This is a genomic window from Leisingera sp. McT4-56 (assembly GCF_020514995.1).
In the GTDB taxonomy this organism is placed as follows: Bacteria; Pseudomonadota; Alphaproteobacteria; order Rhodobacterales; family Rhodobacteraceae; genus Leisingera; species Leisingera aquaemixtae_A.
This window is the reverse complement of record NZ_JAJALF010000012.1, coordinates 56,695-113,194: the sequence shown is the minus strand read 5'-3', so window position 1 is coordinate 113,194 and position 56,500 is coordinate 56,695. Positions and strand designations below refer to the sequence as shown.

The window sequence follows — 56,500 nt, the reverse complement described above, 5'->3', positions numbered from 1 at the left end:
ATCCGGCTCATGATCTTGGCGCCGGGCCAGCTGGGCTCGCCCACCATCACTTTTTCCTGTGCGGTGGCTGCGGTGGCACCGAGGGCGGCAACGGCAGTGGCGAAGGCAAAATGTTTCATCGTTTTTCTCTCCTGTTGGTGTGTGGGTTCAAGCGCCTCAGGCGCGCGCCCGCTTGCGCTGCGGGTCTAGGAAGGGGATGCCGGTGACGGTGGCTCCGAGGCGCTTCATCCGCCCGTCGAGCTGGCCAACCTCCAGTCGGGTGCCGTTCTCCGCGTGTTCGACGCCGAGCCGGGCGATGGCGATGGCGTGCTCCAGCGAGGGCGAGCGGGCGGCGGAGGTGACGGTGCCGACCTGCCGTTCGCCGGCATAGACCGGGCTGCCGTGCAGCGGCACGTCGCTGCAGCCCAGGAGCAGGCCCTTGAGCACCCGGCGCGGGTCACGCGCGTTGCGCTCCAGCGCCGCCTTGCCGGTGAACGAAGGCTTTGCCAGGTCGACGGCAAAACCCAGGCCCGCCTCAAACGCATCCACGCCCGGTGCGAATTCGGCGTTGGCGGCGGCCAGCCCGGCCTCGATCCGGATGATCTCCAGCGCGGCGGAGCCCATCGGGGTGATCCCGAATTCCTCGCCTGCTTCCATCACCGCGTCCCAGATTTCCAGCGCGTGGGCCTGGGAGCAGAAAATCTCATAGCCCAGCTCGCCGGTGTAGCCGGAGCGGGACAGCATGAAGGGGGCGCCCTCGCGGTCGTTCAGCCGCGCCACGGTGACGCCGAACCATTTGAGCTGGTCCAGCTGCGGCACATGCGGCTGGGTGAAGGCGATCTTGCGCAGGAGGTCGCGTGACCTGGGGCCTTGGATGGCCAGATTGGGCATTGCGCCGCGCATGTCGTGGATGCGGACCTGCAGGTCCATGTCCTGCGCCAGCGTCTCCAGCACGCGGCCGCTTTCCTCCGAGCCGCAGCACCAGCGGAACAGGTCGGGGGCGAGCCGGAACAGGGTGCCGTCGTCGATCACCGTGCCACCCTCGTCGCACATCAGCGTGTAGGAGCCGCGCCAGACCGCCAGCTTGGCCACGTTGCGGGTGGTGGCCTGCTGCAGCAACGTCTCGGCGTCGGGGCCGGCAATGTCGTATTTGCGCAGCCCGCTCATGTCCTGCACCGTCACCGCGTTGCGGCAGGCCCAGTATTCGCCGGTGGTGCCATGCGACGGGAAGCTCACCGGCGCCCAGAGATCGCGCGCGGGGGCGAAATGCTGGGTCAGCGGCTCCAGCCGCGCGTGAAAGGCGGAGTTCTGGCTGATCGACATCGGGGCGTCTTCCTTTTCGCGGTAGGCAACAGCGCGGCGCAGGGGTGTTTCGGGGCGGTAGATGCGGACATGCACATCGGTCGGGTTCCAGCCGTTGATCGGGTCGATGTCGTCCGGGCAGGCGGTGGAGACGCAGACCAGATCCTCCAGCGCCCGCATTGCGACATAGTCGCCGGGGCGGGAGTGGGATTCCTCGGTCAGGATGTGGTGCGAATGCGGGTCGACCCAGGTGTTCCAGAAGAAATTGATCGCAGGCCAGGCCGCGCGCGGTGCCACGCCGTAGGGCGCCAGCGCGTGGGACATGTTGTCGGAGCAGTTCACATGGCCGGGGAAGCCGCGCTCCTCGTACCCGCGCGCGGTGCAGGCGAGGCCGAAAGTGTCATGGCGGCCGCAGGTGTCCTGGATCACGTTCAGCATCGGGTGCATGCCGGGGTCGAAGAACTTGTCCAGCAATCCCGGCCCCGGGTAGGCGCGGCGCACCATCGAGCGGGTGGCGGTGCTGTCGATCATCAGTTCCTCGCCGCGCTCCAGCCCGGCAGCGCGGAAGGCGGTGAAGTCGGAGCACTGCTGCCCCTCCACGTCGATGATCTGGATGATCTCGCCCTGCTTCACCTCATAGGCAAAGCCGGTGCCGCGGCTGACGGTAAACTCGTCGCGGGTGTCGCCCAGCAGCGGCGGCAGCAGCGGCGCGGTGCCCGGTCCGGGCTGCCAGGTGATCTCGATCCGGCCTGAAACGGTGCCGTGCACCAGGTCGTGCGGCAGTGCGGGGCGGAATATCCAGACCGTGGCCCGGGCGGCGGCTTTCAGGATCAGCGGCTCATCCGTGGCGGCAAGGGTGCAGGCGGGGATTTCGTCGGCGCTGCCGCCGCCGTGGGCGTTGATCCAGCCCAGAAGCGCGCCGGGATCGCATTCCGCCAGGTGCAGCGTGCCATCTGCGTTCAGCCCCAGCGCATCCAAAGCCGGGCGGCCTCCAGCGCCGAAGGCGGCGATCTGGCATCCCGACCCGGTCAGCGACAGCAGATCCCCGGGCCGCATCTCCTGCATCAGGCCTTCGCGCGGGGCGAGGCGGTGCGTCACGCCTTCACTTGGCTTGGGGAAGCCGGGGAAGGAGCGGGCGGGGGTTCTGAACCCCATGTTGTCGAAGTCGCGCAGGACTGCGTAGCGGGTCATTTTCTTGCCGAATCTGAGAATGTAACTGGTTACATGGTTGATGAAACCAGTTACATGTGTCAAGAATTTCATTAAAGACGAACCGGAACCGGCAAAGGAAGGCAGGCGGAATGCAGCGGAGCACCAACCGGAAACGCGCCAATCTGCGGGATGTTGCGGCGGCGGCGGGCGTCTCAGTCGCCACCGTTTCCCGCGTTATGAACGCACCGGAAACCGTGGCCGAGGCGACCCGGAAGCGGGTGGAAGAGGCGATGAACAGCCTGCACTGGGTGCCGAGCGCCGCTGCCCGCGCGATAAACACCGGGCGCACGCGGTTTGTCGGGGCGCTGGTGCCGACGCTGGACAATGCGATCTTTGCCCGGGTGCTGGCCAGCATGGAAAGCCGGCTGGCGGCGCACCGGCTGTCGCTGGTGGTAGCGACAACCGACAATGACCCGGATCAGGAAGCGGAGAAGGCCAAGGGGCTGGTCGATATCGGCGCCGAGGGGCTGATCGTCTCCGGCGTCACCCACGCGCCGGAGTTCTACAGCCTGATCGAGCGCTGCCAGCTGCCGGCGGTGTCGACGTCGTTTTATGACCCGCATTACCGGTTGCCCACCATCGGCTATGACAATGCCGCCGCGGCGCGCACCGCGCTGGCCCATCTGACGGATCTGGGCCACCGCCGGATCGCCGTCGTGCACGGGCCAAGCGCCAGCAACGACCGGACGCGGGCGCGGATCGCTGGGCTGGAGGGGCACAGCCCGAAACCCGGCCTGAGCTTTTATGAAGTTGAGCTGTCCATTGCCGGCGGCTGCGCGGCGGGCCGCGCGATCCTGCAGGCGGAGGAGCAGCCGAGCGCCGTTCTGTGCCTGTCGGATGTGCTGGCGTCGGGTGTGCTGTTCGAGCTGCAGCGCCAGGGGGTATCGGTGCCGCGGGAGAAATCGGTGATGGGCCTCGACGACCTGGCGGGCTCGGCGCATCTGTTTCCCGAGCTGACCACCGTTCACCTGCCGGTGTCGCGGATGGGTGCGGCGGCGGCGGATGCCATCGCGTCATGGGTCGAAACCCAGCAGGTGCCGGAGCCGAGCCTTTTGGCATCGGACCTGGTGGTCCGGGCCTCGACTGCCGGTCCGGCGGGGGCGGATCCGGAGGGGTAGGCCGCGGCCTGATCCTTGGCAGCGGCGCTGAAAGATGCCGCCACCGGCAGCGCCAGGCTGTTAACCGAAGGTCAGCTGGAAACAGGCGCCGCGGTCGGCGGTGGCGACGCTGAGGCTGCCGCCGATGGCTTCGGCGGTGGCCTTGACGATGTTGAGGCCCATGCCGGTGCCGCCGCTGTCCCGGCGGGTGGTGAAGAAGGGCTGCAGGATCTTGCCGGCGTTGCCCTCGCTGATGCCGGTGCCGTCGTCCTGCACCTGCAGGCTGACGGCATCGCCGTCCCGGCGGGCGGTCAGGAGAACCTCCTGCGCGCCGTGCTGCTGGGCGTTTTCCAGCAGGTGGGTCAGCAGGATGCCCAGGGTGCGCGCTGCCACCGGCAGCGGCAGGCTGCCGTTTTCCACCCGGAGCGCAAGCGCCGGAAAGGCGCGCGCCATTTGCGGCGCGATGCCGTCCAGGCAGCAGCTTCCTGCCATGGCGCTCTGATCGGCAAGGCTGAAGGCGCGCATGTTGGCCAGCAGGTCCTCCATCCGTTTGCCGCCCTTGTCCACCGTGTCCAGCAGCTGGTGCCGCTGCGCCGGGGGCAGATCATCGTCGCGCAGCAGCTCTGCTGCGCCTTTCAGGGCGGTGAGCGGCGATTTCAGCTCGTGCGTTACATGGGCGGTGTAGGTTTTCAGCGCGTCCTGCTTGCTTTGCAGGCGGCCGGTCAGCGACTGGAAGCTGCGGCTCAGCTCCTCGATCTCGCGGGTGCCGAGCTGGTCCGGCGGCTCCCAGGCCTGGCCGCCGTGGCCCGCCAGCTGGCTGCGCTGGATCAGCAGTTGGATCGGCCGGGTGATGAACCGCCAGAACACGTAGCCGATCAACGCGGTGGAGAGGGCGACAAAGGCTGCGGCCTTGGCCAGGTTGAAGCGCTCGCCATAGAGAAAGCGGAAGATGTGGTTCGGGGTGCGGCTGAGGTAGACCGCGCCGATCAGGGTCTGGTCGGCAAAGACCGGCATCGCCACAAAGACGCGCACGCGGGCGCCGCGGCTGAGGGTGTAGAGCGCGGGCGGCGCATCTTCGCGCACGCGGGTGCGGGCGACGGAGACGGTCTTGCCGGCCAGCGCGCCCTGGACCTCATCCACGTGGCCCAGAAACGTGCCGGTTTCGGCGGTGCCTGCAAACACGTTGCCGCGGGCGTCAAGGAAGCGGTAGCCCGCCAGCGTCTGCGCCTGCGCGGCATTGGCGATGCGGGTCAGCCGGGCCGCGATATTGCGGTAGGGGACGCCGGCAGGACCGGAGAGCGGCTTGGCGTCGGGACGCGGCGGCAGCACGGTTTCGCGGTTGACCGAAAGCGACGGAAACACCGCGTGCTCGCCGGTGACCGCGTGCCCGCGGGGCGGTTCGCTTCCGGCGGCGCCTGCGTAAAGTTCTGCGTAGGCTGCCGACATCACCGCGGCCTGGGTCAGCAGGCTTTCCTCGGTCTGCTGCACCAGCTGGCTGTCGTAGAAGCGGAACAGGATCAGCCCGGCAAACGGCAGGCACAGGACCAGCGCCAGCACCAGGAGCACCACCGCCCAGAGCCGGGGCCGCCATTTGCGGGTCAGCCTGGCGTGCATGCGCCCATCCTGAGGCCGACGCCGTGGACGGTCACGATCCCCTCGGCGCAGCCGACCTGGGCCAGCTTGGCGCGGATGTTGCGGATGTGGCTGTCGATGGTGCGGTCGGAGACATGGATGTTGTAGCCGTAAAGCGCATCCACCAGCTGCGCCCGCGACAACACGCGGTCGGGGCGGGCCATCAGGGTTGCCAGCAGCCGGAACTCCGACCCGGTCAGGGCCACCGGCGCGGCAGCGAAGCGGCACAGGTGGCGGTCCGCATCGAGCTGCAGGCTGCCCTGCGCCAGCACCGGATCGGGCTGCGCCGGGGCCGGGGCGCTGCGTTTCAGGATGGCCTTGATCCGGGCCACCAGCTCACGCGGGGAGAAGGGTTTGGTCAGGTAGTCGTCGGCGCCAAGCTCCAGCCCGACGATGCGGTCGATCTCGTCATCGCGGGCGGTGAGGAACAGGATCGGCACATCTGAGGATTTGCGGATCTCGCGGCAGACCTCCAGCCCGTCCATTTCCGGCAGGCCGATGTCCAGCACGATCAGGTCTGGGCGTTCCTCCCGGCTGGCGCTGAGGGCGGCGAGGCCGTCGCTGGCAAAGAGGGTCTCATAACCTGCCTTTTCCACCGCGAACCCGGTCACCTGAAGGATATCGGGATCATCATCGACAACAAGAATGCGTGCAGGCATCAAATGGGGTCCTTCAATTCTGCTGCTGATAATAGGCTTGGATCCGCCACCTCCGAAAGCCCCATTCGCGCCAGTTGGTGATGGTGTTCTTGTACAGGTCATAGTGCATCGCGCTGCCGCAGACCTGCTGGCCGGTTTCCGTTTCATAGGCGTGAATGGCGGGGTAGGCCCCGGCGCCGAGGCTGCAGATATAATAGGTGTCCGGTTCCGCCAGGGTGCTGGCGCGGGTCAGGTTGTAGCTGGCGATCAGGCCGGCGAAGTTCACGAAGCCGCAGGCGTAGAGGGTGGCCAGCAGCGCGGCGAAGCAGCGGCGCAGCAGCCAGGCGGTGCCGAGGCCGCGGTGGATCTGGACCAAGGTCAGCAGCAGCCCCGCCAGCACCAGCGCCATCCAGATGAAGGCGGCAACCCGCAGGTAGGTCAGCGCATAGGCACCGACGTAATGGTGCAGCCGGATCGCCGCGGTCAGCACCAGGAACATGTTCTGCGCCAGCCACAGGTAGACCAGGGCGCGCAAGGTCCGGTCGGCGCCGATCATGCTGCGGGCCGCCAGTGTGAACACGCCCGCCAGCAGCGCTGTCACCACCAGCGGATAGGCGCCGCGGTGGGCATAGGATGCATAGCTCATCCCCTTGGGCAAGGACACGCCGCCGGTCAGGATTCCGAGGTCCATGACAGTTTGCACAAGGAACAGCAGGTTGAACAGCAGCAGCGAGTTGCGCACCGACACCGGGTTGATCAGAAAGGCGGCCCGGCTGGGGCCTGCCTTCTGCAGCGCGGCGGGGTGCGCGGAGCTGCCCAGCCATGCTTGGCTGAGGTTGAGGCAGGGCCACAGCAGCGCCGCCATCACGGTCCAGAACAGGATCCGCAGCCAGAATTGCAGTTCGAACAGGCGGCCCGGGTCCAGTTCCGCCAGGAGCTCCTCCAGCAGCGGGTTGGCGGCGGCCAGCAGCATCAGGAAAACCGCGCCCATGAGCAGCGGCAGCGCCAGCGAGGCCGCCTGGCCGCGGAGACCGGACCCGAGGCCCGCGGCGGGCAGGGCGCGGACGGCATCGCGCAGCAGCAGCACGGCGCCGATGGTCGGCAGGCGCAGGGCGGTGCGCAGCGCAAGCCGTTCGCTGGCGGCAAGCCCGTAGACCGCCCAGGCCGCGAGGCAGGCCAGACCGCCGAGGCTGAAAAGGACCGACAGGAACTGCAGCTCGATGGCGGCGGGCAGGTTGCTGAGCACCGCAAAGCCGAGAGCCGCGGCCCATTCCCGGGCAGTTGGCCGCCGGGGTTTCATCGCCAGGATCGCGGCCGAGAGGACCAGAGCAAAGACGGCAAAGGATATGCCCGCGGGCTGGTCCCAGAACAGCCAGTCGGCCAGCGCAACCAAGGCCCCGAGAAGCGGGATCGCGTGGCGCATCCGCAGCGAGGCGAAGAGCGGGCCGCCTGCCGGGCGGCGGCCCTTTTGCGCCGGGGGCGGTGTTGCCGCCGTCTCCAGCCACCATGCGTCCAGCCGGATGCTGTCGGGAACCCCGTGAATCACCAGTTCCTGCCTCATGTCCTGTCTCCTGCTTGCAATTTTTCTTGCCTGCAGTGATGCGGGTTGCGCTTGCAACTTTGGCGGGCTGTCTGCGCAGGTTCCGGGGGGCTTTGGTGCAGAATTTGTGCAGAGACCTGACGCGGAATGCCTTGGCCCTGTGGGCGCAAGAGCGCCGACCGCCTGCACCGCATCTTTGGCTGATTTGGCGGTTTGCACAGGGCGCCTGGTTCAGTAGACAGATCTGAGGCCATACAGTTTTGGAAAATTGTATTGGCCAAAGATGCAGAACAGCGAGGCAGCACATGGCGAGCCCTTCCCGGCGCATGCAGGTCGTCAGCGACATCCAGAGGCGGATCACCTCGCGGGCTCTGGTGGCGGGGGACAAGCTGCCCTCGATCCGCGGCTGCGCCGCCCGGCTGGGGGTGTCGCCGTCGACGGTGGCCGAGGCCTATGACCAGCTGGCCGCCGAAGGAGTGATCTTTGCGCGGCGCGGGGCGGGCTTTTACGTCGCCGACAAGCCGCAGCCGTTTGCGGTGTCGGACACCGGGCCGCAGCTGGCGCGCGAGGTGGACCCGCTGTGGGTGACGCGCCAGTCGATCGATTCCCGCAAGGACGTGCCGATGCCCGGGTGCGGCTGGCTGCCGGATGACTGGATGCCGGTCTCTGCCTTGCGCCGGGCGATGCGGTCGCTGGCGGCGGCGCCGAGCGCGGTGCTCACCACCTATGGCAGCGCAAAAGGGGAGGCGGGGCTGCGGCGGCACATTGCCCGGCGGTTGTTCGACCAGGGGCTGGAGGCGGAGCCGGACCGCATCCTGCTGACCGGGTCAGGCTCGCAGGCGCTGGATCTCATCTGCCGGCTGCTGCTGCGGCCGGGCGATGCGGTGCTGGTGGACGATCCCTGCTATTTCAATTTCCAGGCGCTGCTGCGGGCGCACCAGATCCGCATCGTCAGCGTGCCCTATACGCCGTCGGGGCCGGAACTTGGGGCGTTCGAAGCGGCGCTGGCGGAGCACCGGCCGCGGCTGTACCTGACCAATTCGGCGCTGCACAATCCGACCGGGGCAACCATTTCCGCCGCGGTTGCGCACCGGGTGCTGGCGCTGGCTGCGGCGCATGATCTGACCATTGTCGAGGATGACATCTTCGCCGAGTTCGAGCCGGATGTTTCGCCGCGGCTGGCGGCGCTGGACGGGCTGGAGCGGGTGGTCCGGATTGGCAGTTTCTCCAAGACCTTGTCGGCGTCGCTGCGCTGCGGCTACATCGCCGCCCGCGGCGACTGGATCGAGGCGCTGACCGATCTGCAGGTGGCGGTGAATTTCAGCGGCCCGAGCCCGATGGTAGCGGAACTGCTGTGCACGGTGCTGAACGAGGGCGGCTACCGCAGGCATGTGGAGGCGCTGCGGGACCGGCTGGGCCGCTGCCGCGCAGATGCGGAAAGCCGCCTTCTGGATCTGGGGATCCGGCCCTGGGTTCGGCCGCGCGGCGGGTTTTACCTGTGGTGCGAGCTGCCGGGCGGGGCGGATGCCGCGGATATTGCCAGGTCCGCGCTGCAGGAGGGGCTGGTGCTGGCGCCGGGCAATGTGTTCAGCGTCACGCAGAGCAAGCCGTCCTTCATGCGGTTCAATGTGAGCCAAATGACGGATCCGTCCTGCTGCCGGATCCTTGGCCGCCTGCTGGGCGCGGCGGCGGGCTAGTTCAGCTGCCCGTTGCGGTGGGCAACCAGGCTGCGCAGCGCTGTCAGGAAGGTGTGCCGGTCGCGCGGGCCGATTTGCGAAAACAGGGAGACGGCTTCGCGTTGGTCCTGCTGCAGGCGGTCGCAGGTCGAGGAGAATTCCGTCGAAAGCAATTGGGCCCTCGACACCAGCAGGGCAAGCGAGGCTGCGTCGAGCCCCTTGGTCAGGTCCGTCCAGAAGCTGAGGCTTCTTCCCGAAATCTTGCAGGCTTTTTGCAGACGCTCCAGCTCGCCGCTGCGGGTGTCCTGATCCCTTCCTTGGGCCCCAGCGCGGGGCAGGTGTTCATCTGTCGGTTCCACTGGAAACTTGCCTTTTGCGGAGATGTTCGCGCGCATTGATTGATGGGCGCTTGATTGACAACTGTCAACTCTTGAGAGAAAAAGTCACATATGTGAACTTTTGGGGCGCAGATGATCGCTGACCGCATTGATGCCGCCTGCAGGATTGCAGGTGTGAAGCTGAAGAAAGCCTGCACGATTTCCGGTGTTAATTACGGCACGCTGAGGAGCCAGATGCGGAACAACCGCGAAATTCCCGCCTCCTCGGTGGCGCTTCTTTCGGCGGGTTTAGGCATTCCGATCCAGTTCTTTTTCGACCTGCCCGGCGAGGCCCAGGGCTCTGCCCTAAGGCTCAACCGGTGGCGGGCGGCGGAGCAAGCCAACGCGGAGCATGCCGCCTGCTGCAGGGCCGGTTTCAACGTGACAACCGACCACATTCTGGACTGGTACCACCAAGAGGGCGGCCGGCTGAATAACTGGGAATGGTTCGAGGACCAGGTCGATCTGTACAAGCCCATCGAGGCCACGGACCGGATCATGCATCCGCTTCAGATCGGCAAGCGCAGCCCGACCGCTGAGCGGCTGATGCTGGCCGGCAACCGCGACTTCTACCGCATCGTCGGATCCTTCGAAGAGAAGATCCTGCAGCGCGCGATGCATTCGCACAGGATGCTGGATGAGGTGCCCTACCTGGTGACCGACGAGGAGCTGGACGTGGTCATCAAGGGGCTGCGGGTGAAGGGCGGCTACCGCAAAGTGACAATGAGGGTGACCGGCCCCCAGGAGGAGCCGGTCACCGCGGTTTTCTCAAAGCTGACCTGGCTCGACACTGCTGACAATGTGCGAGAAGTGGACAGCGTTGAGGCCTAGGATCATCTGATCATTCGCCAGCCCCTCGGGCACCGGATCAGCCCAGCTGATGGCGTTGCGGTACTTGCCGTTAAAGCCGTAGTCGTCGGCAAGGCGGCGGTGCTTGTAGGCGATGATCGTGTACATCCAGTCGAACTCCCAGCGCAGGGCGGCCAGCAGTTTCACATACTGGGCGAAGTCGCCGAGCCGCCGGATGCCGCCCCGTTCGTCCGGAGCGACTTCGATGCCGCCGAAGTAGATGAGCCTGCCCCGCAGTTCATCGACCAGGGGCTGCGAAACGCTTGCCACGACCCCGTCGCGGCCGCCGTAACGGGAGGCCGCGAGGCTGCGGAAGTAGTTGCCGAAGTCCTGGCTGCCCAGGTCGATGTTCTTGGCGGAGATGCAGGTGATGCATTTGCCGTCCCGCTTGAGGAACAGCCAGAAGGCACGGCCCGAGCGCAGTTCCTCGTCGCTGACCTCGGACATGGGATGTACCCGCTTCTTGCCGATCTCCTCCAGCAGGGCCGGCAGCTCTGCCGGGCTGGAGCACACGTATAGCGACAAGCCCTCCGCACTGAAGCGGTCTGCAATGGCCTGCATGTGTGTCAGGATGTTGTTGTGTTCCATATCGTTTTTCCTTTGCTTGATGGAAAGGCGCACGCGCATCGCGGGCGCACAGCAAAGGTTTCCCCATTTTCGAACGCGGGATATGTTTTCCTGCCGGGCAGGGGGGCCGCAGGCGCTGGCTGCCGCCGGCCGATGGCTGCCGGATGGGAGTGGCTGGCTGGAGTGACGGGCCGGATTTTGCGCCTCAGGCAGCGGCCGGGAGGTGGTGCCGGCGAGGGCTCCGCCTGCAGCGCGATCAACCGGGCGGCGCGGTTCACTGGATTATTTCGCCAAAATTGACTATAGTGGATCGGCTTACCAACAGTCTTGCCGGCCGGGCATCCCCGATGTTCCGCAGCGCAGGGAAAGGGGGCGAGATGCTAATCGTGGTCGCACTCGTCTTGATCGTACTGGGGTCCATCGCATTCCATTTGCTAAGCCCATGGTGGTGGACACCGATCGCGTCGAACTGGGACTATATCGACAACACGCTGGTCATCACCTTCTGGATTACCGGGGCGGTGTTTGCTGCGGTTGTCCTGTTCACCGCCTACTGCGTGCTGAAATTCCGGCACCGGCCCGGGCACAGGGCGGTGTTCGACCCGGAAAACAAGCGCCTGGAGTGGTGGCTGACCGGGGTGACCGCTGCCGGGGTGGCGGCGATGCTGGTGCCGGGGCTTTTCGTGTGGAAGCAATTCGTCACGGTGCCCGATGACGCCGCCGAGGTTGAGGTGTTCGGCCAGCAGTGGAGCTGGTCCTACCGGCTGCCCGGCGCCGACGGGGTGCTGGGCACCGCGGATGCCGAATGGGTGAGCGGCGAAAACCCCCTGGGCATCAATCCGCATGACCGGTTCGGCAAGGACGACCTCATCATCGAGGGCGGCGAGGTCTATCTGCCGGTGGACCGGCCTGTCAAGCTGCTGCTGCGTTCGATCGACGTGTTGCACAATTTCTACGTGCCCGAGTTCCGCGCCAAGATGGACATGGTGCCGGGCATGGTCACCTACATCTGGTTCACCCCGACCCGCACCGGCGGCTTTGAGGTGCTTTGCGCCGAATACTGCGGCACCGCGCATGCCTTCATGCGCGGCTATGTGACCGTGGTGGAGGCCGAGGAATACCAGGAGTGGCTGCAGGAGCAGCTGACATTTGAAGAATACGCCAGCAATGCCGGCACCGCGCAGCCGGTGCGGCTAGCGGAGAACTGACCGGCGCATTGCCGGAAGCAATGCCTGACCGGGCCGCCCCCCTTCTGCGGCCCTGATGGTCCGGCGCGCTGAATGCCGTCGGGGATGGAGGAAGCATTCAAGGAGGAAGGCATGGTAGACCGCGGTTCTGACGATCGGATGCAATTGCCGCCGCGCGAAGTTGCAGATGTGATGCCGCCGCATGCGCACAGCTGGATCGGCAGATACGTCTTCTCGCAGGACGCCAAGTACATCGCGCTCCAGTATTCTGGCACCGCGGTGGCCATCGGACTGGTGGCGCTGGTGCTGTCCTGGCTGATGCGGTTGCAGCTGGGCTTTCCCGGCACCTTCGACTTCATCACCGCCGAAGCCTATTACCAGTTTGTCACCATGCACGGGATGATCATGGTGATCTACCTGCTGACCGCGATCTTCCTCGGCGGCTTCGGCAACTACCTGATCCCGCTGATGGTCGGCGCCCGGGACATGGTGTTCCCCTTCGTCAACATGCTGAGCTACTGGGTCTATCTGCTGGCGGTGCTGGTGCTGGTTGCCAGCTTCTTTGTCCCCGGCGGGCCGACCGGCGCGGGCTGGACGCTGTACCCGCCGCAGGCGGTGCTGTCGGGCACCCCGGGCGGCGCGCAAAGCGGCATCATCCTGATGCTGGTGTCGCTCATCCTGTTCATCATCGGCTTCACCATGGGCGGGCTGAACTATGCGGTGACCGTGCTGCAGGCCCGCACCCGCGGCATGACGATGATGCGGCTGCCGCTGACGGTCTGGGGCATCTTCACCGCCACGGTGATGGCGCTGCTGGCGTTCCCGGCGCTGTTTGTCGCCTGCGTGATGATGCTGTTCGACCGGCTGCTGGGCACCTCTTTCTTCATGCCGGCGCTGGTGGAGCTGGGCGAAAAGCTGAGCTACGGCGGCGGCAGCCCGATCGCCTTCCAGCATCTGTTCTGGTTCTTCGGCCACCCCGAGGTCTATATCGTGGCGCTGCCCGCCTTCGGCATCGTTTCCGACCTGATCGCGGTGCACGCGCGCAAGAACATCTTCGGCTACCGGATGATGGTCTGGGCCATCGTCATCATCGGCGCGCTGAGCTTCATCGTCTGGGCGCACCACATGTATGTTTCCGGCATGCACCCGTGGTTCGGCTTCTTCTTTGCCACCACCACCCTGATCATCGCCATCCCGACCGCGATCAAGGTCTACAACTGGGTGCTGACCCTGTGGCAGGGCGACATCCATCTAACCCTGCCGATGCTGTTTGCGCTGGGGTTCATCGTGACCTTCGTGAACGGCGGGCTTACGGGCCTGTTCCTCGGCAATGTGGTGGTCGATGTGCCGCTTTCCGACACCATGTTCGTGGTGGCGCATTTCCACATGGTGATGGGGGTGGCGCCGATCATGGTGATTTTCGGCGCCGTCTACCACTGGTATCCCAAGATCACCGGCCGGATGCTGAATGAAGCGATGGGGCAGATCCATTTCTGGGTCACCTTCATCGGCGCCTATGCGGTGTTCTTCCCGATGCATTACGTCGGCCTGGTCGGGGTGCCGCGCCGGTATTTCGAGATCGGCGAGCCGGAGTTCCTGACCGCGCCGGTGGATGGCTTGAATGCCTTCATCTCCTCTGCCGCGCTGATTGTCGGGGCGGTGCAGGTGCTGTTCCTGTTCAACCTCTACTGGAGTCTGCGCCGCGGCCGCGAGGCGGGCGGCAACCCGTGGCGGGCGGCCTCGCTGGAGTGGCAGACGCCCGAGACCCCGCCGCGGCACGGCAATTGGGACGCGCTGCCCGATGTCTACCGCTGGGCCTATGACTACAGCGTGCCCGGCGCGCCCGAGGATTACATTGCCCAGACCGATCCCTGGGTCTCGGACGGGGAGGACAGGCGGCTGTGACGGTCATCCTTGCCTTCCTGGCGCTGGTCGCCCTGGCAGCCGGCCTGTGGCTGTCGCAGCAGCGGCTGGCCTCCAAGCCCTGGCTGGAAACCGGCATCGCGCCGTTGGCGGGGCACGGCCCGGGCCGGGCGCCCGGGTTTGTCTTTATCGTGGCCTTCTTGGCGGTGGCCGGCGGGCTGTTTGCGATGCTGGGCAGCGCCTTTGTCATGCAGATCGAGGAGACCCCCTGGGCGCTGGTGCCGCTGCCCGGCCGGGTCTGGATGAATACCGCGCTGCTGCTGCTGGCCAGCGTCGGCCTGCAGTTCGTGGTGATCGCGGCGCGGGCGGGCACCGCGCGCTGGCTGCGCGCCAGCCTGATCGCCGCCAGCATTGCCACGCTGGCCTTTCTGGCGGGCCAGGTGCAGGTGTGGGTGACGCTGGCCGCCGGCGGCTACCGGCTGGACGGCGCCCCGGCGGCGAGCTTTTTCTATCTGATCACCGGCCTGCACGGGCTGCATCTGCTGGGCGGCATCATCGCGCTGGCAGCGGTCTGCCTGCGCCATGCCGGGGCCGGGGATGCCAGGGCGCTGCTGCCGGGCGTCCGGGCCTGCGCGCTGTACTGGCACGTGCTGCTGGCGTTCTGGCTGATGCTGTTTGCGCTGCTGCAGGGCTGGGGCAACGCGTTTCTGGCGCTATGCCGCGCTGCCGTGAGTTAGGGGGATTCAGACATGGAGAGTAAGTTCCAAGGCCAGGACCAGACCCTGCTGCAGCAGGGCTACAGCGGCTTTGCCGCCGACTGGGGGTCCGATCAGCGGGTGTTCAAGCGGGTGTCCTGGGGCAAGGCGATGATGTGGATCCTGCTGCTGAGCGACACCTTTGTCTTTGCCTGTTTCCTGGTCGCCTATATGACCGCGCGCAGCTCAACCACCGCGGAGTGGCCGAACGCAAGCGAAGTGTTTGCCCTGCACATCGGCGGCCACAACTTTCCGCTGCTGCTGATTGCGATCATGACCTTTGTGCTGATCTCCTCCTCGGGCACCATGGCGATGGCGGTCAACAGCGCCTACCGCAAGGCCCGCACCCCGACCGCGCTGCTGATGCTGGCAACCGCGGCGCTGGGGGCGGGTTTTGTCGGCATGCAGGCCTTTGAATGGACCAAGCTGATTTCCGAAGGCGTCCGGCCCTGGGAGAACCCCTGGGGCGCGGAGCAGTTCGGGGCCAGTTTCTTCATGATCACCGGCTTTCACGGAACCCATGTCACGATCGGGGTCATATTCCTGGTGATCATCGCCAGGAAGGTCTGGCGCGGCGATTTCGACCGCGACCAGCGCAGCTGGCTGTCGGCCGGCAACGGCGACTATGAAGGCGTCGAGATCATGGGGCTCTACTGGCACTTCGTCGACCTGGTCTGGGTCTTCATCTTTGCCTTCTTCTATTTGTGGTAGGGGGACGGAATGGTACATTCATCACATACCGCTGACGCGCAGGCCGGGACCGCCGTGCAGGACCACGGCGGCCAGCAGCATCCGATCAAGCTTTACCTGCTGGTGTGGGGGCTGCTGTTCGTGCTGAGCGCGGCGTCGTATTTCGTCGATTATGCCGGGCTGCAGGGGGGTCTGCGGTGGAGCCTCATTCTCATCTTCATGGTGCTGAAAGCGGGGCTGATCACCGCTGTGTTCATGCATATGGCCTGGGAGCGGCTGGCGCTGAGCTATGCGATCCTGCTGCCGCCGCTGGCGCTGATCGGCCTGCTGGTGATCCTGCTGATCGAATCCGATTACACCGCAGCCACACGCGTCATCGAGCTTGGCGCCCGCTAGCGTTTTCCGGTCCCGCGGGCCGCGCCGGGGCGTTCAGCCCGGGTGGCGGCCCTCGCCCATGTAAAGTTTCTGCATGTCGACGAAACAGCCGTTCTCCAGGCGGCTGCGGACCGCCGCCCAGCCCTCCGGGTTGCCTTGGATGGCGCGGTACAGCTCTGTCGGGACGGTCATGTATTCGATGTATTTCTCCGACGCGGTCTCCAGCCAGGCAAAGACATAGCCATCGGCCTCCTCATCCGTGTCGACCAGCCGCAGTTCGATGCCTTCGGCCATCGGCACCGATTCCACGCTGCGCAGGATGTGCAGCTTCATCATTTCGACGATGGCGTCATCGAGGCCCAGCTGCCTGACCAGGAGTTTCTCCCGCACCGCGGGCCAGCCGAAGGTCAGGCGCACCGCCAGGCCGCTGCCGACGTCGCGGGCCGCTGCCGGGGCCTGCGCCCCGTAGCTGGTATCGAACAGGGCCTTGGCCTCGTCCTCCAGCTCCAGGTGGTCGCGCAGGCGGCTGGCAGGCATTGCCGCGATCCACTGGCCGTGGCCGGCATCAAGGTAGTTGAACTGCGGCTGCAGCCGGAAGCTTTCGCCGCAGGCGCTGCATTCAGTGTCCTGGAACCGGTCCTCCAGGATGTCTTCGCGCAGGTCGGGGCGGCGGTCGGCGTTCACGCTGCCCACGGCCATCATGGTCACCGGCGCCTCGCAGTGCGGGCAGACCAGGTTGACGGGGTGAAATAGGGACATCGGTCAGCAGCCTTTCAATGGGTCAGAGTTTCGACAGCCAGCCAACGGCCGGGTGGTTCGGCTTCAGCTTGCCCGAGTGGTAGGCGGCATAAAGCTCCGAGAACCATTCGCCGGGCGCCCGGAACTGGTAACCCGTGATCCCCTTGGGCCGCTCGCTGAGCAGGTAGGAGTACCAGGTCTTCGGGTAGCTTTCCTGGTAGACCACCCCGCCGATCGCCAGCTTCTTGGCGGTGGCCATGCTGGACCAGGGCTGGGCCGGTTCCGAAGCCATGTCGACAAAAGCCTCCATCTGGATGCGGCGGCTTTCCCATTCCTCGTCGGTGCAGGTTTCATCTTCCGGCCTGGGCGGCACATGGGCGCTGGTGTTATGCGCCATGTATTCGATGACATACGTCTTGTCGTAGGTGAACTTCTTGGCGATCTTTTCGGCGATGCCGGAAATTTCCATGCCGTGTTCGGTCCAGCCGCCGAATTCCTTCTTCTTGCCGTTGCTGTCCATGAACCCGTGCTTGTCGTCGACCGCATGGCCGACCTCGTGCAGGGTGTTCCAGTTGAAGAACGTGATCGGCTCTTCATTGGCGGGTTTGCATTTCTCCAGCTCGGCGCGTTCTTCCGGGGTGGCGGCATCGTCGAGGCTGCCGACCGCGTCGTCGCTGCCGAAGGCATAGTTCGGGGAGACCCCGGCGTCGCCTTCGTGCATCACGATCCGCTTTTCGTTGCCCTGGTACATCGAGCCGCCCTTGTCGGCCTCGTTGATGGCGAACTTTTGCAGCGAGTCGTTGTTCAGCGTGTGGTCCAGCGGCAGGTCCTGCATCGCCTTGTAGAAGGCGACGATGTTCGGCCCCTTCAGGTTGGCGTCCGCAATCTGCGAGGCGGGCGCCAGGTTCTCGTTGTTGAAGTTCTTGATATCGCAGCCGAAACGCGCTTTGAACGCAACCTTGACCACGGCGCGCTGCGCCTCCGGCTCCAGGTTGTCGATCATCGCGTCCAGCTCATCGGTGCCGTTGGGCCGCGACAGGATTTCCTTGATGTCCGCCTCCTTGGGCGGATTGTTGGCGCGCATCTCCGCCATCACAAAGGCGCTGGTGCCGATGGCGCGGGCCTCTTCCAGCAGCTTGTTGCCTTCGCCCGGCTTCTTGCCGGCCACGGCGGCTGCGGCATCGGCCAGCTTCTTGCGCATGGTGTCGATGCTGGGCTTGATGGCGTAGCGGTGCTCGTGTTTTTCCAGCACTGCCAGGCGCGGCTCGACCTCCGGCTTGGCGCGCAGTTCCTTGTACTGCTTGTGCTGCTCCGCCATTTCCAGCGCGGTCTTGGTCTGAGCGATGGCGGCCTCGATATCGGCACTGACCTTGGCGTAGTTCTGGCCGCCCTTGGCAGCGGTTTCGGCACCGTCCAGCAGCTTTGCGGCCGCGTCCGTCTCATCCTTCACATAGGCCGCCTCAGCGTGGCCGGTGACCGGCGGCAGGGCGGCGCGGGCGCGGGCGATTTCCTGCGCGATGAAGGCATATTGCGAGATCACCTCATTGGCAGTGTTGCAGGCCTCCAGCGCTGCCTTGAGATGGCCCTTGGCGGTCTTGGCGTCCAGCCCGTCCTTCTGGCAGTTCTCAATCTCGGTATTGGCGGTGTCCAGATGGGTCTTGGCGACGTCGGCGTTCTCGCGGCTGCTTACTGCCTTGATCGACAGTTTCGCCGCCTGCACCTGCGGCCACCAGGGGGCGCTGTCCTCGTCGCCGCCGATGGCGGAGTTCACCGCTTCGAGGATGCCGTGGGTATTGGCGGAGCTGATCGCCTCCTCGGCGGATTTGGTGACCTCCTCGGCCATGGTCTTGGCGGTGGCGTAGTCGCTGGGGGCCAGCTTAACCAGGTTGTCGTACTTCGCGGTCAGCCGGGTCAGCTGGGCCTGGATCGCATCGGCGTGCTTGTGGCCCCTGGCCTCGGCCAGCTTGGCCTCGGCAGCGGCGCGGGCGGGCTCGTAGTCGGACGAGCCCTTGACCGATTTCAGCAGCGCCTTGGCGTCCTCGGCGATCTTTTTCAGCAGCTTGGTCGCCTGGGTGTAGTCGTTGTCGGCCAGATCGGTCCGCGCGGCGTCGAGCTTGGCGGCAGCCAGCCGGTCGGACAGCGCCTTGATCCGGTCCTTGGTGGCATCGTTGTTTTCCGGCGCCAGCGCGTCCACCGCCGCCTGGGCATCGGTCAGCGCCGGGGTGTAGAGGGCTTCTGCCGCCAGCAGCCGCTGGCAGGCCAGCAATTTCTGATAGGCCTTCTCGAACATCGGCCGGGCGAGGGGATAGGTGTGGGCGGCCAGAACCGCCTTGTACTTGGCGAAATCCGCATCCGCCCGGGCGATCAGATGCCGGCCGGCTTCCTTGCCCGCCCCGACCAGCGGCGGGCGCAGGTTGTTGAAGAAGGGATCTTCCCAGCCCAGCACTGTCTTGACCATTTTGATGTCCGCATCGGTGGCTTTCTCCCAGCCCGCGGCGGCCTTGGCCTTGGCCGCGGCAGCCTTGAAATCGCGGGCATTTTGCTTGGCGGTACTTTCGTCCAGCAGCGCCTGGACTTCGGTCTTGCGATGGGTCAGCTGGGTTTCGACATCGCCGCCTTCGGTGGTGATCTTGGTGATGATCGCGGTGGCCCTGGTGCGGTCCGCCTTGATGGTCTTGAACAGTTCGCCGTCGGCGCGGGCCTGTTCCGCGATCTTGCGGGCGGCGGCGAGCTTGGCCTCGGCGCCCTTGTAGTCGTAGCCTTCCGGCTTGATCAGATCGTCGGCTTCGCCGCTCAGCTTGTTGGCGTCGTCGATATGCGGCTGCAGGCAATTGGCATCGTTCAGCGGCGCCAGCGCGGCAATCTGCGCCGCCAGCGAGGCCTTCAGCTCGCCGTAGGCGCGGTGCTGGTGGATCAGCACCATCGCCATCTTCAGGTTCGAGATGGCGCTGTCCAGATGCGCCCTTGCATCGTCGTATTTCTTGGCCGTCTTGGCTTTTTCGGCCTCTGCCGCGGGCAATTGCGCCTTGGCGATCAGCGCAGTGAAATCATTGCCGGTATCGGCCGCGACCACCTTGTCGCGGATATCGGTGAAAACCTTGAAGGCGGGCTCCCACTTCTTTTTCAGATCGTCGAGCGCCTTGGTGTCGGTCATCCCGTCCAGCTCCACCGCAGCCTCTGCCGCGGCCTTGGCGCTGTCCACCCGTTTCTCGGCGTCCGCCAGACAGGTATTGGCGGTGGTGAAGTCCAGTTTTAGTGCGGCTGCCGCGGCCTCGGCCATCAGGGCCTTGGCATCTTCCAGCATGGTTGCCGCCTGCGGCACGTTCTTCAGCGGGTCAATTTTGCCCTGAACCGCCACGCGCTTTTCCTTGTAGGCTTTGCAGGCGTCCGCCTGGGCGGTGGCGGCGGGCCAATCGCCCTGAGTGGCGTCCAGCAGGGTCAGAGCGGTGGAGTATTTGTGCAGCACCGCTTCCGCCTTGGCCGAGGCAAGGTCGGCCTCCATCTTGAGGATGATCACCTGGATGCCGGAGGCGCCGTCGTGGTCCTTGAACTCCTTCAGCTTGGCCTCGAAAGCGGTGAGCTTGGGGCCGTACTGCTGAACAACCGGGATTTCCTTTTCGATGAAGGGCCGCACGTTCCAGAACTTGTCCAGCTTCTTGAGCGACTCGGTGTAATCCTTGGACGTGGCCACGTCTGAATCGGTGTAGTAGCCGTTGGCCTCGTCCAGCTTGTCCTTGAGCAGGTTCTTGACCGCGGCGGCAAGCCCGGCCCAGCTGTCGATCCAGGTCTTGGCATTCGGGCGTTCGGTTTCATAGCGTTTGCGCCGCGCCCGCACCTTGGCGGTTTTTTCATGGACCTTGGCGATTTCGTCCAGCTTCTGGATGCCGTCCTTGAACTTCTTGGCGGCCTTGTCCTGCTGGGCAGCGTCGTAGAGCCGCTCCATCTCTCGCGCGGCGTCGTCCACCGCCGGGTCGCCGACGCTGACGCCGCGGGCGGCATCGGCCAGCGCCTTGCGGTCGGGGTCGAGCGCCATGAAATGCGCGAATTCATCGGCCAGGACTTCGGCCTTGGCAATCTCCGTCTCGGCCGCGGTCAAGTCCGCGGTGGCGGTTTTCAGGTCGTGCGCCTTGGCCTTGTCCACCGCGGCGGTGCGCAACCCCTTGATGCGGGTGATCTCGGGCGCGATCTCGGGTGCCGCGGCCTTGGGGTGGCTGGTCAGGGGCACCATCCGCAGATCGAAGATCTCCAGCGCCTTCTGGAACGCGGTCTTGGCCTGGGTGTCGGCGGCAACCGCCTTTTCCAGCGCGTCCAGCGCCTTTTCGCCGGCATCCAGCTTGGCGCCGCTGGCATCCTCGGGCTTGGCCTTGGCCTGCGCGGCCAGCGCCGCGACTTTGTCGAGCGCGGCCTTCCACTTGTCCGGGGTCTGGCTGACCGCTTCCGGCACCATGGTGTTGTAGGTCTTGACCGGCCCGTCCTTCAGCGCCTTGAGCGCGGCCTCGATCCGGGCGATCTGTTCGTCGACGGTGGCGTCCCCGGTCTCGCTGCCGGTGTCGCCGGAGGGCGGCGCGGCCTGTTCCGGCGCCTTGGCCGGGGCCTCTGGCTTGGCGGTTGTGGCGGTGTCGCCGTCGCCCGCTGCCGCCGCCGTGGCGGCTGCCGGGGCCTCCCCGCCGCCGCCGGAGTCCGCGGCGGCCTGGCGGGCCTTGGAAATCGCCTGCGCCAGCGGGCCGACCGCCTTGAGCGCGCCCTCGTAATCCGGCGGGCTGGCGGCGACGCGGGCCTTGATCTGGGTCCAGACGGTTTCGATCTTCTGCGACTGCGCGGTCTTCAGTGCCAGCACCTCGTCGATCAGCGGCTCCAGCTTGGCCGCTGCCTGCTGCCACTTGCCTTCCAGCAGGCTCAGCCGCTTGGCGCGGGCGGCGGCGTCCTGGGCGGCGGTTTTCATCTCTTCAGAAAGCTTGGCGACATGCTCCAGCGCGACGGCAAAGCCGCTGCCCTCGGCCTTGGCCTGGATCGCCTTCCACAGCGCCTCTGCCTTGGAGAGGTCGATGCCGGCGATGTCCCGGAGCTTGGCCATGTTGGCCTCGACCTTGGCGGCGGTGGTTTTCCACTTGGCCTCTGCCGGATCCGGTTCGGCGGAAGGGGCGGCCGGCGCCTCAGCCGGCGCTTCGGTGGCGGTGTCGCCGCTGGCGGCCGGGGCGGCCTGGGGGACGTCCTCTGCCGTTTCATCTTCGTCATCGGCCTCCGACTCGACGACATTGCCGGAGGGGTCGAGAATGAGGATCTTGTATTTGAGCCCGACCACCATGAACATCTTCTTGGCCTTGCGGGCCATGCCGGGCACGATCTTGCCCTCGACCGACATCGACAGTTCCTTGCCGTCCAGCTTCAGGGTGCCGAAGGTGAACTGCGGGGTTTCGCCATCGGATTTCGCCTGCTTGCCCAGCACCTTGGCGGCCTTGGTCTTGTGGGTGAGGAAGACCGAATTCTCGATCTTCTTGCCAAAACACAACCCAAAGGACAGCTCGCGTTTGCGGGCGATTGCCATCTGTTGCTTGATTTCTTTTGCAGCGGATCCGTCAAGAGGCATGGGGCAGCTCCCGGAACTGAAAAACTATTTAAAACCAGTGCTTTAATCTTGCACATCTACAAGGGTCGCATGGAAGCCGGAGTCCAGCAAGATTTTTTTCTTGTCAATCGCCGCAGGCTTGGCAGACTTGATCGCGATGTGCATCGAGGTGAGACGATGATGGTTTTCCACCCGGCCGCAGCCGCCAGATGAACGGGCCGCGCCTTGCCCGGGCCGCAGTTTTTGCGGCCGTTGCAGGGGGATGCGCCGGGCTGGCCGTGTGGTCTTTTGCCTCTGACAGCGGCACCGGACACAGCGGAGGAAGTCCCATGAGCGCAACCACTGCAGCAGACCTCGACGGCGCCTGGATCGTGCAGAAGGCCAGCGGCGCGGGGCTGGAGAAGGCCGCAGGCCTGCGGTTCGATTTCGACGGCGGCACGCTGTACGGCTCCAGCCCGTGCCGCAGCTTCACCACTACCTTCGGGCCGGGTCTGGAGAACCTGATGCTGTCGCCGTTCCAGATCGGCGGCGGGCTGTGCGACGAAGAGACGATGATCGCCGAGCGGGAGTTTCTGGAGCAGATGCGCCTGGTCAACCGCATGGAGGTGACCGGGGACGGCGAGCTGGTGATGTACAATTTCGAGGCGCCGCTGCTGTGGGCCCGGCGGCTGGAGGAATGAGGCCGCGGCCGCTGCGGCCGGTCGCGGGCGGGGTCAGCCAGGCAGCTCGCTGCGCCAGGGCGGATTGGCGCCGCTGCGCGACACGGTAACGGCCGCCGCCGCCGCGGCAAACCGCAGCGCCGCCTGCGCCGCGTCCGGCGGCAGGGCGCGGACCTTGGGCCGGGCCAGATGGCCGCTGTCCTGGAGCGCGGCAAGGAAACCCGCATTGAAGCTGTCGCCCGCCCCAACGGTATCCGCTACCGCAGCGGGGGCCGCGGGCACATGCAGGAAACTGCCGCAGGGCAGCAGCGCCGAGGCGCCCTTGGCCCCCGTCGTCAGCAGAACCGCGGCAGGCCCCATCGCCTGGATCCGGGCCAGCCTGCCGCGCAGTGCGCCGCCGCCCGGTTGCAGCCAGTCGAGATCGTCCATGGAGAGTTTCACAATGTCGCTGAGCGCCAGCATGCGCTGCAGCCGGGCGCGGTAGCGGGTCTCATCGGTGATGAAGCCGGGGCGGATGTTGGGGTCGAGCATCACCAGCCGGTTGCTGCGGGCGCGCTGCAGCAGCGCCTCGTAGGCCTCTGCCGCCGGTTCGCAGGCCAGGGAAATGCCGCCGAAGAAAAGGACCGCCGTCTCCGGGCCGGGATCAGCCAGGTCCTGCGGCGCCAGCATCCTGCCGGCGGTGTTCTCGTCATAGAAGGCGTAGCGCGCCTCGCCCTTATCCAGTGTCACAAAAGCCAGTGTGGTGGGGCGGGGGCTGATGGCGCAGGGGGCGGTGCTGACGTTGCTGGCCTGCAGAGCCTGCAAGAGCTTCCGGCCGAACAGGTCGGAGGACAGGCCGGTTGCCAGGGCGCAGGGCACGCCGAGGCGGCCAAGCGCAATTGCGGTGTTGAACACCGCGCCGCCGGGGCAGGGGGCGAAACAGATACTGCCGTCCGCCGCTGCGGCGGGGATCATGTCGATCAGCGCTTCGCCGCAGCACAGGATCATCCGGGGCGGCCTGCGGCCTGGCGCTGTCTGCAGGATGTCTGGTTCATCGGGGCCTCCTGCCGCCATCAAACAGTCTGCGGGCCGCGGCTGCAAGAGCGCGGCAGCAGGCCCGCCTAGCGGGTGAAGCTGACCGGCAGGCTGAGCCTGATCCGGCTGGCCGCAAGCTGTTTGGGTGCGGCGGGAAACCGGCCGGCCCGGGCGACGGCGGCGAGGGCGGCTTGGTCGAAGACGGTACTCCCTGAGGATTTGGCGATGCGGTGTTCCAGCAGGCGGCCGTCGCGGGCAACGGTGAGGCGCAGCACCACCCGGGCCTGGCCGCGGGCGCCGGAGGGGTAGCGCTTGCGCCGTTCGATGCGGGCGCGGATCTTGTTGCCCCAGAGGTTGCGCAGCTTGGCCTCCCGGCCGTTGTCGGCGGTAGCGGTCTGCGCGCCGCCGGCCTGTCCCGCCTCGGCGCCGCTGCCGGCGCCCGCCGCCTGCTGGCCCGCCTGACCGGCTGCGTTGCGGTTGGAATTGGCCTTGGGTGGCCGGGGCTGCTGCGGCTGCGGTCTAGGGGCCGGCTTGGCCTGCGGCTCAGGTTGAGACTCGGGCCTGCGCGGTTTGGGCGGCGGCGGGGCGGTGTCCGCCTGCACCGGCTGTGCGGCTTTGGGTTCTGTGAGCGGGGCCAGCAGCGCAGCGCGGGGCACCTGGGCCAGGTCGATCTGCGGCAGCGCCGGGACAAGGGTGCTTGGCGCCCCATCAGCGGTGGGTGCGTCGATCTGCGGGGTCTCAGGCGATGTCTGCCAGGCCTCGGCCATGCGGGCGACCTCGGCGCTGGCGGGCTGGAGCGAGACCAGCGCGTCGCCGCCCGCACCGCTGGATTGCGCGCCGGTTTCCGGCGCGCCGGCAAAGAGTGCGATGTGAATGAGGCCCGCGAGGCCGGCAAAGACGGTGAATTCGGCGGCACGCTTCATGGGCGATGCACCACCAGTTCGGCGCGGGAAAGACCGGCCTTGGCCAGCTGGCGCAGGATGCGGGCGAGGGTCTTGGCCTCCAGCCGGGCGTCGGCGCGCAGCTGGATGCTGGGGTGGCCTGTGCTGGCGGCGGCGAGGCGGGTGAGGGCGGTCTCATCCTCGGCCCCGTCGAAAAACATCCGGCCATCGGCGCCGATGTAGAGGACCGGCTGGGCCTCTGGCGCGGCCCCGGAGGCGGCCTCGGGCGGGGTCACGTCAAACGGGTCGGGCTGCGCCAGGCGCGAGGTCATCAGGAAGAAGATCAGCAGCAGGAACACCACGTTGATCATCGGCACGATGGATTCGGCACGGGGGCGTTTCGGGGGATCGCTCAGGTCCATGAATGCCGCCTCATTCCACCAGCGCGATGTTGCTGAGACCCGCCTGCTGCAACAGGGCGGTGATGTCGGTGATGCGCTGCAGGCTGGCGCCGTCACGGCCGCACAGGATCAGCATGTCGGTTGGGCTTTTCATCAGCGGCGCCAATGCCTGGGCCAGGTTGCTGTCCGCCACCGGCACGCCGTTCACATCCAGGTTGCCGGGCCCGACGCCAATGAGGCGCGGCGGGCCGTCGTAGCTGCCGCCCTGTCCGGCCAGCGGCAGTTGCAGCACCGTGTCCATGCCAAAGCGGGAGGCCAGCATGAAGAACACGAGGAGCAGGAACACCACGTCGATCATCGGTGTCAGGCTGGGCTTGCGCCGGGGGCGCGGGGCGGGGGCGAGCTGCATGGGGCTACTCGGCGGCCAGCGCCAGCTGATCGGGCTGGCGGGCGACGAAGATGCGGGTGGCGCTGTCCTCCAGGTCGCGGCGGATGCGGGAGATCACCGCCTCAAACCAGGTCAGCGCGGCGGATGCGGGGATTGCCACCGCCATGCCGGCGGCGGTGGTCAGAAGCGCCTCCCAGATGCCGCCGGCCAGCAGAGCGGGGTCGGCCTTGGAGCCGGCGGCCTGCAGGGCCTGGAAGGCGGCGATCATGCCCAGAACAGTGCCGAGGAGGCCCAAGAGGGGGGCGATGGTGGCAATCAGCTCCAGCGCGCCAAGGCCGGTCGCGGCGCTGGCCAGATGCAGTTTGGCGACCCGTGCGGTCTCTTCGCGGGCGCGGTCCTCCGGCAGGCTGGCGGTGGCGGTGAGGGCGGCCGTGACGACTTTGGAACGCACGCCAATGCGGGGCTGCACGATGGCCAGCGCGGCGGCGCGGTCGCCGCGTTCAAAGGCGGCAACCGCATCGGCGGCCTTGCCGCGCGACCAGGCGCCGATCAGGGCCAGCCGCCAGATCTTCCACAGGATCAGCGCCAGGGTGATCACCGAGAGCGCCGCAATGGCCCATATCGAGGGGCCGCCGTCGCGCAGGAATTTCAGCGCCTTGGCAGAGGCGTCATTGGCCATCTGCGCCAGCTCAGGCGGGGCGGCGGGCGATTCAGCCGCGGGCTGCGGGGCAGGGGAGGCTGCAGGGTCCGCGACCGGGGTATCTGCGTCTGACGGAAGGGTTGGGGCCGGGGCAACCGCGGCTGTCGGCTCTGGCGCTGTTCCGGCGGCGGCGGGCGTGTCTGCGGTGATGGCAGGGACCGGGGCTGCCGGGCTTTCCTGAGCCACGGCAAAGGGGGCCATGAGCAGAAGGGCAGCCGCGGCTGCGGGCAAACGAAGGGTCATGGACCGGTCTCCAGCCAGAGGCGCCGCAGGGGCGGCGTCAGATTGTCGGGATGGCTGGGCGGCCCCTGAGGGAGCGGGGAATGCCTTGCTGGAAGCGTCTCAGGGGGAAACGCGGGGTCACGGGTAGGAAAACCAACCCGTTTTGTCAAGATTATGGGATCAGGCGGTGTCTGACTGCCAGGTCATGGCCTCAAACTCCTCGCGGAAGGCGAAGCGGGCGAGGTGGCGGTCGATGATGCCGCGCGCCTCGGCCAGGTCTGCGGGGGCAGGCGCGGTGACTTCGGCGGTCAGGGTGTTTTCTGTGGCCTGCAGGGTGGCCGGACCCATTCCCAGCGCGATGGTGCCGCGGGTGTCATTGTGGTCCACGGGCACCTTATGCGCAAAATGTTTGCACAGCTGCCGCAGGTATTTGGAGGCGTTCGGGGTCTCGAACCGGCCCTGATCGGTAAGCATGATGTAATCCTTAGTGTTTTACTCAGATTGCGGCACAATAACGCGCTGCAAGCCTGCCGCAAGCGGAAATCCGGGGCGCATTTTGCCGCCGGGGCGTGAATTTCGCTGCTGACAAGCGGCGCCGGGATGCGTAGAAGGGCCGGGCTGCGGTGCAGGCAGGATCCGCGCCCTTGCCTTTGTTAGTCTCTGTTTCCGGGGATTCGGGCGGGCGGATACGGCGACCCACATCTCAAGCGGTTCCATGAAAATCCTTGAGAGGCCTCCAAAATGTTCCGGGCTTTTGAAAATCTTGTCGATCCCTTTGCGCCGGCCCATCAGGCGCCGCCGCGGGCCAGTTTAAGGGCCTATCTGGCGCAGCAACTGGCGCCCTATGGCAAATGGCTGCCGCTGATGTTTGCCACCGGCGTTCTGACTGCACTGATGGAGAGCGGGCTGATCTTCTATTCCGGCCGGGTGGTGGACCTGATGGCGGAGACCGGCGCGGGGGCGTTCTGGGCCGCACATGGCACCGAGATGCTGCTGGCGCTGTTCTGCGTGCTGATCGTGCGGCCGTCGCTGGTGGGGTTCAATCACCTGCTCTTGGAGCAGACGCTGTCGTCGAACCTGCAGGAGCAGGTGCGCTGGCAGGCGCACCGGCATCTCTTGGGGCAGTCGGCGGGGTTCTTTCAGAACGATTTCGCCGGGCGGCTGAGCAACCGGGTGATGCAGATGGGGCCTGCGGTGCAGGACAGCGTGCATATGCTGTTCGAGGCGGTGCTGTTTGCCGTTACCTATATGATCGGCGCGGTGGTGGTGCTGACGCAGATCGACTGGCGGCTGGCGGTGCCGCTGGTGGCCTGGGTGGGGCTTTATGGGCTGTATGTGCGCCACACCGCACTGAATGTGGCGGCGACGGCAGAGAAATGGTCCGATGCGCGCTCTGCCGCGACCGGGCGGATTGTCGATGCCTATGGCAATATCGAGACGGTGAAGCTGTTTGCCCGCGACGGGCAGGAGCAGGCCTATGCGCTGTCGGCGCTGCGGCGGCTGCGGACGCGCTATCAGCGGTTTTTGCGGATGATGACGCGGTTGGCGTTTGGAAGCATCGCCATCAATGGCGTGCTGATCCTGATTGTGGTGGTGCCTGCCATCTGGCTGTGGATGCAGGGCCTCGTCAGCGTTGGCGAAGTGGCGGCGGTCTCGGCCCTGACCATCCGGCTGAACGGGATGAGCGGCTGGATCCTCTGGGTGACGATCCGGCTGTTTGAGAACATGGGGGTGATCCGGGAAGGCCTGCGGTCCCTGTCGGCGGAACATGAGGTGACGGATGCGCCGGCGGCAAAGCCGCTGGAGGTGGCCCGTGCTGAGGTGCGGATCGAGGGGCTGCGGCACCATTACGGCAACACGGCTGGCGGGGTGAACGGCATTGATCTGCATATCCCGGCGGGCCAGCGGGTGGGCATTGCCGGGCCGTCGGGGGCGGGGAAATCGACCCTGATCAACCTGCTGTTGCGGTTCCGCGACCCGGAGGGCGGGCGCATCCTGATCGACGGGCAGGACATCCGCGATGTGACGCAGGAGAGCCTGCGCAGCCGGATCGGGGTGGTGACGCAGAACGCCTCGCTCATTCACCGCTCGGTGCGGGCCAATATCATGTACGGCACCCCTGGTGCCACGGAGGCAGAGATGATTGCTGCCGCCAAGCGGGCGGAGGCGCATGAGTTCATCATGGGCCTGCGCGACCACGCGGGGCGGACCGGCTATGACGCCCATGTAGGGGAACGCGGCGTGGCGCTGTCGGGCGGCCAGCGGCAGCGGATCGCGATTGCGCGGGTGGTTCTGAAGAACGCGCCGGTCCTGATCCTGGATGAGGCGACCTCGGCGCTCGACAGTGCGGTGGAGGCAGCGATCCAGAAGACTTTGCTGGACGTGATGCAGGGCAAGACGGTGATTGCGATTGCCCACCGGCTGTCGACGATTGCGCAGATGGACCGGATCGTGGTGCTGCAGGAGGGGAAGATTGCCGAGGACGGCAGCCACACCGAACTGCTGGCGCGGCAGGGTGTCTATGCCGGGCTGTGGCAGCGTCAGGCGGGCACGGCGGAACGTGTGGCGGAGGCGGTGTGAGGGCTAGAGACCCGCCATCAGCACATCCACCGCACGGGTGATCAGGTCGCCCTGATCCGCAACAGCGCCGGTGCGGCGCAGGCTGGCGCGGCGCACCGCTGCGATCAGCCGGGTAGCCAGGATCAGGCGCTGGGTGTTGTGCGTGATTTCCGGGTTCAGGTGCGTAACGGCCGGGTAGTTTGCCAGCAACGGGATGACAACGACGGACGGGTCGGGCGGCAGCAGATCGCTTTCGATCACGACCATGGAGATACCGTTGTATTCCGCGACGTCGAAGCGGGTCAGACCTTCCACGAGGTTGCCCCTGGCGCAGTCATGATGTCTGCCAGCGGGTGTCCGTGCTGTTCGTGCCAGTCGGATTGCGCGGCAAAGGCATCGGCGTTTTCTTTCAGCCACTGCTTACGCCGTGCCTCGGCAACGGCCTGCACCAGCGCCGCCTCTGCCACTGCGGAGACGTTGATGCCGAGAGCCTTGGCGCGGTCCAGCGCCTGCGCATCCAGGGTAAGGGAGGTCTTGCGTTTGGCGGTGGTGGTCATGGGGATATGCTCCGGTGTTATACCGCCAACATATACCGTCCGAGTATATATCGCAAACTCCGGTGCGCCTTGCGGGGCGCACCAGGTGCCAATTTGGCAAGGTGCCGACAGTCAGACGGCCTCTGCCGTTTCTGGCATGTCGCTTTGGGTTCGGGCGCGAATCTGGGCGATATCGCTTTTTAGAGTCTGGAAAACCGCATCCCCGAACCATTCCAGCGAGGCCTCGCAGGCGGGGTCCCGCGCCAATTCGGCCAGCAGGGCGCTGTAGTCATAGGCGCCTTCGAACAGCGGGACCATGCCGTCGCGGCTGCCTGCGGCGCTGTAGACGTTGGCGGGGGCAAAGACCCCGAGCCGGTCGCGGGCGGAGACGTTTTTCAGGTGGTAGTGGGCGATGCGGGGCAGGAGGATGCGGCGGGCCTCTACCGGGTCGTCGCCGCCTTCCCAGACGTGCAGGGCGTCGAAGTTGATGGCGAGCGCGTCGTGGTCCGTGGCGTCGATCAGGCCGCAGGTGGCGGTGAGCGTGTCGGCGAGGGTGCCGGGGTGGGTTTCGATCAGCAGCCGCAGCCCGTGATCCGCGGCAATGGTGCAGGCCTCGCGCAGGGCGCGGGTGGTCTGGCGGCGCTCGTCCGGGGTGGCCTCGGCACTGGACTGCTGGCCCGCGAAGGTGCGCATTTTGCCCGCGCCCCAGGTCCGGGCCTGGGCGCAGAGCGCCAGGGTGCGGCTGCGTAGAAGATCCGCATCATGCAGCGGCAGGTAGTCGCTGATCATCGGAACCGACAGGCCCTGCGCGGCCATCCACTGGGCATTGTGAATGGCCAGCGGCGATTGGTTGCGGGCGTGCACGCCCCAGAGCTCGATCCCCTGAAAGCCGTTGTCGCGGGCCCAGAAGGCGATGTCCTTTAGCCCGATCAACTGATGGCGGAAGGAAATGGTGCAAAGCGAGATTTTCATGCCGGAACCTCCAGATTTTGCGTTTGTCCATGTGCAGGGACGGGCTGGTGGCTGGCCGGAATGCTCGACTGGGCTGGCAGGTTGATGGCGCACCAGTCCTGAAACTGGGTATGAAGCGCCGCTTTGATGGTGAATTCGAGCTGGTCCAGCGCATCCAGCGCCGCGAACAGGTCGGGGATCATGGCGCGGTCGGTGGTGTGGGCGATGCGGGCGGCCAGGAAGTGCAGGCTTCGGAAACCCTCGCAGAGCGCCTCCACCCGGTCGCATTCGGCGTCGAAGGCTTCGAACGGCGTGTCCAGCTCCTGCCAGAAGAAGGCAAAGGCGTGCTCATAGGCGTATTTGCGCAGGGAGAGCACCGGCATTTCCCGCACCGCGCGGCCCAAGTCCGCCAGCGCTAGCGGCCGGGCGGGGTCGCAGTGGTAGCTGAAGATCCGCCGCAGGCCGGAGGTCAGCAGGTTGTCGTCGGCGTGGAAGGTTTCAGTGAAATAGGCCGCCAGATCCTGTGCCTGCGGCGCCTGTGCATTGCCGCTGTTCAGGATGTATCCACCCGCCACCGTGGGCTGGGCCATCGCGTTCAGGATGTTCTCGCGCGGCAGGTCGCCGCGCCAGCGGTAGTCCGGGTCATAGAGGTGCCAGAGGTCCGGGTCGTCGGTCAGCTCAATGATGACGTAATGCGGGAAGGGGTTCTGATTGTACTTGTTCTCATGCTCCGGCAGGTGGAACATGTCGAGGAAGACCACCAGCTGCGCGTCATCGGATTTGGTTGAGAGGAGCTGTTCGAAGCGGATCAGGTTCTGCTCCTTGCTCTGGCCGTGATCGTACCATTCGCGCACCGGAATGCTGTAGAGCCGCTCGGCCCAGGCCGCGAAGTGATCCTGGGTGATCTCCTCGCTGTGGTAGGCGAGCTGCATCGCGGGTGTGACCGCAAAGCTGCTGTCCCAGGTGCCGAAGTAGAACGGGCGGAAGTTCAGGTGCTCATGCCGCCGGATCGCGGCGCAGAGGCAGCTGACGAAGCAATGCACGGTGATTTCGCTGGGGGCGGGGGCGGTGTCTGCCTGCGGCACGGGGTCTTCGCCCAGCAGCATCAGGATCAGCCCGTCGACGGTGGCGAAATCGCTCTTGGACAGCTCACGTTCGGGCATCTCAACGCCGTGGTCCGTCTCCAGATGCAGCATCAGGTTGATGAGGATCACCGAGTCGATGTGCAGGTCGTCGTTCAGCACGGCATGCGCACTGAAGTTCTGCATATGCGGGTTGGCAAGCGGGCCGGAGAGGGTCTGGCGGATGGCCTCAAGGATATTGTCGTAGGTCATGCGTCTGCACTCACTGGTGTGAACTCAGCGGCGATCTCGCGGCGGCTGATCTTGCCGTTTGTCTGTCGGGGCAGGGCGGGCTGCTGCCGGATCAGGGCGGGCTGCTGGTAGTTTGCAAGCGCTGCGCGGCAGGCCTGGCGGATGCTGTCCTCTGATGCGGTGCCAGCGTACAAGAGGCCCGCGCGGGCGCCGGAATGCGGGTCGGGCAGGCGGAAGGCGACGGCGTCGCTGACGCCGGGCAGGGCCATCACGGTTTTCTCGATGTCCTGCGGATAGACGTTGAGGCCGGCCACGTTGATCATGTCGTCGGCGCGGGCGGTGAAGACCAGCATGCCGGTATCACTCAGGTGGCCGAGATCGCCGGTGTCGATTGTCTGCCCGGCGATGGCGATGCGGACCGCGTCCGGGGTGCCGTCCCGCCCTGCGGTCAGGGTCACGTGCGGCAGCGGCTGGCCGACGTCATAGGGGTTTTGCAGGTCCTGATTGATCGCGACGCAGCCCGCTTCTGAGCAGCCGTATTGCTGGAACAGATAGGTGGTGCGGGCGCGGATCGTTTGGAACCAGGCATCGGGCAGCACGGTGCTGGAGGTGTTGGCAGCGTAAAGGCGCTGGCCCTCGGGCAGGAGGCGGGCCAGCGTGTGCAGCATCGCGGGCGAGGTATAAAGCAGCGGCTGATCGGTCTCGCGCAGGCGGCGCAGGATGTATTTCGGGTTCAGGCTGTCGAGCACCACCGGCACATGGCCGCGGTGCAGCGCCACGAACACGCCGGCAATAAGCCCGTAGGAATGGGTGACGGGGCAGGCGATCACCGGCGTCATCGCGGCGCTGGCGGTGAAGAAGGCGGCGTAGCTTTCGACCTCTGCCGCGATTTCATCCCAGGTGCGGGTGATCACCTTGGCCGCACCTGTGGTGCCAGAGCTCAACTGCACCAGCACGCCGCCGCGCGGGGCAGTGCCGGCTTGCGGCAGGGCGGTTTGCTTCAGACCGTCGCTGAGCATCACGTCGCAGCCCGCAGCCTGCGCCATTTCGCGGGCGGTTTCCGGCGGCAGGCTCGCGTGGATCGGAAAGACGCCGGCGCGCTGCGCGCGCAGGTACAAAAGCGCCGAGAGCGCGGTGCCGGCGTTCTGCATGTGCAGGCCGTAGCGGTGCGCGGCGGGCGCCGTCAGCACTCGGTCGAGCCGCGCGGCGAGGTCAGAGGGGTCGATGGGGGTGTCGTTCAGAACAAACATGTCTGTCATCCTTTTCCGGTGGCCAGGGCGTTGGCGATCAGGTGGCCGAGCTGCGGTTTTTCAGGGTCTATCTTGCGGGAAATCAGGCTTTCGGCGCGGATCTGCGGGGTGAAAGGCGCGAAGGCGGCCTGCCGGTCCTGCATTCCGTGCTCAGCGGCGTAGCGGTCCAGGCGGGCGCGTACCCGGCACCAGAAGGTGGCCTCTGCCAAGCCGTAATGGCGTTGCAGAAGATCAGAGAGGTCGGCGAGGTTGAAGACAAACAGCGTGTCCATCACCAGCCAGCGGAGTTCTTCTGCACTGGACATGCGGTGGAATTTGTCCGGCGGCGCATGTTTGTAGGCCGGGTCGATCTGCGACAGGTCCGGGCATAGGCCGGGATGCGAGAGCAGCTCCGGCACATATTCCAGGCTTTCGTGGAAATCGCGGGCAATCAGGCCGGTTGGCCAGCCGTCCTCGTGCTGCAGGATCAGGTTCTGGCCATGCGCCTCCAGCCCAATGCCGTGGGCCACCATCAGGTGCCAGATTGGCAGCACCGCCACCTCGATCAGCCGGGCGAGCCAGGCGTCCAGCCCGTGTGCCTCAATCCAGGGGGCGATCAGGGGCCTGCCATCGGGATCAGTGAGGGCGAGGCCGTTTACGGGCATCATGCTGTTTGCGGGCAGGCCGAGCGCCTCGGGGCTTTGCCGCCAGATCGCGGCCAGATGCCCGTCCAGCGCGGCGCCGCGGCCGGCGGTGATGGCGGCGTATTCCGGCAGGATGGTCAGCGGGTAACGGCTGGAGAACAGCGGGTCGCTTTCCAGCACCTGTGCTAGCCAGCTGGAGATCGCAGGGGCAACGGCGACCGATTCCGGTGCGAGGGTGCGCAGCGAAGAGGTATTGCGCATCGCCATCGCGGTTTTCACATGGGCGCGGGCCGGGTCCGAGGCGTTCATCAGGGTGCGCACCGATTGGGTCGCACGGTAGCGGTCTCCGATGGGGCCAAGCTCCCGCAGCCGGCCGGAGGTGCGCCATTGACTGCAGAGCGGGTCGTTCTGCAGTTTGGCGTGCTGCCAGGGGTGCAGGGGCAGCAGGTGGAAGGCGCCGGGCGGGGTGCCCTGCGCCTCTGCCAGGTCGGTGATGCGTTGCCATTCTTCGCGGCCCAGCTCCTGTGCCCAGAAATCCGGCGAAGGCAGTTCCTGCTGCACAAGGCTGTGATGGAACAGCACGCCCGTCAGGCGGAAGGTTTCACCGCCCTCCGGCCCGTAGGCGAGGTGGTCGGCGTCAGTGAACCCGCTGCGGGCCTTGTAGCAGGGGTGATAGGGGTGGCCCTCCTGCAGGGCGGTTTCAAGGGCAGAGATGCCCAAACGGTGCCGCCGGGTTGCGGGGGGGATATGCAGCGCGGTCAGATTGCTGAGGTGTTCGGTATGGCAGAGGTCGGCGCGCAGGATGTCGAGCGCGCAGGAAGGCTCCGCCACCGCCGCCAGCACATCCGCGGTACTGGCGGGGCGCCATCTGGTGCTGTCATGGACCTCGATGCTGCCCTCCTGCAGCCGGTAGCGGCCAAAGGCGCCGCGGCGGCCGCGGGCGCGGAATTGGGCCTGCCGGAAGGACCAGGTGACGGTCTGGCTGCGGTCCAGTTCTAGCGATATGGCCCAGCCCTCGCACAAGAGCGCCTCGCAGAGCTGGCGCAGGACGCGGGGGGCGGACGTGGCGCGGCTCAAGCTCTCATGCAGAGACATCGGCGCGCTCCTGCACTTGCTGCGGCTGCACCGTGGTGATCGGGTTCGGCATCTGCAGGAACAGCCCTTCCTGCGCTTGAGTTTCCAGCTCATCCACGTTGCGGGCGCGGGTCAGCAGGTTGGCCTTGGCGCTGAGCGCAGGCGCGGTCAGCAGGTAGCGGGCGAAGTCTGTCCCGGCAGCGCTGAGGCGGCTGGCGGCAGAGGCCAGCCGTTGACGCAGCAGCAGCAGCAGCGCGGGCTCCGCAACCAGCCCGTCGCAGCCCAGGCGGCGGATCACCGCGAAGATCTGGTTGACCACAAGGTAATAGGCCATCCGCTCATTGATATGGGCACGCGGGTAGACCAGCGCGGGCTGTTCGGCCAGCGAGGGCTCCAGCGCGCGGAGGCGGGGCAGGGCGTCCTCGGCGATGAAATAGCCCTGGTTGTCGCGGTAATAGCCGCGCGACGGCAGGCCGGTGCTGAGGTCCAGGAGGCTGTTCTGCTGGTGCGCCTCCAGTGCGATGCCGTGGCAGTCATAGAGGTCCAGCACCGGGTCGAGCATGCAAGTAAGGTAGGCCTCGAACCAAAGGCGGGCGGTCTCTGCCGGGGCTTCGCCGCGCTCTGCCGCCAGCCGTTTGACGAGGCTGGTCAGGAGCGCGCTGCGGCCCGGCAGCGGATCGGCGGTGAGGGCGGCGAGGTTGTAGATGCCGTTGCCCGCCGCGCCCATGAAGGGGTTTTCGCGCAAGATCACCTCAAACCCGCTTTCGCTTCGGCCAGGCAGGGTCAGGGTCAGATAGGCCGGGTCGTTGAGGATGCGGAAACGGGGGCTGCCGGCGTCCAGATGGTTCAGCAGCCGCGCCATCAAGACGCCGGTTTCCAGCTCATTGTGCTTGGTCACGCGCAGGGAGTTGGTCAGCCGCACCGGGATCGAGAATTTCAGCATCCAGGGGCAATCGGGCGCATAGAGCGTGCGCATGGAGGAGGTGGCAGCGAAGGCGCAGCCCCCCTCCCCCAGGTTGCGCAGGCGGCCCGTGGCCAGCAGCGCCTGCACCTCCGGGTCGAGCCGCAGCATCTGCGCCTGCAGCGGGTGGGCCGGGATCAGCACTTCATCGGGGCGCAGCCGGAAGGCGCCGTCGAGGCCGGGGATCTGGCGGAGCAGATCGGAAGCTGTGCCTCGCGCGGCGCCTTGCGATACGAGGCTCTTGTCGGCGGCAAAGAAGGTGAGGCAGAATTTACCAGCATATTCAGGTGCATAGGCTGCCTGCTGCCAGGGCGTCAGCCCGTCGCGGCTTTTGGGCGTGGGGTGCAGCCAGTGGCCGTAGGAGAGCGCCTGCTCTGCCGCCAGAAAGCTGCCGGGCTCGGCCGTGTCCGCGTGGCAGCGCAGGATATGCTCGATCTCGGCATTGCTGTTGAAGAGGCCGCGCAGGAATTCCGGCAGTTTGCCCGCATCGCGGCTGTTCTGCCGAACGAAGCAGTCCTGCGCGACCAGGGTCAGGACCTGAACCGCCGGTGCCGCCTGCCAGCTGGTGGAGCCGTCAAAGAGGATTTGCGCAGGGCCGAAACGGTGGGGGCCGACCTCCGAGAAATAGGCGATCTGGACCCGCAGCCGAGCGGGAATGTGGCTGAGCGGCAGTTCAACCGCATCGCGGCTGCCGGTCAGGATGGCGCTGCCGGGGGCAATTTCACGCAGGTAGGTGTTGAGCAGCGCCTGCAGCGAGGCGGTTTGCGCTGCAGCCGCGGCCCAGGAGCTGGACTGGTGAGGGGGCTGAAAGCTCATCGCGGGCCTCCCGGCAGGGAGGGGGAAGGGGCGGGGTGCATGGTGCAAACGGGTCCCGTAGCCGTGCCGCGGCGCGCGCGGCAGGTGCCGGCGCGGTGCCGGGCCAGCGGGCGGGCCGGGTCAGATTTCGACAAGAACTAGCGGGATGGCTGGCTGCGGAGCGGCGCGGGCAAAGGGCTGGGCGCCGGATGTGAAGGTGAGATCACGCCGCCTGTATAGCCTGTTCGGCGGAGCGGGGAAAGGGATTTCTGACTATTTTACTGAGGTATGCGGCTGGCGGCGGAAGCGCGCCGGTGCAAAAGTCCGGAGCGGCAGCGCCGGGGCAGGCGCTGCCGCGGGGGGGCCTAGAACTTCATGGTTGCGGTCAGAGAGACCGTGCGGCCCGGCTCATTGAGTGTGGCGAAGCCTGCGAAGTCGCCGCCGTAGGTCGCGCGGTCGGCGTAGCTGGTGTCAAACAGGTTTTCGACGCCGAGGCGGATCTTCACATTCTGGGCGGCGGGGGGCGTGTATTCCGCAAAGACGGAGACCACCTCGTAGCTGTCAAGCTCCTGCAGGCCGTCCTCCTGTGAGCCGCTGTCATAGCTCAGCGCGGCGTCGATGGCGCCCCCGACGACAAGGTTGTACTGCGGCAGTTCCTGCTGGACCTCCAGGGCCAGGATGCTGCCCAGCGGTGTGCCGTAGTCGAGCACGTCGAAGCTGGAAACGTCGTTGCCGTCCCATTTGTTGTCACTGTGGCTGAAGGTGAAGCGGGCAAAGCCGCTGTCCCAGCCGTAGGTGGCGCCAAGGTTGTAGCCGGTGCTCTCGAAATCGGCGTTGGTCACTGACCTGTCCCCGTACGGGCCATCGAAGGTGCGGACATTGTCGATTTGGGTGCTGAACCACTCGGCGCCCAGGGTCCAGGCGCCGGCAATGTAATCGGCGCCGATGACGATGTTTTCCGCGCGGGAGGATTTGAGCGCGGAGTAATCCCAGCTTTCGTAGAACAGGTAGTTGTCCTCAAGCCCGATGCCGCCGAAGACGTTGGAGTAGGCAGCCCGCACCGAAAACGCGTCGGTGATGCTGTAGGTCACAGAGAGGTTGCCGCTCGCGCCGCTGGGCGAGGCGGTGTAGGGGGCTCCGGTTTCGGCGAAGTCCTGGCCGGTGAAGTCCTCCCAGTCGTAGCGCAGGCCACCCGACAGTTTGAGACGGGCGGAGGGCTGCAGGCGCGCCTGGGCGAAGAGGCCGAGGATTTCGCTGGTCTCCTGCGCGTCGGGTGTCAGGCCGCCGTTGGTGTAGGAGCTTTCCTTCTCCTGGTAGTCGATGCCGGCAGTGATGGTGTTGCCCTCGGACAGGTGGAAAGTGTTCTGGAACTTGGCCGAATAGGTGCTGGAAACACCATTGCTGGGTTCATAGAGCGGCGCAAACACATCGGATTCGGAGTAGCCGATGACGGCCTCCGGGTTCCACATGGCAGAACCGCCGAGGTATTTGTAGCGCAGCGAGGTGACCTTGCGGGTGGTGTCGTAGAGAACCGTGGCGCCCGTGGGGCCGAAGTTTGCGCGGAAGTTGCGCAGGGCGGAGTCTTCCAGCTGCTGGTGCGAAAGCTCGACCCGGTGCCCCTCGCCGGATTCATAGGCGAGCTTGAGCAGGGCCGCGGTCATGTTCGCCGCGGTGCCGGTGACCTCATTGCCTTCGCCATCCTCGTAGTTGCCGCCGGTTGCGCGCTTGGCGTAGCCGAGGATCTCGAAGCCGTTGCTGCGCCCGGCCAGGGTCAGCGAACCCTGGGCAGTATCGCCGTTGCCGGAGTAGGACAGCCGCGCCTTGCCGCCAAGGGCTTCGCCCTCTTCGAGGATGTCGCCGGCATCGATGGTTTCCATCACAACCCGGCCGGCCAGGGCCTGCGGGCCGGCATCGGCCGGAGCGACGCCGGGATCGACGCGGACCGATTTCATCAGGCCGGGGTCAAAGGCGTTGGCGCTGACGTGGTGGAAAACCCGGTTGTTCTGCGAAACGCCATCCACCTGGATGGCGAGATTCAGCATGTCGACGCCGTTGACGAAGATCTTCTGCGCCACCGGAATGGCGCCGCCGACGGAGACTGCGGCGATGCCCGCAAACAGGTCTTTGAGGTCGCCCATGGCGGCGCGTTCGATCTCGGCGTCGGCCACATAGATCGAGGTGGCGCGGTCGGCGGCGTTGCCGATGGGGTCGCGCTGTTTGACCACGATCGGGTCGAGCGACAGGACCTCGTCGTCCTCGGCCAGCGCGGCGGAGGCGGTGATGAGAGTGAGCGCGGTGCTGCACAGCAGCCCGGACAGGCGGATGTTGGAAGTAGGTGCCATAATTAACCCGTGTTCTGAGAGCTGTTAGCTTGGGTTAATTCCTGGCTTGCCTTTTCAAAGGCTTGGGCCTCTTAGGGAGCTGCCGCGCCGGGGGCAAGAGGGTATTGTTGAGTAAATTAGTTCGGTTCTCGCTGTTGCAGTTTTGCCGCTCAAGTGCAGCGGCCGGACGCAGTTGCCCCCGGCCGCCAACGCGTTACTTGGCCGCTGCGAAAGACATCAGCGCATAGGTTATCTGGGCGGTGGTGAAGTCCGAGACCCGGCTGTCCTCGGTCGGGGCCAGCTCCACTACGTCGCAGCCCGCCAGATTGCGGCCCGCGAGCGCGGAGCGCACGATGTTGAGCGCCTGATAGTAGCCGAGGCCGCCGGGGACCGGGGTGCCGGTGGCGGGCAGGATTGCCGGGTCCAGCCCGTCGACGTCAAAGCTGACATAGACGTCCTGCGGAAAATCCTCGGGCAGGGTGACGGAGTGGATGTTGCCGGTGACCAGCTCCTCTGCGTCGATGGAGATCACCTTGCAGGCGGCGCGGCGGTCGACTTCCTCCTGGCTCATGGCGCGGACGCCGTACTGGGCGATGCGGATGCCATCCTCCTCGGCCAGCAGCTGCATCACTGAGGCGTGGGAGTGGCGTTCGTCCTGATAGGCCTTGCGCAGATCGGCGTGGGCGTCGATCTGGACGATGCCGACGGGGCGGCCCAATGCCCGCGCAACGCCGCGCACCGCACCGTAGCTGAGTGCGTGCTCGCCGCCCAGCGTCACCGGCACCGCGCCTGCGGCCACGGCGGCCTCGGTGCGCGCAGCGATGCGCTCCATCACCTGGGGCAGTGGGCCAGTGCAGTCGACGGCGTCCTCAGTCACGATGCCCGCGGCGCAGGGTTCAGCATCGCGGTAGAGGCGTTCCAGCTCGACGCTGGCCTCAAGGATGGCCTCCGGCCCGTCTTCGGTGCCGCCGCCGTAGGAGACTGTGCGCTCCAGCGGCACCGGGATCACCCGGAAGCGGGCGGTGGCGGGATCGCGTTCGGCGTCGCTCAGTTCGCCTTCGAGGAAGTAGGTCATGACAGGCGGTCCTTGAAATCGTCATAGGAGGGGGTGCGCAGGATTTTCAGCGCGTCGGTATCGGAGTTCCACAGCGCAATCGCGGGCAGGGGAACGCCGTTGAAGGTATTGGTCTTGACCATCGAGTAATGCGACTGGTCGAGGAAGGCGATGCGGTCGCCGGGCTGCGGCGGGGTTGCAAAGCCGTAGTCGCCGATCACGTCGCCCGCCAGGCAGGACGGCCCGCCCAGCCGGTGCGGCAGCACGTCTGTGACTTCGCCCAAGAGGTCGGGGCGGTAGGGCGCCTCGATCACGTCGGGCATGTGGCATGTGGCGGAGATATCGGTGATCGCCAGCGGCATGCTGTTTTCGGCCACATCCAGGATCTCGCCCACCAGGATGCCGGAATGCAGCGCCACCGCCTCACCCGGTTCGATGAAGACCTCGACGCCGTAGGTTTCGCGGATATGGCGGATCAGCTCGATCAGCCCGTCGCGGTTGTAGTCCGGCATGGTGACGTGGTGGCCACCGCCGAGGTTGATCCATGTGAGCTGCTTGAGGCGGCTGCCCATCTTCTCTTCCAGCGCGGCGAACGTGCGCTGCAACGGCTCGAACAGCTGTTCGCAGAGCGTGTGCATATGCAGCCCTTCGACGCCGTCCCAGTCCTGATCGCTCAGCTGCGACACCGGCGTGCCGAGGCGCGAGCAGGGGGCGGTGGGGTCGTATTTCTCGTTCCAGCCTTCGGAATGCTCCGGGTTCACGCGCAGGCCGATGGAGATGCTCTCGCCCTTCGCGCGGGCATCTGCGATCAGCGGCGCAAAGCGGCGGTGCTGGGCCGGGGAGTTGAAGATCAGATGATCTGACAGGCGGATGATTTCCGGCAGGTCCCCTGCCTTGAAGCCCGCGGAATAGGTGGTGACCTCACCGCCGAATTCCTCGCGCGCCAGCCGCGCCTCATAGAGGCCGGAGGCACAGGTGCCGGAGAGGTAGCGCCGCACCAGCGGGGCGACGGCAAACATCGAGAACGCCTTGAGCGCCAAGAGGACGTTGGCACCGGAGGCATCCGCAACCTGTTTCAGGATCGTCAGGTTGCGCTCCACTGCGACCTCATCCACCACAAAACAGGGGGAGGGCACGCGGTGCAGGTCAAATTCAGCGAAGCTGTCGGTAGAAAGCGCTTTGATGTCCATGGGTTTTCTGATCCAGAGGCCCGGTAAGCACAACAGAGCTGAGCGGCTGCCCGGGCGGGGGCGGAACGCGCCCGCCGTGGGGTGGGCAGGCGCGTGCCAGCCGCTTGCGCGACTGGCGTTTGTGCAAGGAAAGCCGAAGCTGATCAGAACTCCGGGTGGCCGTCCAGTTCGACCACCTGCCAGGGCAGGCCGTCGGTGTTCAGCATGTCCATGAAGGCATCCGGATCCAACTGTTCCGTGTTCCACACGCCCGGCTCGCGCCAGGTGCCGTTCATCACCATCGCGGCGCCGATCATCGCAGGCACGCCGGTGGTATAGGCCACTGCCTGGCTGCCGACCTCGGCGTAGCATTCCTCGTGGTCGCAGATGTTGTAGATGTAATAGGTCTTCTCTGCGCCGCCGTCCTTGGCCGGGCCGGTGATGATGTCGCCGATGCAGGTCTTGCCTTTGGTCAGCTCACCCAATTCCGACGGATCCGGCAGCACGGTTTTCAGGAACTGCAGCGGGATGATTTCCTGGCCATTGTGGATCACCGGCTCGATGCTGGTCATGCCGATGTTCTGCAGCACGGTGACGTGGTTGATGTAGGCGTCGCCGAAGGTCATCCAGAAGCGGGCGCGCTCGATCTCGGGGAAGTGGGTCGACAGCGACTCCAGCTCCTCGTGGTACATCAGGTACATGTTCTTCTTGCCCACGGCGGGGAAGTCGAACTCGTACTTATGGGTCATCGCCGGGGTTTCGTGCCAGGCGCCGTTTTCCCAGTGGCGGGCCGGTGCGGTGACTTCGCGGATGTTGATTTCCGGGTTGAAGTTGGTGGCGAACGGCTTGCTGTTGTCGCCGCCGTTGCAGTCCAGCACGTCGATCAGGCGGATGCCCTCCAGCTTGTGCTTGCGCACCCAGGTCGCCATGATCGAGGTGACGCCCGGGTCGAAACCAGCGCCCAGGATCGCGGTGAGGCCCGCTTCCTTGAAGCGCTCTTGGTAAGCCCACTGCCATTTGTATTCGAACTTGGCCTCGTCCTCGGGCTCGTAATTGGCAGTGTCGAGGTAGTGGATGCCAGCCTCGAGGCAGGCGTCCATCAGCACCAGGTCTTGATAGGGCAGGGCCAGGTTCACCAGCAGTTCAGCGCCGGTTTCCTTGATCAGCGCCACGGTGTCGGCGACCTTCATCGCGTCCAGCTGGGCGGTGCGGATGGTGACGCCGGTGCGTGCCTTGACGTTGGCGGCTATGTCCTCGCATTTCGAGACCGTGCGGCTGGCCAGGGTGATCTCCTTAAAGATCTCCGGGTGCATGGCCATTTTTGTGACAGTGACGGATCCGACGCCGCCGGCGCCAACAACCAGAACCTTTTCCATATGTTTGTTCCTTTGCAGAAGGGGCCGAGACCCCGGTGTTCCGATGTGCCCCTGGGTCGTCTTCCGGGGGGCGGCTTCAGTCGAAATAGGTGCTGCCGGCAAGGCTGTCCTTGTAGGCGGCAATCATCTGGCGGCGCTCCGCGGCGTTGACCCTGCCGGCCTTCACGGCGCGCTCCACCCGCTTGCGGAAGGTCTCCAGGCACTGGCGCGGGTCGTATTCGACATAGGACAGCACCTCAGCGATGGTATCGGCCTCGGTCTCGTGCTCGATATCAAAGCCGCCCTGGCCGTCCAGAGAGATGGTGACCACGTTGGCATCGCCAAACAGGTTGTGCAAGTCGCCGAGCGTTTCCTGGTAGGCGCCGACAAAGAACACGCCGATCAGGTAATGCTCATCCTCGCGCAGGTCATGCACCGGCAGCGCATTGGATGTTCCGTCGGCGAGGATGAAGTGATCCAGCTTGCCGTCGCTGTCGCAGGTGATGTCGGTGATCATCGCGTTACGGGCGGGGGCCTCGTTCAGGCGCTGCAGCGGCATCATCGGGTGCAGCTGGTCGATAGCCCAGACATCCGGCAGCGACTGAAACAGCGAGAAGTTGCCTTGGTAGTGATCGGTGAAGGCGCCAAGGGCGCTCGCGGCCTCCGTCAGGCTGTCGTCTCCGCGGGCGGCGGCCTTGAACAGGCCGGCCAGATACAGGAAGCCCTGTTCGGCGCGCGACAGCTGCTCCAACCCGATCTGGCCGCGGCGGAACAGCGCCCGCAGCTCGTCCCGGTAATAGATCGCGTCGTTCAGCGCCTCCTGGAAGCGCGGTGCGCCGATATAGGCCTCCACCGCCATGAGGTCGGAGACCAGGTGGTGGTCGTCGGGCTGCACCTCCGGTTTCTGCGGCGCATCGTACAGCGTGGCGCCCAGCACCTCGAAGATGAAGATCGAGGAATGCGCCACCACGAAGCGGCCGCTTTCGGTGACGATGGTGGGGTGGGGCAGGCCCGCCTCATCCAGCGCATAGCGGACGGTTTCGACGATATTGGTGCAGTATTCGTTGACGGTGTAGTTGACCGAGTTGTCGTCCGGGCGGCGGGCGCCGGTGTAGTCGACGCCCAAGCCGCCGCCGAGGTCCATATGGGTCAGCGGCGCGCCCATGCGGGTGAGTTCCACAAAGAATCTGCAGGCCTCATCCGCGGCGCGGCGGATGTCGAAGATATTGGGCACCTGACTGCCCAGGTGGCTGTGCTGCAGCACCAGGCAGTCGAGGAAGCCGCTGTCGCGCAGGCGGCCCATCAGCGTCACCAGATCATGGGCGCCGAGCCCAAAGGTGGAGCGGTCGCCGGAGCTGGCCTGCCATTTGCCGGTGACGCGCTCTGTCAGCTTGACCCGCACGCCCAGGAGCGGCCGGATGTCCAGATCCTCCGCCACCCGGCGGATGATGTCGAACTCCTCAAGCGTTTCGATCACGATGACCGTGTTGTGGCCCAGCTTGCGCGACAGGATCGCCAGCCGGATGAAGGCCTCGTCCTTGGAGCCGTTGCAGATCAGCAGCGCATCTTCGGGCAGAGGCTGCGATAGCGCGATCATCAGCTCCGGCTTGGAGCCGGCCTCCAGCCCGTAATTGAACTGCTGGCCCGCGGTCATCAGGTGGCCGATCACCTCGGCCTGCTGGTTCACCTTGATCGGGAACACGCCGCGGTAGCGGCCCTTGTAGCCCGCGGCCTCAATCGCTCCGTTGAAGGCGTCATGCAGCTGGGTCAGCGACTGTTCCAAGAACTGCTGCACCCGCAGCACCACCGGGGCCGAGATGCCGCGTGCCTCGATTGCCGCGATCACCTCCGGCAGCGGGGTCGGCTTGGCGTCGAGCGCCTGCGGCAGCCGCAGCGCAACGGCGCCGTCCGGGGTCACTTCCAGCATGCCGCTGCCCCAGGCGTCGAGGCCATAGAGGCCCTCGTATGTCTCCGCGCCGCCGCTCATCGGATGCGCGCCTGTGCAGGGCGTTTCGGGAAATCTGAGAGGGGGAGGCGGTGCGGCATCGCGGGGCCTTTCTGTCCAGAGTTCGAGGGGCTGGGAGGTGCAAAGCTGACGGTTCGGGTCGAAGCCTTATCAGGTGCAGGACCGTGCGGTGGCCGCTTCCTTACAATCGGGGGTCCGCTGCATCAAGAGGTTTTCTGCAGACAGGCCGGTGATTTGCGCGCCTTCGCCGGGCGGCCGCAGCAGCTGGCTGCCGTGGCGGCAGCGAAATGGCGCATCTGGACTTTTGCAGCACGTGCCGGTAAGCCCCCCTTGATTTTCAGCAAGCCTTCTCAAGCCAGCCGAATTCCATCTCATCAGAGGACAGGAAATGGCACATTGGAAGGTTTTGCAACTGGCTGCGCCGGTTTTTTTCGCCCTGGCGGGCGCGGCATCGGCGCAGGGGCTGGCGGTGGAGACCGCGCGGGGCCGTATCGAGCTACCTGAATCTCTTGAGAGAATCGTGGTTCTGGACGTGGCCGCGGCGGATACGCTGGGTGCGCTTGGGGTGCAGCCCGTGGGTGTGCCTGCTGAGATGTATGTCAGTTATCTGGACGATCTGCAGGCACAGGCCGCATCTGCAGGCACGCTGTTCGAGCCGGATTTCGAGGCGATTGCCATGCTGGCACCGGACCTGATCGTTGCGGGCGGGCGGTCCTCTGCGCAAGTTGAGCCGCTGGCGGAGATCGCGCCCGCCATCGACATGACGATCTGGGGCACGGATTTGGCAGGGCAGGCGCTAGCGCGGCTGCGCAGCTATGGAGAGCTGACGGGGCGCGAGGACCGGGCGGAGGAGCTGGAGGCGGCATTCAACGCCAAGCTTGCAGAGGCCAGGGCGGCGGTGGATGGGCGCGGCGATGCGCTGATCGTGATGACCAACGGGCCGCGGATCTCGGCCTATGGCGCCGGGTCGCGGTTCGGCTGGCTGCATCAGGCGCTGGGGCTGCCGGAGGCGGTGCCGGATCTGGATGCGCAGACCCATGGCGAGGCGGTGTCATTTGAATTTATCGCCGCCGCTGATCCCGACTGGCTGATCGTGGTGGACCGGGCCATGGCGCTGGGGCAGAGCAACCAGGCCGCGGCAGTGACGCTGGACAACGCGCTGGTTGCTGGCACCAAGGCCTGGGCCGCGGGGCAAGTGATCTATCTGAACGCCGCCAATATCTATGTGGCCGGCGGCGGTATCCAGTCGATGAGTGCCACGCTGGCGGAAATCAAAGCCGGGTTTGCGCAGGGCGTTAAGGCCGGTGGCTGATCTGGCCGCCCCCGCTTCGGCTGCGCCGCGCCGCTGGTTGCTGCTGGCGGCAGTGCTTTTGGTGCCGCTGGCCGTGGCCAGCCTGTTTGTCGGGGCAGGCCCGCTGTCCGTTGCTGCGCTGCTGGACGATCCGCAGACGCTGCAGCTGCTGATCGTCAGCCGTATCCCGCGCACCGCCGCGGTGCTGCTGACCGGTGCCGCGATGGCGGTGGCGGGGGTGATCATGCAGCTGCTGGTGCGCAACAGGTTTGTCGAGCCGGGCACCACCGGCACCAGCGAGGCGGCGATGCTGGGCCTCTTGGCGGTGACGCTGCTGGCGCCGGGCGCGCCGATTCTGGTCAAGATGCTGGCGGCCGCTGGTGCAGCGCTGGCGGGCACCGGCGTGTTCATGCTGCTGGCCCGCCGCATCCCGCCGCATCAGGTGTTGCTGATCCCCTTGTCTGGGCTGGTCTATGGCGGGCTCTTGATGGCTATTGCCATCTTCATCGCCATCGAGGGCGGGCTGCTGCAATACCTCGGCGTCTGGATGAGCGGCGAGTTCTCCGGCATTCTGGCGGGCCGCTATGAGCTGCTGTGGCTGGCGGGCGGGCTGGCGCTGCTCAGTTACTTTGCCGCTAATCAGTTCACCATTGCGGGGCTGGGCCGCGATGTCAGCCTGAACCTGGGCCTGCGTTACGGGCAGGTGCTGGGGTTCGGCATTGTCACCGTGTCGCTGGTGTCGTCGCTGGTGATCGTGACCGTGGGGATGCTGCCCTTCATCGGGCTGGTGGTGCCCAACCTGGTGTCACGGCTGATGGGCGACAACCTGCGCGAGAGCCTGCCCGTGGTGGCCGCCGCCGGGGCCGGGCTGCTGCTGATCTGCGATATCCTGGGACGCGTGCTGCGTTACCCCTATGAGATCCCGGCGGGAACCGTCTTTGGTATCTTTGGCGCTGCGGTGTTCCTGTATCTTCTGCTGGGGCGGCGGGCCGATGGCTGACCGGCGGCTGATTGTGCTAACCTGCCTGCTGGCGGCGGCGGCAGCGCTGTTCCTGCTCTGGGGCCTGCGCGCGCCAACCTCCTATATCCTTGAGCTGCGGCTGGTCAAACTGGCGGCCTTGCTGGCGGTCGGGGCCTCAGCAGGCGTGGCGACGGTGCTGTTTCAGACCATCAGCCAGAACCGTATCCTGACGCCCTCGATCATGGGGTTTGATGCGCTGTTTCTGCTGTTGCAGACCGGGCTGGTGGCGGCGTTGGGGGCTGCCGGGGCCAGCCGCATCGCCGGGCTGCAGGGGTTTGCGCTGGAGACCGCGGTGATGCTGGCGGCGGCGCTGATGCTGTTCACCAGCCTGCTGGGGCGTACCCGCCACGACATCCAGCTGATGGTGCTGGCGGGTGTGGTGCTGGGGGTGATGTTCCGCACCCTCACAGCCTTTCTGCAGCGGCTGATGGAGCCCTCGGAATTCACAATGGTCGAGGCGCGGATGTTTGCCCAGTTCAGCGGCATTGACCGGTCTGCGCTGATGGCCGGGCTGGGGCTGATGGCGCTGGCCGCCCTGTGGCTGGTGCGCAATCACCGCGTGCTGGATGTGGCTGCCTTGGGCCGCTCCCCGGCACGCAGCCTTGGCGTGGCCTACGACGGGCTGCAACTGCGGGTGCTGTGTCTGATTGCGGCGTTGGTCTCAGTCGCGACCGCGCTGGTGGGACCGCTGGCCTTTCTCGGCCTTTTGGTCACCAGCCTCGCCCACAGCCTGATGCAGAGCCACCGTCACGCGCTGCTCTTGCCCGCGGCGGCGCTGATCGGGGCGCTGATCCTGGTGTCGGGCCAGACCGTGTTCGAGCGGCTGCTGCATCTGCAATCCACCCTGGCGGTTGTCATCGAGTTCTGCGGCGGATTGTTGTTCCTGGTCCTGCTGGTGAAAGGAAAAATCCGGTGATTCAAGTCTCGAACCTCAGCTTTGGTCCGGCGGCGAACCCTATTTTGCAAGGCATAGATGCCGAGATCCCCGCAGGCCGGGTGACAGCGCTGATCGGCCCCAACGGCGCGGGGAAATCGACGCTGCTGAAGCTGATCGCCCGGCAGCTGACGGCCAGCAGCGGCCGTATCCGCATGGACGGGATGGACTTGGCGCAGACGGTGCCCGCGCAGCTGGCGTGCAAGATGGCTGTGGTGGCGCAGCATCTGAGCGTTGCCAGCCGGGTGCGGGTGCGCGACCTGATCGGCTTTGGCCGCTGGCCGCACAGCGCGGGGCGGCTGGGGGTGGCCGATCATGCGGCCATTGCGAATGCGGTTGAGCTGTTTGATCTGGGAGATTTGCAGACGCGGTTCCTGGATGAGCTGTCGGGCGGCCAGCGGCAGCGGGCCTTTATCGCCATGGCCTATGCCCAGGACACGGACTGGCTGCTGCTGGACGAGCCGCTTAACAACCTCGACCTGCACCACGCCCGCAATCTGATGGCGCAGCTGCGGCATCAGACGGAGGTGCAGGGCAAGGGCATCGTGATCGTGGTGCATGATCTGAACTATGCGATCAGCTGGTCCGATCATGTCGTGGCGCTGCGGGACGGGAAAGTGGCCTTTCAAGGCCCGGTGGCAGAGGCAGCCACCGCCGAGCGCCTGAGCGCGCTCTATCAGACGCCGGTGGCAATCACCCGGCTGGGCGGCCAGCCCTTTGCCCAGTATCACCGCTAGCCAAGGACGCCTCCCGCCCGGCGGCCGGCAGGGACTTTGGTCGAATACCGCGTCTTTTGCCGATGGTCTAAGCCTTTAGGCAGCACCGGACCGAGTGCCTGCAATCGAAGGTGCATGGCCGCCAGTTCCGCTGCATTTCTTGGATCAATTCTTGGGAGGAATGGCATGAACATCCACACGAACGGGCTGGCCAACTCGGCACTGGACACGGCGCATCTGGGCGTCGATTTTCCGTTCAAGCCGCGTTATGGAAACTTTATCAACGGCGAATTCACCGAGCCCCGCTCGGGCCAGTATTTCGAGAACACCACTCCGATCACCGGCGATGTGATCTGCGAGATTGCCCGGTCCAACGCGGAGGATGTCGAGGCAGCCTTGGACGCGGCCCATGCAGCATTTCCGGCCTGGGGCAAGACCTCGACCACCGAGCGCGCCAACATGCTGCTGAAGATCGCCGACATCATGGAGGCAAACACCCAACTGCTGGCGGCGGCAGAGACGCTGGACAACGGCAAGCCGATCCGCGAGTCGGTCCACGCCGACCTCGCTCTCTGTGTGGATCACTGGCGCTATTTCGCGGGCTGCATCCGCGCCGAGGAAGGCCATATCTCCGAAATCGACGCCGACACCTATGCCTATCACATTCCGGAACCGCTGGGCGTGGTCGGGCAGATCATCCCGTGGAATTTCCCGCTGCTGATGGCGGTGTGGAAGCTGGCGCCGGCGCTGGCGGCGGGCAACTGCGTGGTGCTGAAACCGGCGGAACAGACACCGGCCTCGATCATGGTGCTGGCGGAGCTGATCGCCGGAGTGCTGCCGGCAGGCGTCTTGAACATCGTCAACGGCTTCGGGTTGGAGGCGGGCAAGCCGCTGGCCTCGTCGAACCGGATCGCCAAGATTGCCTTTACTGGTGAGACCACCACCGGGCGGCTGATCATGCAGTATGCCAGCCAGAATCTGATTCCGGTGACGCTGGAGCTGGGCGGCAAGTCCCCTAACATCTTCTTCGAGGATGTGATGGCCGCCGATGACGCCTATTTCGACAAATGCCTGGAAGGCTTCACCATGTTTGCCCTGAACCAGGGCGAGGTCTGCACCTGCCCCAGCCGGGCGCTGATCCAGGAGTCGATCTACGACGACTTCATGGCCCGCGCCATCGAACGGGTGAAGGCGGTGAAGCAGGGCAACCCTCTGTCGATGGACACGATGATCGGCGCTCAGGCCTCGACCGAGCAGAAGGAGAAGATCGCCTCCTACCTGCAACTGGGCAAGGATGAGGGTGCCGAGCTGCTGACTGGCGGCAATGTCTCTGCCCTGGAAGGGCTGGAAGGCGGAAACTATATCGAGCCGACGGTGTTCAAGGGCCACAACAAGATGCGGATTTTCCAGGAGGAGATCTTTGGCCCTGTGCTGTCCGTGACCACCTTCAAGGACGATGCCGAGGCGCTTGAGATCGCCAATGACACGCTTTACGGGCTGGGCGCCGGCGTGTGGACCCGCGACACCAACCGCGCCTTCCGCTTTGGCCGCGACATTCAGGCGGGCCGGGTCTGGACCAACTGCTATCACGCCTATCCGGCCCATGCGGCCTTTGGCGGCTACAAGCAGTCGGGCATCGGGCGGGAAACCCACAAAATGATGCTGGATCACTACCGGCAGACCAAGAACCTGCTGGTCAGCTACAGCCCCAATGCGCTGGGGTTCTTCTGAACAGCCGTGTGACGGGCGGCCCCGGGTTTCCGGGGCCGTTTCTTTTTCATTCAGCCGGGGGAGTGTGCAATGACCGGGGTAACAGGCATGACCGTGACGGCCACAGAAGCGGCGCTGCAACTGATCGGCGAGCTGAAGGCGCGCTTCGGGCCGGATCTGCTGTTTCACCAGTCCGGCGGTTGCTGCGACGGGTCCGCGCCGATGTGCTTTCAGCAGGGCGACTACATCGTCGGCGGCAGCGATGTGCTGGTGGGGGAGATCGGCGGGGTGCCGTTTTACATGAATGCCGATCAGCACGCGCGCTGGCAGCACACCAATCTTGTGATCGACGCGATCGACGGCATCGGCGGGATGTTCTCGCTGGAAAACGGCAGCGGCAAGCGGTTCCTGACCCGCTCCGACGTGTGCCTGCGCTGAGGCGCGCCGCGCCTTGGTCAGGACAGCGCGCGCTCCAGGAAGCCGCGCAGTTCGCCGGTGTCGATCGGCTTGTGCAGCAGCGCCGCGTTCAGCCCGGCGCAGGCCGCCGCCAGATCCGGTGAGCGGTTGGCGGTCACCAGGCAGGCCGGAACCGGGCCGTGCTGCGCCCGGAGTGCGGCGATCGCATCGGTTCCCAGCGCGCCGTCGTCCAGCTGGTAATCGGCGATGATCGCATCCGGGCTGATGTCGATTTCCAGCAGCAGCGCAAGGGCGTCGGCGCAGCTGGCGCAGGGCAGCACGTTCAGCCCCCAGCTGTCGAGCGTGATCTCCAGCGCTGCCCTGAGGCCGGCGTCGTTCTCGATCAGCACCACGATCCGGTTTTCGAACGGGACCGCGGCGCCGGTGCCGGGGCCGGGCAGCGGCGATGGCGCGCGCGTAACCGTGCTCAGCGGCAGCTCCACCGAAAAGCAGGTGCCGCGGCTGACCTCCGAGGTGAGGTTCAGCGGATGTTCCAGCAGCCGGCAGGCCCGCTCGACAATGGCGAGACCCAGCCCCATGCCGTCCGACGGGCTGGCCTTGGCGTTGAGCCGCTGAAACTCCTGGAACACCCTGTCCTGATGCTCCGGCGGGATGCCGGGGCCGGTGTCGCGGACTTCGAGCAGCACCCGGCCGCGGCGTTGTCGCACCCCGATCAGCACCTTGCCGCTGGTGGTGTAGCGCACCGCGTTGGAGGCGAGATTCTGCAGGATTCGACGCAGGTAGGCGGCGTCGCTTTCCACCACCGCGCCGCTGCGCACGACCCGGAATTCCAACCCCTTGAGCCGGGCGACAGGTTCCAGTTCGTCCTTCAGCTGGTCCAGCATGCTGCCCAGGCTGATGGCGGTCCGGTCGATTGCCGCCAGGCCGGAGTCGAGCTTGGAAATGTCCAACAGGGCGCCGAGGATGCGCTCGACCGCGACCAGCGCGTTGCCGGCCTTGGCCGCCCGGTCCCTGAAGCCCGCATCCTGCAGGTCGTCCTCCAGCGAGCCGACATAGAGTTTGGCGGCGGACAGCGGCTGCAGCAGGTCGTGGCTGGCGGCGGCGACGAACCGCGACTTGGAGGCATTGGCGCGCTCCGCCTCCGACAGCGCGTCCTCCAGCTCCAGCGTCCGTTCGGCCACCCGCTGCTCCAGCGTTTCGTTGACCTGGGAAATGGTGCGGACCGCGGCGCGTTCAGCGGTGACATCGGTAAAGCTGATGACAAAGCCCTTGTCCGGCATCTGCTGCGCAAAGACCGCCAGGATTCGGTCGCGGCCCAGTCTGATCTCGAACGACAGGGGTGCCCGCTTGGCGGTGCTGGCTACCCAGGCCTCGACCTCTTCCGGCCGGGTGCCGCCGAGCAGGCGGATGCTGTCCGCTGCCTGGCGGTAGAGGGTGGCGAAATACATGCCCAGCTGGAACTTGCCCGCGGGCATCGACAAGAGCTCTCCGGCGCGGCGGTTCCAGCCGACCAGGCGGTTCTGGGCGTCGAAGATGCAGACCCCCTGGTCGAGATGCTCCAGCGTTGCCTTGATCACCCGCGACTGGTCGTCGAGCAGCCGCTCGCGCTCCTGCCGCTCCAGCCGCATCATGTCGGTGATATCGGTCTGCAGGATTACGGTGCCGCCGTCCGGGGTGCGGTGCTCGCTGACCTGCAGCCAGCTGTTGCCGGCCATCATCACGTTGAACACCGCGTGATCGTCCTTGTGGCGGGCGATCCGGTAGGCCTCCCAGTCGGCGGCGGTCTCCCCCTCCGGCAGCGCCAGATGGGCGCTGGTTGCCACCAGGTTCACGTAATCGGCGAATTTCAGCCCCGGCCGCAGCAGATGGTAGATATCGGCCATGTGCTTGCCGAACCGGGTGTTGCACATGACCAGCACGTCCTGTGCGTCAAACAGCGCAAAGCCTTCCTGCACCGTCTCGATCGCATTGGCCAGGTTGGCGCGGGCGGCCTCGGTCTCGGCATTGGCCAGCGCCAGCCGGGCGTTCGACTCGTTGAGCAGGTCCAGCGCGTGCTCCAGCTCGCGGGTGCGCAGGCGCACCTCCTCCTCCAGCATCACCGCGCGCTGGAACTGGGCGTAGGCCTCGCCGGAGGCTTCCGAGCTCTGCTCGGCCCGGCGCATCAGGGTCTCGACGATTTTCAGCAGCTTCTGGTTCTGACGCTCCGGCGGGTCGCGGGGGTCGATCAGCTCATGCACCATTGCTCAGCCCTCGTCCGGCGGGTAGATCGCCACCCCGGTCAGGGTCTGGTTGACATGCATCGAGTTGATCTGTTCGCCATAGGTCGAAAAGCCGACCACCCTGTTGTCGCGCAGGATGCGGGAAATGTCCTGCGAGACCTGCTTCTGCTGTGCTTCCAGCCGCCTCAGGATGCAGTCGCAGGCCAGGATGATCTCGGGGCGGCGCTTGGCGCTGAGCGCGGCCATCTCGCGCTCCAGATGGGTCACCATGTCCTCCGGCTCGGCCAGGGTCAGCACCACGCCCTCGTCGATGGCGGAGAAGAACACCAGCTCGTCATTGTCGGCGACCCGCTGGATGGCGCGCACATGGTGCTGGTCGCCGAATTGCACCGCGACGGGATGCGCGGCAAAGGTGAAGGCGGTCAGCTGCTCCGGGTCCTTGCCCAGCACCCGGGCGTATTCGCGGGCGGCGGGTTCGGCATTGATCTCATGCACCACCCGGCGGGCGGGATCGGCCCCGGTCACCACCATGCGTTTCTGCGACGGGATCAGGTGGTCAGTCTTGAACACCTTGATCGGGCAGCGGCTGCGGACCTGGATCAGAATGGCGGCGTTGGAATGGGCCTGGCCGCCATGCAGCACATAGGTCTTGCCGAAGTTGGTGCCGTCGCCCGCCGAGCCGCCGAAAAAGGCCACCGGCCCCAGCCCCACCGCCAGTTGCGAGGTCAGCGCGTCCTCCTTGGTGGAGAGCCCGTCGACCAGCAGGAAGGTGAAGTCGGAGATCCAGCCGCCGGCCTCCTGTGCCATGTGGCTGCGGTTTCGGATCATCCGCTCGATCACGCTGTGCGGATCGAAGCTGCCGAGATCCTCGATCAGGATGGTGCGGGTCTGGAAATGCGACTGGGCAAAGCCGATGGCGACGATTTCGCCCTCGACATAGCCGGCTGCCGAAATCTCCCCCGCGGTGGTGCAGCCGACAACCTGCGCCGGGGCGAACCGCCGTTGCGCCTCGCCGATCAGCCGGTCAACGTCGGTGTCCGGCGACAGGAACAGCACCACCAGCGACAGGCCGTTCGGGTTCAGCGCCTGGGCCAGCTGTTCGACAGCGTCCGGCGCCCGGCAGTCGACCGAGCCGGACCGGACAACCTGCGGCTCCGCCACGGGCGCGCCTGACGGGCCATCGACAGGGTCCATCCTCTTTCTCCTCCCCAAATTCCGCCCGTCAGACTAGGCGGGCGGCGGCGCGTCTTGCAAGACGTTTGCAAAGCTCGCCTGCTTGGCGGCCAGCACCGCCTGGGTGCGGCTTTGCACCCCCAGCTTGCGCATGATGGCGGTGATATGGGCCTTGACCGTGGTCTCGGCGATCGACAGCTCGTAGGCGATCTGCTTGTTCAGCTTGCCTTCGCAGATCAGCTGCAGGATCCGGGCCTGCTGATTGGTCAGCTGCGACAGCCGCTGCAGCACGTCGTCGCTGCTGCCGGCCTTGTCATCGAGCAGCACGCAGCCGTCGGGCAGGAACACCTTGCCCTGATTGATTGCTTCCACCGCCTTCTGGAACACGTCGCGCTGGCTGTGCTTGGGAATGAAACCGTTGGCGCCGGCATGGATCACCGAGCTGACGATGCGGTTGTCGGCCATCGAGGAGACCACCAGGATCGGGCAGTCCGTCACCTTGCGCAGCCGCAGCAGCCCGTCCAGCCCGTTGACGTCGGGCAGGTTCAGGTCCAGCACCACCAGGTCGATGCGGATGCCGTCGGCGATCATGTCGAGCGCGGCCTGCAGGGCCGGCGCGGTGTGCATGCTGCTGATTGCGGTGACCGCCTGCAGTGTCATCGCCAGGGCGTCGCAGAACAGCGGGTGGTCATCCACCAGCAGCGCCGCGTGGAACCCTGGGGTGGTCGGCGTGTCCGTGTGTGTCGGCATATCTGCACCAGAGCTGTTGTTTTCCTGCCAGCTTAGCAAGCGGGCGGCAGCAGCGGTATACGCCTAAAGTCGCATATGGAGGGCGCCCCCCCGCAGGAGGCGCGCCCGGGTTTGTTGCCTGCGGCCCGCAGCCGGGGCGGGGTCAGTCCGCCTGCGCCAGCTGGCGGGGCAGGCGGAACGTCCAGACCATGCCGCCCTGGTTCAGGTAGTTGACCTTCTTGGCGACCTCGCCGCCCCACAGCGGCACCGCGCCGCCCCAGCCGGACACGACCGAGACATACTGCACGCCGTCCTGTTCCCAGGTGACGGGCTGGCCGACGATGCCGGAGCCGGTCTGGAACGACCACAGCTCCTCGCCGGTCTCGTCGTCAAAGGCGATGAAGCGGCCCTCGGGAGTGCCGGTGAACACCAGCCCGCCCGCTGTGGTCATCACCCCGGCCCAGAGCGGTGCGTCGTTCTTGTATTCCCACTTGATCTCGCCGGTGTCCGGGTCGATCGCCTTGAGGCTGCCGATATGGTCCTCGTAGTTCGGCTTGATGGTGAAGCCCGCGCCCAGGTAGGCGGCGCCCTTCTTGTAGCTGATCGGCTCGTTCCAGATGTCCATGCCCCATTCGTTCGAGGGCACATAGAAATTACCGGTGTTTTGCGAGAACGCCATCGGCATCCAGTTCTTGCCGCCCAGGAACGACGGCGAGGCAAAGATCACCTCCCCCTTGTTGCCATCGGCTGCGTCCGCCGGGTTTCCGGGGCGGTTTTCCTCGATAAAGACCGGGCGGCCGGTGTCGTCGATGCGCTCGGCCCAGGTGATGTCCTTGACGAAGGGGGTTGCGCTGACGAATTTGCCATCCTCGCGGTTCAGGACATAGAAAAAGCCGTTGCGGTCGGCGGTGGCGAAGCGCTTGTTGCCGCTGCGGTCGGTGTAGGCGACCACCTCGTTGACGCCGTCATAGTCCCAGCCCTCGCGCGGGGTGGTCTGGAAGTGCCACTTGATCTCGCCGTTGGAAGGGTCGATGCCGATGCGGCTGGCGGCATAGAGGTTGTCGCCGGCATTGCCCTCCACCGGGGTGCCGGCGTTGCGCAGGTGGCTGTTCCAGGGCGCCGGGTTGCCGGCGCCGAAGACCAGCGTGTCGGTCTCCGCATCATAGGAGCCGCCGAGCCAGGTGGCGCCGCCGCCAGTCTTCCACATGTCGCCCGGCCAGGTGGCGTTCAGGGTGCCGGTCATGGTGCTTTCCTCACCCTTGAAGGTGCCCATGTGGCCCTCAATCACCGGCCGGGTCCAGACCAGCTCGCCGGTTTCGGCGTCGCGCGCCTGCACCTCGCCGACAATGCCGAACTCGCCGCCGGAGTTGCCGGTGATCACCAGCCCGTTGACGATCAGCGGCGCCGCGGTCAGCGAATAGCCGGCCTTGTAGTCGGCCACCTTCTTGCGCCACTTCACGTCGCCGGTCTTGAGGTCCAGCGCCACGATGCGGGCGTCCAGCGTGCCGAAATAGAAGGTGTCGCCATAGATCGCGCCGCCGCGGTTCACCACGTCGCAGCAGGGCAGGATGCCTTCGGGCAGCCGGGCGTCGTACTGCCAGATCTCGCGGCCGGTCTCGACGTCGATGGCATAGACCCGGCTGTAGGAGCCGGTGATATACATGATGCCGTCATAGATCAGCGGCTGGGTCTCCTGGCCGCGCTGCTTTTCGCCGCCGAGGCTGAAGGCCCAGGCGGGCACAAGGTTTGCGACATTGTCCTTGTTCAGCGTGTCCAGCGGGCTGTAGCGCTGCAGGTGGCGGCCCATCCCGTTGGTCACCACCTGGGTGGTGGTTGTCTGGTCGTTCCTAAGGTCGTCCTCGGTGACCCCGGCGTGGCTGACGCCCGCCATCATGGTCCCTGCGGCGACCGCCGTGATGAAGCGGTTCATTGGGCTCCTCCCTTTCATTGGATCATCAACAGCCACTGCCCGGTGCGGGCTGCCGGCCTGCCACAGTATCCAAGGCGCGCCGGAAGAGCGGTATTGCACAATGGTCGTAAGCGGAGGGCGGCAGG

General features: G+C 66.2%; 47 protein-coding genes (1 of these 47 cut by a window edge). 16 read left to right on the top strand and 31 right to left on the bottom strand.

Annotation, left to right across the window (positions count from 1 at the left end; translation table 11 throughout):
- Together LHL23_RS14495 and LHL23_RS14490 are read right to left on the bottom strand one after the other, a co-directional pair.
- Positions 1-119 carry the start of an ABC transporter substrate-binding protein gene (locus LHL23_RS14495; protein WP_226430401.1) on the bottom strand. Its footprint begins 841 nt before the window's first position, so the window shows 119 of its 960 coding nt (coding positions 1-119); its start codon is at positions 117-119; its stop codon lies off the left edge, out of view.
- Positions 120-156: 37 nt separating this feature from the next.
- A complete protein-coding gene (locus LHL23_RS14490) occupies positions 157-2,472 on the bottom strand; it encodes a DUF1989 domain-containing protein (RefSeq protein WP_226430400.1) in 2,316 nt (771 codons plus the stop codon).
- A 110-nt stretch (positions 2,473-2,582) separates the two neighbouring features.
- Between LHL23_RS14490 and LHL23_RS14485 the strand changes: the two genes are divergently transcribed.
- Positions 2,583-3,611 (top strand): substrate-binding domain-containing protein, encoded by a 1,029-nt coding sequence (locus LHL23_RS14485; RefSeq protein ID WP_226430399.1) that lies wholly within the window; start codon positions 2,583-2,585, stop codon positions 3,609-3,611.
- A gap of 60 nt (positions 3,612-3,671) precedes the next feature.
- Here LHL23_RS14485 and LHL23_RS14480 read toward each other — a convergent pair whose 3' ends face one another.
- From LHL23_RS14480 to LHL23_RS14470, 3 genes are read right to left on the bottom strand one after another with little or no spacing between them, the layout of a single operon-like run.
- The gene (locus LHL23_RS14480) at positions 3,672-5,204 is read right to left on the bottom strand and encodes a sensor histidine kinase (protein ID WP_226430398.1); all 1,533 of its coding nucleotides are present in this window, start codon (positions 5,202-5,204) and stop codon (positions 3,672-3,674) included.
- Positions 5,189-5,881, bottom strand: coding sequence for a response regulator transcription factor (locus LHL23_RS14475; RefSeq protein ID WP_226430397.1), 693 nt, complete (start codon positions 5,879-5,881; stop codon positions 5,189-5,191). The genes LHL23_RS14480 and LHL23_RS14475 overlap by 16 nt, the downstream gene beginning before the upstream one ends.
- Before the next feature lie 13 nt (positions 5,882-5,894).
- The gene (locus LHL23_RS14470; protein WP_226430396.1) at positions 5,895-7,421 is read right to left on the bottom strand and encodes a DUF4153 domain-containing protein; all 1,527 of its coding nucleotides are present in this window, start codon (positions 7,419-7,421) and stop codon (positions 5,895-5,897) included.
- 284 nt (positions 7,422-7,705) lie between these two features.
- Here LHL23_RS14470 and LHL23_RS14465 point away from each other — a divergent pair, with 284 nt between their 5' ends.
- Positions 7,706-9,097 (top strand): aminotransferase-like domain-containing protein, encoded by a 1,392-nt coding sequence (locus tag LHL23_RS14465; protein ID WP_226430395.1) that lies wholly within the window; start codon positions 7,706-7,708, stop codon positions 9,095-9,097.
- Here LHL23_RS14465 and LHL23_RS14460 read toward each other — a convergent pair.
- Positions 9,094-9,435, bottom strand: coding sequence for a hypothetical protein (locus LHL23_RS14460; protein ID WP_222481906.1), 342 nt, complete (start codon positions 9,433-9,435; stop codon positions 9,094-9,096). The two genes, LHL23_RS14465 and LHL23_RS14460, sit on opposite strands and share 4 nt — an antisense overlap.
- A gap of 111 nt (positions 9,436-9,546) precedes the next feature.
- Here LHL23_RS14460 and LHL23_RS14455 point away from each other — a divergent pair, with 111 nt between their 5' ends.
- Positions 9,547-10,284, top strand: a complete 738-nt coding sequence (locus LHL23_RS14455) for a hypothetical protein (protein ID WP_226430394.1) — start codon at positions 9,547-9,549, stop codon at positions 10,282-10,284.
- Here the strand turns inward: LHL23_RS14455 and LHL23_RS14450 are convergent.
- A complete protein-coding gene (locus LHL23_RS14450) occupies positions 10,222-10,890 on the bottom strand; it encodes a hypothetical protein (RefSeq protein ID WP_226430393.1) in 669 nt (222 codons plus the stop codon). The two genes, LHL23_RS14455 and LHL23_RS14450, sit on opposite strands and share 63 nt — an antisense overlap.
- Positions 10,891-11,246: 356 nt before the next feature.
- Here LHL23_RS14450 and LHL23_RS14445 point away from each other — a divergent pair, with 356 nt between their 5' ends.
- The 5 genes from LHL23_RS14445 to LHL23_RS14425 all read left to right on the top strand — a co-directional run bounded on the left by LHL23_RS14445 (position 11,247) and on the right by LHL23_RS14425 (position 15,760).
- Positions 11,247-12,077: a cytochrome c oxidase subunit II gene (locus tag LHL23_RS14445; protein ID WP_222482030.1), complete on the top strand. Its 831-nt coding sequence runs from the start codon at positions 11,247-11,249 to the stop codon at positions 12,075-12,077.
- A gap of 111 nt (positions 12,078-12,188) precedes the next feature.
- Entirely contained in the window at positions 12,189-13,961 is a 1,773-nt protein-coding gene (locus LHL23_RS14440) for a cbb3-type cytochrome c oxidase subunit I (protein ID WP_222481909.1), read from the top strand.
- A complete protein-coding gene (locus LHL23_RS23550) occupies positions 13,958-14,656 on the top strand; it encodes a cytochrome c oxidase subunit 3 (RefSeq protein WP_226430392.1) in 699 nt (232 codons plus the stop codon). The genes LHL23_RS14440 and LHL23_RS23550 overlap by 4 nt, the downstream gene beginning before the upstream one ends.
- A gap of 12 nt (positions 14,657-14,668) precedes the next feature.
- Positions 14,669-15,385: a heme-copper oxidase subunit III family protein gene (locus LHL23_RS14430; protein WP_222481911.1), complete on the top strand. Its 717-nt coding sequence runs from the start codon at positions 14,669-14,671 to the stop codon at positions 15,383-15,385.
- A 9-nt stretch (positions 15,386-15,394) separates the two neighbouring features.
- Positions 15,395-15,760: a cytochrome C oxidase subunit IV family protein gene (locus tag LHL23_RS14425; protein ID WP_226430391.1), complete on the top strand. Its 366-nt coding sequence runs from the start codon at positions 15,395-15,397 to the stop codon at positions 15,758-15,760.
- Positions 15,761-15,793: 33 nt separating this feature from the next.
- Here the strand turns inward: LHL23_RS14425 and LHL23_RS14420 are convergent, their stop codons facing one another.
- Together LHL23_RS14420 and LHL23_RS14415 are read right to left on the bottom strand one after the other, a co-directional pair.
- Positions 15,794-16,498 carry a CpXC domain-containing protein gene (locus LHL23_RS14420; protein ID WP_226430390.1) on the bottom strand — a complete coding sequence of 235 codons (705 nt, stop codon included), beginning with the start codon at positions 16,496-16,498 and terminating at the stop codon, positions 15,794-15,796.
- A gap of 22 nt (positions 16,499-16,520) precedes the next feature.
- Positions 16,521-22,022, bottom strand: a complete 5,502-nt coding sequence (locus LHL23_RS14415; RefSeq protein ID WP_226430389.1) for a hypothetical protein — start codon at positions 22,020-22,022, stop codon at positions 16,521-16,523.
- Between the two features lie 350 nt (positions 22,023-22,372).
- On the opposite strand from LHL23_RS14415, the gene LHL23_RS14410 reads away from it, so the two are divergent.
- Entirely contained in the window at positions 22,373-22,723 is a 351-nt protein-coding gene (locus LHL23_RS14410; RefSeq protein WP_226430388.1) for an META domain-containing protein, read from the top strand.
- A 33-nt stretch (positions 22,724-22,756) separates the two neighbouring features.
- Here the strand turns inward: LHL23_RS14410 and LHL23_RS14405 are convergent, their stop codons facing one another.
- From LHL23_RS14405 to LHL23_RS14380, 6 genes are all read right to left on the bottom strand, one after another.
- A complete protein-coding gene (locus LHL23_RS14405) occupies positions 22,757-23,689 on the bottom strand; it encodes a carbohydrate kinase family protein (protein ID WP_226430387.1) in 933 nt (310 codons plus the stop codon).
- 113 nt (positions 23,690-23,802) lie between these two features.
- Positions 23,803-24,639, bottom strand: coding sequence for a TonB family protein (locus LHL23_RS14400; RefSeq protein WP_226430386.1), 837 nt, complete (start codon positions 24,637-24,639; stop codon positions 23,803-23,805).
- The gene (locus LHL23_RS14395; RefSeq protein ID WP_226430385.1) at positions 24,636-25,019 is read right to left on the bottom strand and encodes an ExbD/TolR family protein; all 384 of its coding nucleotides are present in this window, start codon (positions 25,017-25,019) and stop codon (positions 24,636-24,638) included. Before LHL23_RS14395 ends, LHL23_RS14400 begins: the two co-directional genes overlap by 4 nt.
- Positions 25,020-25,029: 10 nt before the next feature.
- The gene (locus tag LHL23_RS14390; RefSeq protein WP_226430384.1) at positions 25,030-25,407 is read right to left on the bottom strand and encodes an ExbD/TolR family protein; all 378 of its coding nucleotides are present in this window, start codon (positions 25,405-25,407) and stop codon (positions 25,030-25,032) included.
- Between the two features lie 4 nt (positions 25,408-25,411).
- A complete protein-coding gene (locus tag LHL23_RS14385) occupies positions 25,412-26,329 on the bottom strand; it encodes a MotA/TolQ/ExbB proton channel family protein (RefSeq protein WP_226430383.1) in 918 nt (305 codons plus the stop codon).
- A gap of 159 nt (positions 26,330-26,488) precedes the next feature.
- On the bottom strand, positions 26,489-26,782 hold the full coding sequence (locus LHL23_RS14380; protein WP_226430382.1) for a DUF2218 domain-containing protein: 294 nt from the start codon (positions 26,780-26,782) through the stop codon (positions 26,489-26,491).
- Positions 26,783-27,049: 267 nt separating this feature from the next.
- On the opposite strand from LHL23_RS14380, the gene LHL23_RS14375 reads away from it, so the two are divergent.
- The gene (locus LHL23_RS14375; protein WP_226430381.1) at positions 27,050-28,888 is read left to right on the top strand and encodes an ABC transporter ATP-binding protein; all 1,839 of its coding nucleotides are present in this window, start codon (positions 27,050-27,052) and stop codon (positions 28,886-28,888) included.
- 3 nt (positions 28,889-28,891) lie between these two features.
- Here the strand turns inward: LHL23_RS14375 and LHL23_RS14370 are convergent, their stop codons facing one another.
- The 12 genes from LHL23_RS14370 to speA all read right to left on the bottom strand — a co-directional run bounded on the left by LHL23_RS14370 (position 28,892) and on the right by speA (position 44,256).
- Positions 28,892-29,182, bottom strand: a complete 291-nt coding sequence (locus tag LHL23_RS14370; protein WP_226430380.1) for a CcdB family protein — start codon at positions 29,180-29,182, stop codon at positions 28,892-28,894.
- The gene (locus LHL23_RS14365) at positions 29,170-29,424 is read right to left on the bottom strand and encodes a type II toxin-antitoxin system CcdA family antitoxin (protein WP_226430379.1); all 255 of its coding nucleotides are present in this window, start codon (positions 29,422-29,424) and stop codon (positions 29,170-29,172) included. Before LHL23_RS14365 ends, LHL23_RS14370 begins: the two co-directional genes overlap by 13 nt.
- 111 nt (positions 29,425-29,535) lie before the next feature.
- Positions 29,536-30,375: a sugar phosphate isomerase/epimerase family protein gene (locus tag LHL23_RS14360; protein WP_226430378.1), complete on the bottom strand. Its 840-nt coding sequence runs from the start codon at positions 30,373-30,375 to the stop codon at positions 29,536-29,538.
- A complete protein-coding gene (locus tag LHL23_RS14355) occupies positions 30,372-31,688 on the bottom strand; it encodes a DUF6005 family protein (protein ID WP_226430377.1) in 1,317 nt (438 codons plus the stop codon). The genes LHL23_RS14360 and LHL23_RS14355 overlap by 4 nt, the downstream gene beginning before the upstream one ends.
- Complete coding sequence (locus tag LHL23_RS14350; RefSeq protein ID WP_226430376.1) at positions 31,685-32,917, bottom strand: AMP-binding protein; 1,233 nt, start codon at positions 32,915-32,917, stop codon at positions 31,685-31,687. The genes LHL23_RS14355 and LHL23_RS14350 overlap by 4 nt, the downstream gene beginning before the upstream one ends.
- A 5-nt stretch (positions 32,918-32,922) precedes the next feature.
- The gene (locus LHL23_RS14345) at positions 32,923-34,635 is read right to left on the bottom strand and encodes an IucA/IucC family protein (protein WP_226430375.1); all 1,713 of its coding nucleotides are present in this window, start codon (positions 34,633-34,635) and stop codon (positions 32,923-32,925) included.
- Positions 34,622-36,391, bottom strand: a complete 1,770-nt coding sequence (locus tag LHL23_RS14340) for an IucA/IucC family protein (RefSeq protein ID WP_226430374.1) — start codon at positions 36,389-36,391, stop codon at positions 34,622-34,624. The genes LHL23_RS14345 and LHL23_RS14340 overlap by 14 nt, the downstream gene beginning before the upstream one ends.
- A 344-nt stretch (positions 36,392-36,735) precedes the next feature.
- Complete coding sequence (locus LHL23_RS14335; RefSeq protein WP_226430373.1) at positions 36,736-38,712, bottom strand: TonB-dependent receptor plug domain-containing protein; 1,977 nt, start codon at positions 38,710-38,712, stop codon at positions 36,736-36,738.
- 193 nt (positions 38,713-38,905) lie between these two features.
- Entirely contained in the window at positions 38,906-39,766 is an 861-nt protein-coding gene (gene speB, locus LHL23_RS14330; RefSeq protein ID WP_226430372.1) for an agmatinase, read from the bottom strand.
- Positions 39,763-40,935: a carboxynorspermidine decarboxylase gene (locus tag LHL23_RS14325; protein ID WP_226430371.1), complete on the bottom strand. Its 1,173-nt coding sequence runs from the start codon at positions 40,933-40,935 to the stop codon at positions 39,763-39,765. The genes speB and LHL23_RS14325 overlap by 4 nt, the downstream gene beginning before the upstream one ends.
- A 143-nt stretch (positions 40,936-41,078) precedes the next feature.
- Entirely contained in the window at positions 41,079-42,290 is a 1,212-nt protein-coding gene (locus LHL23_RS14320; protein WP_226430370.1) for a saccharopine dehydrogenase family protein, read from the bottom strand.
- A 76-nt stretch (positions 42,291-42,366) separates the two neighbouring features.
- Positions 42,367-44,256, bottom strand: a complete 1,890-nt coding sequence (speA, locus tag LHL23_RS14315) for a biosynthetic arginine decarboxylase (protein WP_226430369.1) — start codon at positions 44,254-44,256, stop codon at positions 42,367-42,369.
- A 367-nt stretch (positions 44,257-44,623) separates the two neighbouring features.
- On the opposite strand from speA, the gene LHL23_RS14310 reads away from it, so the two are divergent.
- The 6 genes from LHL23_RS14310 (at position 44,624) to LHL23_RS14285 (ending at position 50,345) form a co-directional block, all read left to right on the top strand.
- Entirely contained in the window at positions 44,624-45,547 is a 924-nt protein-coding gene (locus tag LHL23_RS14310; protein WP_226430368.1) for a siderophore ABC transporter substrate-binding protein, read from the top strand.
- Positions 45,540-46,526, top strand: a complete 987-nt coding sequence (locus LHL23_RS14305) for an ABC transporter permease (protein ID WP_226430367.1) — start codon at positions 45,540-45,542, stop codon at positions 46,524-46,526. Before LHL23_RS14310 ends, LHL23_RS14305 begins: the two co-directional genes overlap by 8 nt.
- Positions 46,519-47,463: an iron chelate uptake ABC transporter family permease subunit gene (locus tag LHL23_RS14300; RefSeq protein WP_226430366.1), complete on the top strand. Its 945-nt coding sequence runs from the start codon at positions 46,519-46,521 to the stop codon at positions 47,461-47,463. Before LHL23_RS14305 ends, LHL23_RS14300 begins: the two co-directional genes overlap by 8 nt.
- Positions 47,460-48,218, top strand: coding sequence for an iron ABC transporter ATP-binding protein (locus LHL23_RS14295; protein WP_226430365.1), 759 nt, complete (start codon positions 47,460-47,462; stop codon positions 48,216-48,218). Before LHL23_RS14300 ends, LHL23_RS14295 begins: the two co-directional genes overlap by 4 nt.
- A gap of 165 nt (positions 48,219-48,383) precedes the next feature.
- The gene (adh, locus tag LHL23_RS14290; protein WP_226430364.1) at positions 48,384-49,928 is read left to right on the top strand and encodes an aldehyde dehydrogenase; all 1,545 of its coding nucleotides are present in this window, start codon (positions 48,384-48,386) and stop codon (positions 49,926-49,928) included.
- A 69-nt stretch (positions 49,929-49,997) separates the two neighbouring features.
- Positions 49,998-50,345 (top strand): DUF779 domain-containing protein, encoded by a 348-nt coding sequence (locus LHL23_RS14285; protein ID WP_226430363.1) that lies wholly within the window; start codon positions 49,998-50,000, stop codon positions 50,343-50,345.
- A 17-nt stretch (positions 50,346-50,362) separates the two neighbouring features.
- Here LHL23_RS14285 and LHL23_RS14280 read toward each other — a convergent pair whose 3' ends face one another.
- The 4 genes from LHL23_RS14280 to LHL23_RS14265 all read right to left on the bottom strand — a co-directional run bounded on the left by LHL23_RS14280 (position 50,363) and on the right by LHL23_RS14265 (position 56,375).
- The gene (locus LHL23_RS14280) at positions 50,363-52,564 is read right to left on the bottom strand and encodes a hybrid sensor histidine kinase/response regulator (protein WP_226430362.1); all 2,202 of its coding nucleotides are present in this window, start codon (positions 52,562-52,564) and stop codon (positions 50,363-50,365) included.
- A 3-nt stretch (positions 52,565-52,567) separates the two neighbouring features.
- Positions 52,568-53,737, bottom strand: a complete 1,170-nt coding sequence (locus LHL23_RS14275; RefSeq protein ID WP_065268943.1) for an FIST N-terminal domain-containing protein — start codon at positions 53,735-53,737, stop codon at positions 52,568-52,570.
- 33 nt (positions 53,738-53,770) lie between these two features.
- Complete coding sequence (locus tag LHL23_RS14270) at positions 53,771-54,466, bottom strand: LuxR C-terminal-related transcriptional regulator (RefSeq protein ID WP_222481940.1); 696 nt, start codon at positions 54,464-54,466, stop codon at positions 53,771-53,773.
- Between the two features lie 142 nt (positions 54,467-54,608).
- Positions 54,609-56,375 (bottom strand): PQQ-dependent methanol/ethanol family dehydrogenase, encoded by a 1,767-nt coding sequence (locus LHL23_RS14265; protein ID WP_226430361.1) that lies wholly within the window; start codon positions 56,373-56,375, stop codon positions 54,609-54,611.
- Positions 56,376-56,500: the final 125 nt, after the last annotated feature.

Bases quoted from the DNA above. Each gene is read 5' to 3' on its own strand.
- LHL23_RS14265 (WP_226430361.1), bottom strand. From the start codon at position 56,375: ATGAACCGCTTCATCACGGCGGTCGCCGCAGGGACCATGATGGCGGGC.
- LHL23_RS14490 (WP_226430400.1), bottom strand. From the start codon at position 2,472: ATGACCCGCTACGCAGTCCTGCGCGACTTCGACAACATGGGGTTCAGA.
- LHL23_RS14415 (WP_226430389.1), bottom strand. From the start codon at position 22,022: ATGGCAATCGCCCGCAAACGCGAGCTGTCCTTTGGGTTGTGTTTTGGC.
- LHL23_RS14485 (WP_226430399.1), top strand. From the start codon at position 2,583: ATGCAGCGGAGCACCAACCGGAAACGCGCCAATCTGCGGGATGTTGCG.
- LHL23_RS14450 (WP_226430393.1), bottom strand. From the start codon at position 10,890: ATGGAACACAACAACATCCTGACACACATGCAGGCCATTGCAGACCGC.
- LHL23_RS14455 (WP_226430394.1), top strand. From the start codon at position 9,547: ATGATCGCTGACCGCATTGATGCCGCCTGCAGGATTGCAGGTGTGAAG.
- LHL23_RS14475 (WP_226430397.1), bottom strand. From the start codon at position 5,881: ATGCCTGCACGCATTCTTGTTGTCGATGATGATCCCGATATCCTTCAG.
- LHL23_RS14335 (WP_226430373.1), bottom strand. From the start codon at position 38,712: ATGGCACCTACTTCCAACATCCGCCTGTCCGGGCTGCTGTGCAGCACC.
- LHL23_RS14385 (WP_226430383.1), bottom strand. From the start codon at position 26,329: ATGACCCTTCGTTTGCCCGCAGCCGCGGCTGCCCTTCTGCTCATGGCC.
- LHL23_RS14380 (WP_226430382.1), bottom strand. From the start codon at position 26,782: ATGCTTACCGATCAGGGCCGGTTCGAGACCCCGAACGCCTCCAAATAC.
- LHL23_RS14310 (WP_226430368.1), top strand. From the start codon at position 44,624: ATGGCACATTGGAAGGTTTTGCAACTGGCTGCGCCGGTTTTTTTCGCC.
- adh (WP_226430364.1), top strand. From the start codon at position 48,384: ATGAACATCCACACGAACGGGCTGGCCAACTCGGCACTGGACACGGCG.
- LHL23_RS14285 (WP_226430363.1), top strand. From the start codon at position 49,998: ATGACCGGGGTAACAGGCATGACCGTGACGGCCACAGAAGCGGCGCTG.
- LHL23_RS14420 (WP_226430390.1), bottom strand. From the start codon at position 16,498: ATGTCCCTATTTCACCCCGTCAACCTGGTCTGCCCGCACTGCGAGGCG.
- LHL23_RS14340 (WP_226430374.1), bottom strand. From the start codon at position 36,391: ATGAGCTTTCAGCCCCCTCACCAGTCCAGCTCCTGGGCCGCGGCTGCA.
- LHL23_RS14375 (WP_226430381.1), top strand. From the start codon at position 27,050: ATGTTCCGGGCTTTTGAAAATCTTGTCGATCCCTTTGCGCCGGCCCAT.
- LHL23_RS14395 (WP_226430385.1), bottom strand. From the start codon at position 25,019: ATGGACCTGAGCGATCCCCCGAAACGCCCCCGTGCCGAATCCATCGTG.
- LHL23_RS14365 (WP_226430379.1), bottom strand. From the start codon at position 29,424: ATGACCACCACCGCCAAACGCAAGACCTCCCTTACCCTGGATGCGCAG.
- LHL23_RS14320 (WP_226430370.1), bottom strand. From the start codon at position 42,290: ATGGAAAAGGTTCTGGTTGTTGGCGCCGGCGGCGTCGGATCCGTCACT.
- LHL23_RS14465 (WP_226430395.1), top strand. From the start codon at position 7,706: ATGGCGAGCCCTTCCCGGCGCATGCAGGTCGTCAGCGACATCCAGAGG.
- LHL23_RS14425 (WP_226430391.1), top strand. From the start codon at position 15,395: ATGGTACATTCATCACATACCGCTGACGCGCAGGCCGGGACCGCCGTG.
- speB (WP_226430372.1), bottom strand. From the start codon at position 39,766: ATGACCTACTTCCTCGAAGGCGAACTGAGCGACGCCGAACGCGATCCC.
- LHL23_RS14390 (WP_226430384.1), bottom strand. From the start codon at position 25,407: ATGCAGCTCGCCCCCGCCCCGCGCCCCCGGCGCAAGCCCAGCCTGACA.
- LHL23_RS14470 (WP_226430396.1), bottom strand. From the start codon at position 7,421: ATGAGGCAGGAACTGGTGATTCACGGGGTTCCCGACAGCATCCGGCTG.
- LHL23_RS14280 (WP_226430362.1), bottom strand. From the start codon at position 52,564: ATGGTGCATGAGCTGATCGACCCCCGCGACCCGCCGGAGCGTCAGAAC.
- LHL23_RS14325 (WP_226430371.1), bottom strand. From the start codon at position 40,935: ATGGACATCAAAGCGCTTTCTACCGACAGCTTCGCTGAATTTGACCTG.
- LHL23_RS14410 (WP_226430388.1), top strand. From the start codon at position 22,373: ATGAGCGCAACCACTGCAGCAGACCTCGACGGCGCCTGGATCGTGCAG.
- LHL23_RS14430 (WP_222481911.1), top strand. From the start codon at position 14,669: ATGGAGAGTAAGTTCCAAGGCCAGGACCAGACCCTGCTGCAGCAGGGC.
- LHL23_RS14360 (WP_226430378.1), bottom strand. From the start codon at position 30,375: ATGAAAATCTCGCTTTGCACCATTTCCTTCCGCCATCAGTTGATCGGG.
- LHL23_RS14270 (WP_222481940.1), bottom strand. From the start codon at position 54,466: ATGCCGACACACACGGACACGCCGACCACCCCAGGGTTCCACGCGGCG.
- LHL23_RS14480 (WP_226430398.1), bottom strand. From the start codon at position 5,204: ATGCACGCCAGGCTGACCCGCAAATGGCGGCCCCGGCTCTGGGCGGTG.
- LHL23_RS14300 (WP_226430366.1), top strand. From the start codon at position 46,519: ATGGCTGACCGGCGGCTGATTGTGCTAACCTGCCTGCTGGCGGCGGCG.
- LHL23_RS14355 (WP_226430377.1), bottom strand. From the start codon at position 31,688: ATGACCTACGACAATATCCTTGAGGCCATCCGCCAGACCCTCTCCGGC.
- LHL23_RS14405 (WP_226430387.1), bottom strand. From the start codon at position 23,689: ATGATCCTGTGCTGCGGCGAAGCGCTGATCGACATGATCCCCGCCGCA.
- LHL23_RS14350 (WP_226430376.1), bottom strand. From the start codon at position 32,917: ATGTTTGTTCTGAACGACACCCCCATCGACCCCTCTGACCTCGCCGCG.
- LHL23_RS14400 (WP_226430386.1), bottom strand. From the start codon at position 24,639: ATGAAGCGTGCCGCCGAATTCACCGTCTTTGCCGGCCTCGCGGGCCTC.
- LHL23_RS14445 (WP_222482030.1), top strand. From the start codon at position 11,247: ATGCTAATCGTGGTCGCACTCGTCTTGATCGTACTGGGGTCCATCGCA.
- LHL23_RS14345 (WP_226430375.1), bottom strand. From the start codon at position 34,635: ATGTCTCTGCATGAGAGCTTGAGCCGCGCCACGTCCGCCCCCCGCGTC.
- LHL23_RS14275 (WP_065268943.1), bottom strand. From the start codon at position 53,737: ATGGACCCTGTCGATGGCCCGTCAGGCGCGCCCGTGGCGGAGCCGCAG.
- LHL23_RS14440 (WP_222481909.1), top strand. From the start codon at position 12,189: ATGGTAGACCGCGGTTCTGACGATCGGATGCAATTGCCGCCGCGCGAA.
- speA (WP_226430369.1), bottom strand. From the start codon at position 44,256: ATGAGCGGCGGCGCGGAGACATACGAGGGCCTCTATGGCCTCGACGCC.